This is a genomic window from Mesorhizobium sp. M0145 (assembly GCF_040322355.1).
Taxonomy (GTDB): Bacteria; Pseudomonadota; Alphaproteobacteria; order Rhizobiales; family Rhizobiaceae; genus Mesorhizobium.
The window spans coordinates 1-56281 of record NZ_JAMYTK010000012.1; the positions used below are offsets into that span (position 1 = coordinate 1).

51 protein-coding genes, 1 other RNA gene and 1 pseudogene (1 of these 53 cut by a window edge) are annotated in these 56281 nt (G+C 63.4%); 44 read left to right on the plus strand and 9 right to left on the minus strand.

The window, feature by feature from the left end; all coding sequences use genetic code 11:
* Window positions 1-2686: hydantoinase/oxoprolinase family protein (locus tag NKJ28_RS18060; protein ID WP_352636617.1), on the minus strand; the 2686-nt coding region annotated here is incomplete at its 3' end.
* Window positions 2687-2867: 181 nt separating this feature from the next.
* Between NKJ28_RS18060 and NKJ28_RS18065 the strand changes: the two genes are divergently transcribed.
* The 7 genes from NKJ28_RS18065 to NKJ28_RS18095 all read left to right on the plus strand — a co-directional run bounded on the left by NKJ28_RS18065 (window position 2868) and on the right by NKJ28_RS18095 (window position 6850).
* Window positions 2868-3074: a hypothetical protein gene (locus NKJ28_RS18065; protein WP_023676780.1), complete on the plus strand. Its 207-nt coding sequence runs from the start codon at window positions 2868-2870 to the stop codon at window positions 3072-3074.
* 197 nt (window positions 3075-3271) lie between these two features.
* Window positions 3272-3991: a J domain-containing protein gene (locus tag NKJ28_RS18070; RefSeq protein WP_023676779.1), complete on the plus strand. Its 720-nt coding sequence runs from the start codon at window positions 3272-3274 to the stop codon at window positions 3989-3991.
* Window positions 3988-4755: an N-acetylmuramoyl-L-alanine amidase gene (locus tag NKJ28_RS18075; protein WP_352636618.1), complete on the plus strand. Its 768-nt coding sequence runs from the start codon at window positions 3988-3990 to the stop codon at window positions 4753-4755. Before NKJ28_RS18070 ends, NKJ28_RS18075 begins: the two co-directional genes overlap by 4 nt.
* Before the next feature lie 185 nt (window positions 4756-4940).
* A complete protein-coding gene (locus NKJ28_RS18080) occupies window positions 4941-5684 on the plus strand; it encodes a lytic transglycosylase domain-containing protein (protein WP_352575073.1) in 744 nt (247 codons plus the stop codon).
* A 59-nt stretch (window positions 5685-5743) separates the two neighbouring features.
* Window positions 5744-6142, plus strand: an RNA gene (gene rnpB / locus NKJ28_RS18085) — RNase P RNA component class A.
* Window positions 6143-6293: 151 nt separating this feature from the next.
* A complete protein-coding gene (locus tag NKJ28_RS18090) occupies window positions 6294-6569 on the plus strand; it encodes a type II toxin-antitoxin system ParD family antitoxin (protein ID WP_023676776.1) in 276 nt (91 codons plus the stop codon).
* Window positions 6566-6850: a type II toxin-antitoxin system RelE/ParE family toxin gene (locus NKJ28_RS18095; protein WP_352636619.1), complete on the plus strand. Its 285-nt coding sequence runs from the start codon at window positions 6566-6568 to the stop codon at window positions 6848-6850. Before NKJ28_RS18090 ends, NKJ28_RS18095 begins: the two co-directional genes overlap by 4 nt.
* Here the strand turns inward: NKJ28_RS18095 and NKJ28_RS18100 are convergent.
* Window positions 6830-7945 carry a cystathionine gamma-lyase gene (locus NKJ28_RS18100; RefSeq protein WP_352636620.1) on the minus strand — a complete coding sequence of 372 codons (1116 nt, stop codon included), beginning with the start codon at window positions 7943-7945 and terminating at the stop codon, window positions 6830-6832. The two genes, NKJ28_RS18095 and NKJ28_RS18100, sit on opposite strands and share 21 nt — an antisense overlap.
* Before the next feature lie 405 nt (window positions 7946-8350).
* On the opposite strand from NKJ28_RS18100, the gene mraZ reads away from it, so the two are divergent.
* The 24 genes from mraZ (at window position 8351) to NKJ28_RS18220 (ending at window position 36750) form a co-directional block, all read left to right on the plus strand.
* Entirely contained in the window at window positions 8351-8809 is a 459-nt protein-coding gene (gene mraZ, locus NKJ28_RS18105; RefSeq protein WP_352456172.1) for a division/cell wall cluster transcriptional repressor MraZ, read from the plus strand.
* Window positions 8806-9837, plus strand: a complete 1032-nt coding sequence (rsmH, locus tag NKJ28_RS18110) for a 16S rRNA (cytosine(1402)-N(4))-methyltransferase RsmH (RefSeq protein ID WP_352636621.1) — start codon at window positions 8806-8808, stop codon at window positions 9835-9837. Before mraZ ends, rsmH begins: the two co-directional genes overlap by 4 nt.
* Before the next feature lie 4 nt (window positions 9838-9841).
* On the plus strand, window positions 9842-10219 hold the full coding sequence (ftsL, locus tag NKJ28_RS18115; RefSeq protein WP_023676771.1) for a cell division protein FtsL: 378 nt from the start codon (window positions 9842-9844) through the stop codon (window positions 10217-10219).
* A gap of 14 nt (window positions 10220-10233) precedes the next feature.
* On the plus strand, window positions 10234-11961 hold the full coding sequence (locus tag NKJ28_RS18120; RefSeq protein WP_352636622.1) for a peptidoglycan D,D-transpeptidase FtsI family protein: 1728 nt from the start codon (window positions 10234-10236) through the stop codon (window positions 11959-11961).
* A 54-nt stretch (window positions 11962-12015) separates the two neighbouring features.
* Complete coding sequence (locus NKJ28_RS18125; RefSeq protein WP_352636623.1) at window positions 12016-13470, plus strand: UDP-N-acetylmuramoyl-L-alanyl-D-glutamate--2,6-diaminopimelate ligase; 1455 nt, start codon at window positions 12016-12018, stop codon at window positions 13468-13470.
* Window positions 13467-14900 (plus strand): UDP-N-acetylmuramoylalanyl-D-glutamyl-2,6-diaminopimelate--D-alanyl-D-alanine ligase, encoded by a 1434-nt coding sequence (locus tag NKJ28_RS18130; RefSeq protein ID WP_023676768.1) that lies wholly within the window; start codon window positions 13467-13469, stop codon window positions 14898-14900. The genes NKJ28_RS18125 and NKJ28_RS18130 overlap by 4 nt, the downstream gene beginning before the upstream one ends.
* A gap of 24 nt (window positions 14901-14924) precedes the next feature.
* Entirely contained in the window at window positions 14925-16007 is a 1083-nt protein-coding gene (mraY, locus tag NKJ28_RS18135; RefSeq protein WP_023676767.1) for a phospho-N-acetylmuramoyl-pentapeptide-transferase, read from the plus strand.
* Between the two features lie 8 nt (window positions 16008-16015).
* Window positions 16016-17416, plus strand: coding sequence for a UDP-N-acetylmuramoyl-L-alanine--D-glutamate ligase (gene murD, locus NKJ28_RS18140; RefSeq protein ID WP_352570481.1), 1401 nt, complete (start codon window positions 16016-16018; stop codon window positions 17414-17416).
* Window positions 17416-18567, plus strand: a complete 1152-nt coding sequence (gene ftsW / locus NKJ28_RS18145) for a putative lipid II flippase FtsW (protein ID WP_352456168.1) — start codon at window positions 17416-17418, stop codon at window positions 18565-18567. Before murD ends, ftsW begins: the two co-directional genes overlap by 1 nt.
* A gap of 1 nt (window position 18568) precedes the next feature.
* The gene (gene murG / locus NKJ28_RS18150; RefSeq protein WP_352456167.1) at window positions 18569-19693 is read left to right on the plus strand and encodes an undecaprenyldiphospho-muramoylpentapeptide beta-N-acetylglucosaminyltransferase; all 1125 of its coding nucleotides are present in this window, start codon (window positions 18569-18571) and stop codon (window positions 19691-19693) included.
* Window positions 19690-21096: a UDP-N-acetylmuramate--L-alanine ligase gene (gene murC / locus NKJ28_RS18155; RefSeq protein WP_352456166.1), complete on the plus strand. Its 1407-nt coding sequence runs from the start codon at window positions 19690-19692 to the stop codon at window positions 21094-21096. The genes murG and murC overlap by 4 nt, the downstream gene beginning before the upstream one ends.
* On the plus strand, window positions 21093-22058 hold the full coding sequence (gene murB / locus NKJ28_RS18160) for a UDP-N-acetylmuramate dehydrogenase (protein WP_031211769.1): 966 nt from the start codon (window positions 21093-21095) through the stop codon (window positions 22056-22058). The genes murC and murB overlap by 4 nt, the downstream gene beginning before the upstream one ends.
* Before the next feature lie 315 nt (window positions 22059-22373).
* On the plus strand, window positions 22374-23300 hold the full coding sequence (locus NKJ28_RS18165; protein ID WP_023676761.1) for a D-alanine--D-alanine ligase: 927 nt from the start codon (window positions 22374-22376) through the stop codon (window positions 23298-23300).
* Window positions 23288-24229 carry a cell division protein FtsQ/DivIB gene (locus tag NKJ28_RS18170; RefSeq protein ID WP_352636624.1) on the plus strand — a complete coding sequence of 314 codons (942 nt, stop codon included), beginning with the start codon at window positions 23288-23290 and terminating at the stop codon, window positions 24227-24229. Before NKJ28_RS18165 ends, NKJ28_RS18170 begins: the two co-directional genes overlap by 13 nt.
* A complete protein-coding gene (gene ftsA, locus NKJ28_RS18175; protein ID WP_023676759.1) occupies window positions 24226-25533 on the plus strand; it encodes a cell division protein FtsA in 1308 nt (435 codons plus the stop codon). Before NKJ28_RS18170 ends, ftsA begins: the two co-directional genes overlap by 4 nt.
* 67 nt (window positions 25534-25600) lie before the next feature.
* Window positions 25601-27271 carry a cell division protein FtsZ gene (gene ftsZ, locus NKJ28_RS18180; protein ID WP_352636625.1) on the plus strand — a complete coding sequence of 557 codons (1671 nt, stop codon included), beginning with the start codon at window positions 25601-25603 and terminating at the stop codon, window positions 27269-27271.
* A gap of 279 nt (window positions 27272-27550) precedes the next feature.
* Entirely contained in the window at window positions 27551-28498 is a 948-nt protein-coding gene (lpxC, locus tag NKJ28_RS18185) for a UDP-3-O-acyl-N-acetylglucosamine deacetylase (RefSeq protein ID WP_023676757.1), read from the plus strand.
* A gap of 204 nt (window positions 28499-28702) precedes the next feature.
* Window positions 28703-29572 (plus strand): outer membrane protein assembly factor BamD, encoded by an 870-nt coding sequence (locus NKJ28_RS18190; protein WP_023676756.1) that lies wholly within the window; start codon window positions 28703-28705, stop codon window positions 29570-29572.
* Window positions 29573-29585: 13 nt separating this feature from the next.
* Window positions 29586-31259, plus strand: a complete 1674-nt coding sequence (gene recN / locus NKJ28_RS18195) for a DNA repair protein RecN (RefSeq protein WP_023676755.1) — start codon at window positions 29586-29588, stop codon at window positions 31257-31259.
* Window positions 31260-31499: 240 nt separating this feature from the next.
* Window positions 31500-33707, plus strand: a complete 2208-nt coding sequence (gene ligA / locus NKJ28_RS18200) for an NAD-dependent DNA ligase LigA (protein WP_352589467.1) — start codon at window positions 31500-31502, stop codon at window positions 33705-33707.
* Window positions 33707-34399: a DUF2461 domain-containing protein gene (locus tag NKJ28_RS18205; RefSeq protein ID WP_352589470.1), complete on the plus strand. Its 693-nt coding sequence runs from the start codon at window positions 33707-33709 to the stop codon at window positions 34397-34399. Before ligA ends, NKJ28_RS18205 begins: the two co-directional genes overlap by 1 nt.
* A 122-nt stretch (window positions 34400-34521) precedes the next feature.
* Complete coding sequence (locus NKJ28_RS18210) at window positions 34522-35250, plus strand: AzlC family ABC transporter permease (RefSeq protein ID WP_352589473.1); 729 nt, start codon at window positions 34522-34524, stop codon at window positions 35248-35250.
* Window positions 35247-35543 carry an AzlD family protein gene (locus tag NKJ28_RS18215; RefSeq protein WP_352589476.1) on the plus strand — a complete coding sequence of 99 codons (297 nt, stop codon included), beginning with the start codon at window positions 35247-35249 and terminating at the stop codon, window positions 35541-35543. The genes NKJ28_RS18210 and NKJ28_RS18215 overlap by 4 nt, the downstream gene beginning before the upstream one ends.
* A 316-nt stretch (window positions 35544-35859) precedes the next feature.
* Window positions 35860-36750, plus strand: a complete 891-nt coding sequence (locus tag NKJ28_RS18220; RefSeq protein ID WP_352589479.1) for a LysR family transcriptional regulator — start codon at window positions 35860-35862, stop codon at window positions 36748-36750.
* On the opposite strand, the gene NKJ28_RS18225 is transcribed toward NKJ28_RS18220, so the two are convergent.
* On the minus strand, window positions 36740-38584 hold the full coding sequence (locus NKJ28_RS18225; RefSeq protein ID WP_352636626.1) for an aminopeptidase P family protein: 1845 nt from the start codon (window positions 38582-38584) through the stop codon (window positions 36740-36742). The genes NKJ28_RS18220 and NKJ28_RS18225 overlap by 11 nt on opposite strands.
* Before the next feature lie 36 nt (window positions 38585-38620).
* Between NKJ28_RS18225 and NKJ28_RS18230 the strand changes: the two genes are divergently transcribed.
* Entirely contained in the window at window positions 38621-38965 is a 345-nt protein-coding gene (locus NKJ28_RS18230) for a hypothetical protein (RefSeq protein WP_352636627.1), read from the plus strand.
* Window positions 38966-39004: 39 nt separating this feature from the next.
* On the opposite strand, the gene NKJ28_RS18235 is transcribed toward NKJ28_RS18230, so the two are convergent.
* Window positions 39005-39877, minus strand: coding sequence for a 50S ribosomal protein L11 methyltransferase (locus NKJ28_RS18235; protein WP_352636628.1), 873 nt, complete (start codon window positions 39875-39877; stop codon window positions 39005-39007).
* Between the two features lie 11 nt (window positions 39878-39888).
* Window positions 39889-40467, minus strand: a complete 579-nt coding sequence (locus NKJ28_RS18240) for an SCO family protein (protein ID WP_352450110.1) — start codon at window positions 40465-40467, stop codon at window positions 39889-39891.
* Between the two features lie 206 nt (window positions 40468-40673).
* Between NKJ28_RS18240 and NKJ28_RS18245 the strand changes: the two genes are divergently transcribed.
* The 3 genes from NKJ28_RS18245 (at window position 40674) to NKJ28_RS18255 (ending at window position 42500) form a co-directional block, all read left to right on the plus strand.
* The gene (locus NKJ28_RS18245) at window positions 40674-41162 is read left to right on the plus strand and encodes a CreA family protein (RefSeq protein ID WP_352636629.1); all 489 of its coding nucleotides are present in this window, start codon (window positions 40674-40676) and stop codon (window positions 41160-41162) included.
* Window positions 41163-41258: 96 nt separating this feature from the next.
* Complete coding sequence (locus NKJ28_RS18250; protein ID WP_352589494.1) at window positions 41259-41900, plus strand: DapH/DapD/GlmU-related protein; 642 nt, start codon at window positions 41259-41261, stop codon at window positions 41898-41900.
* 168 nt (window positions 41901-42068) lie between these two features.
* Window positions 42069-42500 (plus strand): low affinity iron permease family protein, encoded by a 432-nt coding sequence (locus tag NKJ28_RS18255; RefSeq protein ID WP_031211766.1) that lies wholly within the window; start codon window positions 42069-42071, stop codon window positions 42498-42500.
* Between the two features lie 69 nt (window positions 42501-42569).
* Here NKJ28_RS18255 and NKJ28_RS18260 read toward each other — a convergent pair whose 3' ends face one another.
* Window positions 42570-43442, minus strand: a complete 873-nt coding sequence (locus NKJ28_RS18260; RefSeq protein ID WP_352636630.1) for an SDR family NAD(P)-dependent oxidoreductase — start codon at window positions 43440-43442, stop codon at window positions 42570-42572.
* Between the two features lie 129 nt (window positions 43443-43571).
* On the opposite strand from NKJ28_RS18260, the gene NKJ28_RS18265 reads away from it, so the two are divergent.
* Entirely contained in the window at window positions 43572-43853 is a 282-nt protein-coding gene (locus tag NKJ28_RS18265; RefSeq protein ID WP_023676741.1) for a hypothetical protein, read from the plus strand.
* Between the two features lie 7 nt (window positions 43854-43860).
* On the opposite strand, the gene NKJ28_RS18270 is transcribed toward NKJ28_RS18265, so the two are convergent.
* Window positions 43861-44436, minus strand: a complete 576-nt coding sequence (locus NKJ28_RS18270) for a TMEM175 family protein (RefSeq protein WP_023676740.1) — start codon at window positions 44434-44436, stop codon at window positions 43861-43863.
* Between the two features lie 231 nt (window positions 44437-44667).
* Here NKJ28_RS18270 and NKJ28_RS18275 point away from each other — a divergent pair.
* A pseudogene (locus NKJ28_RS18275) lies at window positions 44668-45609 on the plus strand (MFS transporter); the annotation flags it as partial.
* A 196-nt stretch (window positions 45610-45805) separates the two neighbouring features.
* Here NKJ28_RS18275 and NKJ28_RS18280 read toward each other — a convergent pair.
* A complete protein-coding gene (locus NKJ28_RS18280; RefSeq protein WP_352636631.1) occupies window positions 45806-47278 on the minus strand; it encodes an MATE family efflux transporter in 1473 nt (490 codons plus the stop codon).
* A gap of 191 nt (window positions 47279-47469) precedes the next feature.
* Here NKJ28_RS18280 and NKJ28_RS18285 point away from each other — a divergent pair, with 191 nt between their 5' ends.
* Window positions 47470-48258, plus strand: a complete 789-nt coding sequence (locus NKJ28_RS18285) for a L,D-transpeptidase (protein ID WP_023676737.1) — start codon at window positions 47470-47472, stop codon at window positions 48256-48258.
* A gap of 146 nt (window positions 48259-48404) precedes the next feature.
* On the opposite strand, the gene NKJ28_RS18290 is transcribed toward NKJ28_RS18285, so the two are convergent.
* Complete coding sequence (locus tag NKJ28_RS18290) at window positions 48405-49883, minus strand: esterase-like activity of phytase family protein (RefSeq protein ID WP_352636632.1); 1479 nt, start codon at window positions 49881-49883, stop codon at window positions 48405-48407.
* Window positions 49884-50130: 247 nt separating this feature from the next.
* Here NKJ28_RS18290 and NKJ28_RS18295 point away from each other — a divergent pair, with 247 nt between their 5' ends.
* The 6 genes in view from NKJ28_RS18295 to NKJ28_RS18320 are tightly spaced (at most 56 nt apart) and all read left to right on the plus strand, a layout consistent with a single transcriptional unit that may run on beyond the window.
* Entirely contained in the window at window positions 50131-51120 is a 990-nt protein-coding gene (locus NKJ28_RS18295; protein WP_352636633.1) for a TIM barrel protein, read from the plus strand.
* A 42-nt stretch (window positions 51121-51162) separates the two neighbouring features.
* A complete protein-coding gene (locus NKJ28_RS18300) occupies window positions 51163-52221 on the plus strand; it encodes a sugar ABC transporter substrate-binding protein (RefSeq protein ID WP_352636634.1) in 1059 nt (352 codons plus the stop codon).
* 56 nt (window positions 52222-52277) lie between these two features.
* Window positions 52278-53810, plus strand: coding sequence for a sugar ABC transporter ATP-binding protein (locus NKJ28_RS18305; RefSeq protein WP_352636635.1), 1533 nt, complete (start codon window positions 52278-52280; stop codon window positions 53808-53810).
* A gap of 16 nt (window positions 53811-53826) precedes the next feature.
* Entirely contained in the window at window positions 53827-54804 is a 978-nt protein-coding gene (locus tag NKJ28_RS18310) for an ABC transporter permease (RefSeq protein ID WP_352456543.1), read from the plus strand.
* On the plus strand, window positions 54801-55676 hold the full coding sequence (locus tag NKJ28_RS18315; RefSeq protein ID WP_023676730.1) for a MurR/RpiR family transcriptional regulator: 876 nt from the start codon (window positions 54801-54803) through the stop codon (window positions 55674-55676). The genes NKJ28_RS18310 and NKJ28_RS18315 overlap by 4 nt, the downstream gene beginning before the upstream one ends.
* Window positions 55673-56281, plus strand: partial view of a ribokinase gene (locus NKJ28_RS18320; RefSeq protein WP_352570463.1) — the 5' portion only. Its footprint extends 309 nt past the window's final position; only the first 609 of its 918 coding nucleotides appear in the window; its start codon is at window positions 55673-55675; its stop codon lies off the right edge, out of view. Before NKJ28_RS18315 ends, NKJ28_RS18320 begins: the two co-directional genes overlap by 4 nt.

Genomic DNA, 56281 nt, shown 5'->3' on the forward strand with positions numbered 1-56281 from the left:
GGCTGGGGGGTGCTCTCTCTCTATCCCCGCGCCGGCGGCGGGCCCCCCCCCCCCCCCCGGAGGGGGTCGTTGCGGCAGTGCTCGACGCATTTGCGGTGCCTTCTGCGAGGACCCCACCCGGCCGCTTCGCGGCCACCCTCCCCTCAAGGGGGAGGGAAAACACCGGCGTCACCACTGTGATATCAGGCAGATGGGTGCCGCCATTGTAAGGTGCGTTCAGCGCAAAGACGTCGCCGGGGCGAATGTCGCCGGAATTGAGCCGGATGATGGTCTCCACCGAGCGGTCCATCGAGCCGAGATGCACCGGCATATGCGGTGCGTTGGCGACCAGCGCGCCATTCCGGTCGAAGACGGCGCAGGAGAAATCGAGCCGCTCCTTGATGTTGACGGAATAGGCAGTGTTTTGCAGCGTTACGCCCATCTGTTCGGCGATCGACATGAACAGGTTGTTGAAGACCTCCAGCATCACCGGATCGGCTTCGGTGCCGAGTGCGGCCTGTCGGCGCTTCTTCTCGACGCGCCGCATCAATACGTGGTCCTTGGCGGTGATCTCGGCCTGCCAGCCCGGCTCGACGACAATGGTCTGGTTCGGCTCGATGATCAAAGCAGGGCCGGCGATCTTGTTACCAGGCTTCAGCGTTTCGCGAGGGAAGATGCCGGCGTCGCGCCAGACGCCGTCGACAAAGATTTTCCGGTTCCCGGAAGGACTTGCGGCCATGTCTTCAACAACTGAATCGCTTTCGTCGCGGCCGGTGCCGCCGGTATCGGTACCCTCGACGCCGACCGATTCGACGATCATCGGCTTGTCGTCGTAGACGAAACCGAACTGCGCCTTGTGCGCCAGTTCGAAGTCCGCCTTGGCCTGCGCAATCGAGCCGTGCCCGAAGTTCAGAGGCAGCGCGGTATCGGTGCCGTCGTAGCGGATCTGCAGCACCGGTCTCGAGGCGACCGCGTCTTCGCTGATGCCTTGCGCGGCGAGTTCGTCGATGACGGCTTTGCGCAGCGTTGCGATGAGTTCATCGATCGCTGGCCCGGAATTGTCCGCCAGCGGCTTCAGCAGCGCCTGCTGGCGTGACGCAAATACAGAGGATAGGCCGATGCCGTATGCCGAGAGCAGGCCTGAGAAGGGATGGATCAGCACCGCCTCCATGCCGAGCGCATCGGCGACCAGGCAAGCGTGCTGGCCGCCGGCGCCGCCGAAGCAGTTCAGGAGGTATTCGGTGACATCGTAGCCGCGCTGCACCGAAATCTTCTTGATGGCGTTGGCCATGTTTTCGACGGCGATGGTGATGAACCCTTCGGCGACGGTTTCCGGCGAGCGGCCGTCGCCGATCTCGGCGGCAAGTGCGGTGAATTTTTCGCGAACCGTCTGGACGTCGAGCGGTTCGTCCTGGCCCGGTCCAAAAATAGCCGGGAAGAACTCGGGCTGCAGCTTGCCCAGCATGACATTGGCGTCAGTGACGGCCAACGGGCCGCCGCGCCTATAGGCGGCCGGGCCGGGATTGGCGCCGGCCGAATCCGGCCCGGCGCGAAAGCGGCCGGCCTCGTAATGGAGGATCGAGCCGCCGCCTGCAGCAACGGTGTGGATGCGCATCATCGGCGCGCGGATGCGCACGCCGGCGACCTCGGTGTCGAAGGCGCGCTCGTAGTCACCATCGTAATGGGCGACATCGGTGGAGGTGCCGCCCATGTCGAAGCCTATGACTTTGCCGAAACCGGCGAGTTTTGCCGTCTCGACCATGCCGACGACACCGCCGGCCGGGCCGGACAACAGCGCATCCTTGCCCTGGAACATGTCGGCGGCGGTGAGGCCGCCCGACGACATCATGAACATGAGGCGAGGGCTTTCCCTCCCACTTGAGGGGAGGGTGGCGGCGAAGCCGCCGGGTGGGGTCGGCTCGACTGGGTTCGACACTCTGGCGGTGCCTTCTGAGATGACCCCCTCTGGCTGCTGCGCAGCCATCTCCCCCACAAGGGGGGAGATTGGCGCGGCACCCAGTTCCGCCGCAACCCTTTGCACATACCTTGCCAGGATCGGCGACAGATAGGCGTCGACCACCGTGGTGTCGCCACGGCCGACCAGCTTGATCAGCGGCGAGACCTCGTGACTGACCGAGACCTGCGAGAATCCGAGCTTTCGACAGACTTTGGCGACCGCCTTTTCGTGCTCGGGATGTTTCCAGGCATGCATGAAGACGATCGCGACCGCATCGATGCCATCCGCCTTGGCTTGCTCAATAGCCGGGCGTACCGAAGCAATGTCGAGCAGGCGCTCGACACTGCCGTCGGCGCGAACCCTTTCGTCGATCTCGACGACACGCTCATAGAGCTGTTCGGGAAGGATGATCTGCTTGGCAAAGATATCGGGCCTGGCCTGATAGGCAATCCTCAGCGCATCGCGGAAGCCTTTGGTGATGAGCAGCAGCACACGGTCGCCCTTGCGCTCGAGAAGGGCATTGGTGGCAACCGTGGTGCCCATCTTGACATCGCCGATCAGAGCGGAGGGGATTGGAGCGCCGGGTTGGACGCCGAGCAGCTCGCGAATGCCCTGGATGGCAGCGTCGGCATAGGCTTCGGGATTCTCGGACAGCAGCTTGCGCGGGTTGAGCGCGCCTTCCGGGTCCCGACCGATGACGTCGGTGAAGGTGCCGCCACGGTCGATCCAGAAATCCCATTTTGCGGTCATGGCAGTGGCTCCCGGGATTTTCCCTGTTCGATCTGTTAGCTCGCGAGGCCCTGACCGGCAATCGTCAAGTGATTGGAATATGTTACAGGCAGAAATGCAACGTTACGAAACTCATGCGCAGCTTACGCATTGTGTCCTCGACCGCCGCCGGTAACGGAGGCGTGATTAGAGGAGAGATATCATGAAGAAACTCATTCTTGCGTCGGTGTCGGCGCTTGCGTTGCTTGGCCTTGCCGCCTGCAGCAACAGCGGCACCGACAACACCACGACGCAGAGCACCAACCCGCCGGCATCCGACCAGACGATGAAGCCGGCTGCTCCTGACGCCAACAAGCCTGCCGAGCCGGCTCCGGCTCCGGCGCCTGCGCCGGCTGCTCCGGCTCAGTAGTCAATGTGACAACCAAGGAAAGGCTGGCCTCATAGGCCGGCCTTTCTGCTGCTTACGATGCCAGCGCCTGGCGGCCGAGTGCGACGACGTGAGCGCTGGCGCCAGCCGCCTCAGGCATTGCGCCAAATCGATTGGGCCAGCCCCTGCGTCACTGTCTTGGCTTGATAGCGATGGGTGGTTAGCCCTATGAAGCCCCCATGTCGATTTGGGACCGCCTTGGTGACTTCGTCACACGCGTTTCATCTTCAGCGTCGTCAGGCGTCGCCGAAGTGGTCGAGGCCGTGCGCACGGTTTTCTCCGGCGATGCCGATCTGCGCCGGCGCGTCGCCTTCTCGGTGGCGATGATCGCCCTGTCGGCCAAGATGGCCAAGGCAGACGGCATCGTCACGCAAGACGAGGTGCGCGCCTTCCAGGAAATATTCGAGGTGCCGAAGGAACAGAGGCGCAATGTGGCGCGGCTCTACGATTTGGCCAAACGCGACATTGCCGGTTTCGAGACCTATGCCGAGCGGATGGCGCAGCTTTGCGGTTCGGGCCATTCGAACTGCCTGATGCTCGAGGACATACTCGACGGGCTGTTCCACATCGCCAAGGCCGACGGGCTGGTGCATGAGCGCGAGGGCCAATTCCTGCATCGCATCGCCGAGATATTCCGCATCGATGAGGCGCATTACCAGAGCATCCTGGCCCGGCATGTCGATCTGGGTGCGGCCGATCCTTATATTGTGCTCGGCATCGAGCGTGGGAAGCCGTTCGAGGAGGTCCGCAGGCGCTACCGCAAGCTGGTCTCCGACAATCATCCGGACCGGCTGATCGCACGCGGCCTGCCGCAGGAATTCATCAAGATCGCGACGACCAGGCTGGCGGCGATCAACGCGGCCTATGAAATGATCGAGCGGGGCCTGCGGCACGCATGAGCGGCTTTCCGCCCGATGAGCCGAGCGCCGAGGTCAGGGTATCGCCGAATTTCGGACCACGGCGCGGGACGCTCGGACCCGATATGATCGTGCTGCACTACACCGGCATGGCTACCGGCGCCGGTGCCGAGGCATGGCTTTGCGATCCGGCAAGCGAGGTCTCGTCGCACTACCTGGTCCATGAGGGCGGCCGCATTGTTCAGATGGTAAGGGAAAGCGACCGCGCCTGGCATGCCGGCAGGAGTTCGTGGTTCGGGCTGAACGACGTCAACTCCTGTTCGATCGGCATCGAGATCGTCAATCCGGGGCATACGCTCGGCTATCGCAACTTTCCAAAACCGCAGATCGACGCGGTGATCGGCCTGTGCGCCGGCATCGTCGAGCGCCATTCCATTCCGGCGCAGCGGGTGCTTGCCCATTCCGACGTGGCACCGGGGCGAAAGGTCGATCCAGGCGAGAAATTTCCATGGAAGGCCTTGTTTGCTGCCGGTATCGGCCATGTTGTGCCGGCAGCACCGATCCGGCGCGGCGCCGTGCTGAAGCCAGGCGATACCGGCGCCGAGGTAGAGGCGCTGCAGTCGATGCTGGCGCTCTATGGTTATGGCGTCGAGATCACCGGCACTTTCGACCGGCAGACCGAAATCGTGGTCGAGGCATTTCAGCGGCATTTCCGGCAGCGCCTGGTCGATGGCATGGCTGACGGATCGACGATCCGCACGCTGGAAAGGCTGCTCGCTTCCGTAAGGATAGCCTCTCTCAAATAATCTTTTGCCAGCTTAAAAATTACAATCTGTTACTCAAAGTGACTTGCGTCGCCTTCTTTGGCGCCAATTCCGTCGTCAAAGGCGATCCGTACAGATTGTCGGACGTCTATCCCCCCAAATGTTCCGATGTTGATTGAGGGTATCTGCGCGAAGTTCTTTGTGCAGATCAAACAGAACAGGATCACATGCAGAAATTGACCGTTTTAACGGCAGCCATTGCTGCCGGCGTAATGACTTTTGCCTTCAGTGCGGCGAACAGCGCACCGCTGAGCCAGCGGGCCGATCAGGGCTTCAGTGCCGCAGCCGGCAAAACCGCCATGCCGAAGGGTGGTGCAAAAGTAGAGAAGACCGCCACCGCAAAAGTGGAAAAAGCGGCCGCGGTAAGGACGAAAAAGCCAGTCTCCGCGAAAAGGCCAACCGCTGCGAGAAAGACAATCGCCAAACAGCATGTGAAGCGTAGCCGCAAACGCATCGACCGCATGGCAACGGCGTCAGTCGCTCCGAAGAGCAGGCCAGCGCCTCAGGCGGCGGTAGTCGGCGGCAGCGGACAGTATTCGGCGATCATTGCGCGTTATGCCGCCAGCTATGGCGTCCCGGTGTCGCTCGCCAACGCCGTCATCAAGATCGAAAGCAACTACCAACCGAACCAGGTCGGCAGCGCCGGCGAGATCGGCCTGATGCAGATCAAGCCGGCGACGGCAAGGATGATGGGCTATAGCGGTTCGGTTCAGGGTCTCTACGATCCCGATACCAACATCAAATACGGCATGAAGTACCTTGCCATGGCGCGGGATCTCGGCGGCGGCACGACCTGCGGCACGATCCTGAAATACAATGCCGGCCACGCCGCCACACGGATGAACCCGGTGTCCGCAGCCTATTGCGGCAAGGTCAAGGTGCAGCTGGCAGCACTTGGAGCGCCCGCCTGACAAGCGACAACTTGCTTTTTCGTTTGCGTTTTCGGGCCTGAACCCCTTTATACGCCTTGCCAGCTGGCCGGGCGGCCGCACCCGCGAAGCCGAAAGGCTGCGGGTGAGGAAAGTCCGGGCTCCATGGAGACACGGTGCCGGTTAATGACCGGCGGGGGCGACCCCAGGGAAAGTGCCACAGAAAGCAAACCGCCACGATCCAATCGTGGCAAGGGTGAAAGGGTGGGGTAAGAGCCCACCGCGCGACTGGCAACAGGAGCGGCACGGTAAACCCCACCGGGAGCAAGACCGAATAGGGGCGGTGCGAGGGGAAACCCTCGAGGGCTGTTTCCGGCTCACCGTCCGGGTAGGTTGCGTGAGGCGCATGGCAACATGCGCCCAAGATGAATGGCCGCCACGTTCTCGCCCCGTAAGGGGCGAGGGCCATACAGAACCCGGCTTACAGGCCAGCTGGCAGTTTTCCCCGATAAAAGGAAATCTCCTGATATCAGCAGGTTGCGTCTTCGGGCGCAGCCGTTGATTCACTTTCGACCCCTGCAGCCGAGCGCGACAATCCTTGAAATTGGTACGATTTAATCGTACCATTGAGAGATTGATCAGGAGTGCGCCATGGGCCACGTTGACAAACGCAGCATCACGCTATCGCCGGAACTGGCGGCGGCGGTCGACGACGTGGTCGCCGCCGGCGAATATGCCTCGGCGAGCGAGGTGATCCGCGACGCGCTGCGGCAATGGAAGGACCGGCGCGACCTGCTCGGCTACACGGTCGAGGAATTGCGCAAGCTGGTGCAGGAGGGGATCGACAGCGGACCGGGACGGTTTGCGTCGATCGACGAAATAAAGGCCGAAGCGCGGAGACGATTGAAACCCGACAGCGCGGCATGAATTTGCTGCCCATCATCCGAACCGCAAATGCGGAAGAGGATTTGATCGCGATCTGGCTTCATGTTGCGCAAGACAGCGAGGCTGCGGCCGATCGATTGCTCGATCGGATCGAAGCCCGCTGGCAGCAAGTGGCCACTTATCCCTTCTCAGGTGCCCCGCGCGAAGACATCGCGCCCGGCATCCGTCACCTGATCGTCGGCGTCGAAGAGGCGATCGAAATCGTTCGCGTCCTCCACGGCCGGCGCAAGATCGACGCCGATTCAGCCACCGATTGCGTCTAGCGACGCCTCGATCGCCTGCCAAAGCTCTTCCACCGGCTCGCAGCCGATCGACAGGCGAACGAAGCCGGGCGGAACGGCATCTCCCCTTTTTGATCGCCGTTCGGCCGAAGTGTGCACGCCGCCGAACGACGTCGCTGCCTGCATCAAGGCGCAATTGTTGATGAAATCCTCGGCCCTGTCCTCCGAGGCGAGCACGAACGAGATGAGAAAGCCGAAGCGCTCCATCTGGGCGCGGGCAAGATTGTGCGATGGATCGCTCTCCAGTCCCGGAAAGCGCAAGCCGCTGATCGCGCGATGGTTTTTCAGCCGTCGCGCTATCATTTCGGCGGAAGCGCACATGCGGTCGAAGCGCACGTCCAGCGTTTCGAGGCCGCGATGCACCAGCCATGCCTCGAACGGCCCGGGGATAGCGCCCGACGCCTCGCGCCAGTCGGTCACCCTCGAGATAATGTCCGCGTCGCGGCTGGCGACATGGCCGAACAGCACATCGGAATGGCCGTTTGGTGCCTTGGTGTCGGCGGCAATGACGATATCTGCACCGAGATCGAGCGGGCGCTGGCCGAAAGGCGTCATCGTCGTGTTGTCGACCACAAGCACCGCACCCGCTCTATGCACGGCCTCGGCGACGGCTGCGATGTCGCATATGTCCAGTCCTGGGTTGGCGGGCGTTTCGACGAAGGCAAGCCGATACCTATCGAAGCCGCCGTCGAGGAAGCTCGATGTTGGCCGGACATCATAAGCGACGCCGAAGGACTTCAGGAAGCGCTCTGCCAGCGCCCTCGTCGTGTGATAGCCGTCGGACGGCAGCAGGATACGGTCGCCGGCTTTGAGCAGGCCGAAAAATACCGCCGAGATGGCAGCCATCCCCGAGGGGAAGGCGACGCATGGGGCGTCTTCCAGATGCGCCAGCATGTGCTCGACCGCATCCCAGGTCGGATTGCTGAAGCGGCCATATTGATCGTAGCCGGTGGCGTCGCCGGGCGCATGAAAGATGGCGGCCATGGTCAGGGGCAAGGGGATCGGGTCGCCCTTGGCAAGCCTGCCGCGATACAGATGGGGAAGTGCCGCGGCGCGCGACTTGGCTGTTTCGGACATGGTTTCAACCTCGTTACTGACCGGAAAAGGAGATGCCGAGGCTATGCGCGGCAGCGATCCGCAGCAAGCCGGCTCCGGTTGGGCCACACGGCTCTAAACGCTTCGTTAGGCTTAATAGACGATAAAGACGGGAGTGCCGTCAAAGCTGCTCTCCCCAGTCGTGGCAGGCGCGTTTTGAAGACTGTTCCCGTTGACGCCCATAACACCCCATGATATCCCATTCCGATACTCAAGCCTTCGTTCCGTGTCAGGGTGAAGCGTACGCCAATCGGGCAGCCGCGGCGGCAGCGCGTTTGCCTGCGTTCGCCCGTCACAACGAAGCGGGTTTTGGACGTCGACCGGGCCGGGGCGGCGCGGACAGGAAGATGCAGAGGGGTGCGGCGGCGCAAGCGGCCGTAACGCGTAATGGACCGGTTTCTGTCGAACGCGGTGAACAGGATCGATGCGAAGGGACGGGTGTCCGTGCCGGCGCATTTCCGTGCCGTTGTGCAGAAACGCGGCTATTCGGAACTTTATGCGCTACGCTGCCTGGATCGCCCGGCGATGGATGTCGGTGGGCTCGACCTGCTCGATCGCTACGAGCAGCGTATCGCCCAGGAAGACCCGTTCCTGCAGACGGCGGACGATATGTCGTTCTTCTGCCATGGCGATGGAACGTTTCTGAAGCTCGACCAGGACGGCCGTATCACGATGAGCGATTTCATTCGCGAGCATACCGGCATTTCAGCGGAAGTGGCCTTCGTTGGCCGCGGCAATTTCTTTCAGATCTGGGAGCCGGGACGGCTCAGCGCCTATGGGACGGAAGCACGCGCCCGGCTTTTGCAGCTTCGGCAGGGGACGAAGCCCGAGGAGCGGCCGGAATGATGGCGGGCGACGGCGATGAAGTTCATGCCGTTGGCGGACCAGCCCGTCACATTCCGGTCCTCCTTGCCGAAGTTCTGGGGGCGCTGGCGCCGACAAAAGGCGAGGTGATCGTCGACGGCACGTTCGGTGCCGGCGGCTACACCAAGGCCATTCTGGCAAGCGGAGCCTCGGTCGTCGCCATCGACCGCGATCCGGATGCGATCGCGGCGGGGCGGGCCCTTGAACAGCAGTCCGGCGGCAAGCTCAGGCTTGTCCAGGCACCGTTCTCGACGCTCGACGAGCAGGTTGAAAGTGCCGATGGCGTCGTGCTCGACATCGGCATCTCCTCCATGCAGATCGACCAGCCGGAGCGCGGCTTTTCATTCCGGGCCGATGGACCGCTCGACATGCGCATGGCGCAGGCGGGCCTGAGCGCCGCCGACGTCGTCAACACCTTCAAGGTGGGCGATCTTGCCCGCATCTTCGGTTTTCTCGGCGAGGAACGCCATGCCGGGCGCATCGCCCGCATGATCGAGAGCCGTCGCGAAAAACGCCCCTTCGAGCGCACGCTCGACCTTGCCGATGCCATCGAGACGCATATCGGTCGCGCGCCGAAAGACAAGATCCATCCGGCCACCCGCGTTTTCCAGGCGCTGCGCATCTTCGTCAATGACGAACTCGGCGAACTGGCCAAGGCACTGTTTGCCGCCGAGCGCGTGCTGAAACCGGGCGGGCGGCTTGTCGTGGTGACCTTCCATTCCCTCGAGGACCGCATCGTCAAGCGCTTCATCGCCGACAGAGCCGATTCAGCGACCGGATCGCGGCACCTGCCCGAGGCGCAGGCGCGCACCGCCACCTTCACCAAGAAGGGCGGCGGCGTGACGCCTGGCGATGCCGAGATATCGGCAAATCCGCGGGCGCGCTCGGCAAGGCTGCGCACTGCAATCCGTACAGAGGCGCCGGCGCGTGCCGGCGATTTTTCGATCTTCGGCCTGCCAAAACTGCCTGGCCCAAAGCTTCCCGGCGCCGATCGACCGGGAGAGAGGTGAGCACGTGTTTCGTACCAGCGACATAGTCCTGATCGCCGTCATGGTTTCGGCGGCTGCCCTGACCTACAAGACCAAGCGCGAGGCCGAGGAGCAACTGGCGGCAGTGCACAAGATCCAGGCGCAGATCCGTTATGAGGAGGACACGATCGACCTGCTCAAGGCGGACTGGAGCCTGCTTACCCAGCCGTCGCGCCTGCAGAAGCTCACCGAAATCTACAAATCGCAACTCGGACTCGAGCCGGTCAATGCGCGCCAGATCGTCGGGCTGGACGATCTGCCGGCGAAACCCGTCAACATCGAGGACCTTTCATCGCAGCGGCTGGGCGGCATGGCCGATATCGGCGGCAAGGATCCCGTGGTGACCGGAGGCATCGTCCAATGATCACCGGATTTCCAATGGCTGCCAGATTTCCAAAGATTGGCAGGCTGCTGAAGCGCGGTTCGAAGCCCGGCGCGGGCGGATCGATCGTGGTCGAAGGTGCCCGCAAGGCGACCGGTGGCAAGGGCAGGACCCGCATCGTCATGACGATGGCGGTGTTCTTCGGCATCTATTCGACCATTGCCGGGCGGCTGGTCTATCTGGGTTTCCAGAATCCCGACCTGTCGGGCGGGCCGCAGAGCCGGGTGACGGCATCGCGACCCGACATCGTCGACCGTAACGGCGAAGTGCTGGCGACCGACATCAAGACCGCGTCGCTGTTTGCCGAACCGCGCCGCATCGTCGATGCCGACGAGGCGATCGAAAAGCTGTCGACGGTGCTTCCCGAGATCGACTACGAGCAGACATATAACAAGCTGAAGAGCGGCGCCGGGTTCGTCTGGCTGCAGCGGCAACTGACGCCGAAGCAGCAGGCCGACATCATGCAACTCGGCATCCCCGGATTCGGCTTTCGCACCGAAAAGCGCCGGTTCTATCCGGCCGGCGAAACCTCGTCCTACATTGTCGGCCTCACCAACATCGACAATCAGGGCATCTCCGGCATGGAGAAATACATCGACGAACAAGGCTTGAGCGACCTTCAGGCGTCGGGCCTGGCGGTGGCCAGGGATTTGAAGCCGGTGCAGCTCTCGATCGACCTGCGCGTCCAGCATATCGTGCGCGACGAGGTCGCCACCGGCATGGAAAAGTACCACGCCATCGCGGCGGGCGCCGTCGTGCTCAACGTCAAGACCGGCGAGGTGCTGGCGATGGCGTCGGTTCCGGATTTCGATCCGAACAACCCCTATAACGCGCAGGACAAGGACAGGCTCAACCGTATGTCGGCCGGCCTCTATGAAATGGGGTCGACCTTCAAGAGCTTCACCACCGCTATGGCGCTCGATTCCGGCAAGATAACGCTGCAAAGCCGTTTCGACGCGTCGCGCCCGATCAGGATCGGCCATCAAACCATCCATGATTTCCATGGCAAGGGCCGGATATTGTCGGTGCCGGAAGTGTTCATCTACTCCTCCAATATCGGCTCTGCCAAGGAAGCCGAAGCGGTTGGCATCGACGGACACCGCGAATTCCTGCATCGCCTGGGAATCCTCGAGAAGATGCAGACCGAACTGCCGGAAGTCGCTCGGCCGACCGAGCCCAAGGTCTGGAAGCAGGTCAATTCGATCACCATCGCCTTCGGCCACGGTGTGTCGACGACGCCGCTGCAGACAGCGGTCGGCTGCGCCGCGCTGATGAATGGCGGCTATCTGATGGACCCGACCTTCCTGCCGCGCACGCAGGAGCAGGCGATGGCGGTGGCCAAGAAAGTGGTCAGCGACAAGACGGTCGAGGGCATGCGCTATCTCTATGCACTCAATGCTGAAAAGGGATCCGGCCGCAATGCACGGGTGCCAGGATACCGGGTGGGCGGCAAGACGGGAACGGCGGAGAAGGTCGTCAACGGCCGTTACTCGAAGGAAAAGAATTTCAACGCCTTCGTTGCGGCTTTCCCGATGGACGATCCGCAATACATAGTGCTTACGATCGCCGACGAACCGAAGCCGGAAAAGCCCGGCATGGGTGCTACGGCCGCCTCGAACGCGGGCATCATGGCTGCAAACATCATCCGACGTGCGGCTTCCATGCTTGGCGTGAAGCCAGATTTCAGCCATGAAAATGGTGCAACGCTGGTTTCCTATCAGTGATTCTTGGGGCGCGCCGGCAACTGCGCGCTATTTTGTTGCGATGAACGGGGTTCGATGAAGCTGAAAAATCTAGCCGGTATCCTGCCTGTCGAGGGGACAGCTTCCTTCGACATGGAGGCTACAGGGATTTCGTCGGATTCCCGCCAGGTAACACGGGGCGTCGTCTTTTTCGCGCTCACCGGCTCCAAGGCGGATGGCGCAGCCTACGCAGCCGATGCCGCGAGCCGAGGCGCTGCAGCGATCGTGGTCGGCAAGGGCAGTGCCGTCGCCGGGCTGCCAGTCCCGGTTCTTGTCGTAGACGATCCGCGCCTTGCACTGGCCCTGAGTGCTGCACGTTTTTTCGGTATGCAACCGCAAACCATGGTCGCGGTGACCGGAACCAGCGGCAAGACCTCGGTCGCCGCATTCACCCGGCAGATATGGGAGCAGGCGGGTTTCGCCGCCGCCTCGATCGGCACGACCGGCGTGGTGGCGCCGGGCCGCAACGAATATGGCTCGCTGACCACGCCGGATCCGGTGGCACTGCACAGGCTGCTCAAGGAGCTGGCGGAGGCCGGCGTCACCCACGCCTCGATGGAAGCGTCCAGCCATGGCCTCGACCAGCGCCGGCTCGACGGCGTCAAGCTTGCGGCCGGCGGCTTCACCAATCTCGGCCGCGACCATATGGACTATCATCCGACGGTCGAGGACTATCATCGCGCCAAATTGCGTCTGTTCGACGCGCTGCTGCCGAAGGGCGCGCCGGCGGTCATCTTTGCCGACGACCCGTGGTCGGAGCCGACGATCAAGGCGGCGCGGGCAGGGGGACTGAATGTGCTGACGGTCGGCCGCCACGGCGATTTCCTGCGGCTGAAGCGGGTCGAGCACGAGCGCCACCGCCAGCGCGCCGAGGTCGAAGCGGACGGCGTTCTCCATGAAGTCGACTTGCCGCTGGCCGGCGACTTCCAGATTGCAAATGCGCTGGTGTCGGCCGGCCTCGCCATTTCGACTGGAACATCTGTTGCCAAGGCGTTAATGGCGCTGGAGAAATTGAAGGGCGCGCCGGGACGGCTCGACCTTGTCGGGACAGCCGCCAACGGCGCGCCCGTCTATGTCGACTACGCTCATAAGCCGGATGCGCTGGAAAACGTGCTGGCTTCGGTGCGCCCCTTTACCACCGGCCGCGTCATCGTCGTATTCGGTTGCGGCGGCGACCGCGATCGGGGCAAGCGGCCGATCATGGGCGAGATCGCCACAAGGCTGGCCGACGTCGTCATCGTCACCGACGACAATCCCCGCTCGGAAGTACCCGAGACGATCCGCGCCGCGATCCTGGAGGCCGCACCTGGCGCCATCGAGATCGGCGACCGGCGCAAGGCCATCCACGAGGCGGTCGGGATGCTTCACGCTGGCGACACGCTGATCGTGGCCGGCAAGGGCCATGAGGAAGGCCAGACCATCGGCACCGAGACGCTGCATTTTTCCGATCATGAAGAAGTTCGCTCGGCGCTGCGGGAGCAAGCAGCGTGAGTTATCTGTGGACCTCCGAGGCGCTGGTTGCCGCCATGGATGGCCGGCCGCTCGGTCCGATGCCTGAAGGCATCGCCGGCATTTCCATCGACAGCCGCAGCCTGCAGCCGGGAGACGCTTTCTTCGCCATCAAGGGCGAGGCTATGGACGGCCATGATTTCGTCACCGCCGCCATCAAGGCGGGTGCCGGCGTGCTGATCGTCGCCGAGGGCAAGCTGCCGTCGCTGGGGCGGCTGACGGCACCGATGATCGTCGTGGAGGACGTGCTTGTCGCTCTGGAAAAGCTCGGCGTTGCCGCGCGCGCACGCTCAAAGGCCAGGGTGATTGCCGTGACCGGGTCGGCGGGCAAGACCACCACCAAGGAAGCACTGCGCCACGCTCTCTCCGCGGTCGGTACGGTGCATGCATCGGCCCAGTCGTTCAACAATCACTGGGGGGTGCCGCTGACGCTGGCGCGCATGCCGCAGGGTTTCGACTATGCCGTCTTCGAGATCGGCATGAACCATCCGGACGAGATCCGGCCGCTGGTCAAGATGGTCCGGCCGCATGTCGCCATCGTAACGTTGATCGCGGCGGCTCACCTCGGCTTCTTCCGCAACCTGGACGAGATCGCCAAGGCCAAGGCAGAGGTTTTCGAGGGACTGGAGCCCGGTGGCGCCGCCCTTCTCAACCGCGACGATGCGCGCTGGAAGCTGCTGGAGAAGATGGCCAAAGAGGCCGGCGTCGAGCATGTCTACGGGTTCGGCGAGAATGCCCGGGCGACCTTCAAACTGATCAAATGCGAGCTCAATGCCGATCACTCGGTCATCACCGCCAAGATTGGCGGGCACGAGATTGTCGCCAGGATCGGCGCGCCGGGCCGCCATATGGTGCAGAACGTGCTCGCGGTGCTTGGTGCCGCGCATCTGGTCGGCGCCGACGTCACCAGAGTTGCGCAGGCGCTGGCCGATCTTTCGCCCGAACGCGGACGCGGCAAGCGCTATGTGTTGCGTCACCCCAACGGGCCGATCACGCTGATCGACGAGAGCTACAACGCCAATCCGGCGTCGATGAGCGCTGCAATGGCACTGCTCAACACGACGCCGGTGTCGGGCGAAGGCAGGCGCATTGCCGTGCTCGGCGATATGCTCGAGCTCGGCAGCCATTCGGCGAAATTGCATGCCGCGCTTGCCGGTCTGATCGTCGGCACCGACACGCGCACGGTCTTTCTCGGCGGCCCGGAGATGCGGGCGCTGGCCGACGTTTTGCCCGGCGAGATCAGGACGGAGTACCGCGCCGGTGCGGAAGATCTGAAACCGGTTCTTCTATCGGAATTGAAGCCCGGCGACGTGGTTATGATCAAATCGTCGAAGGGCATAGGCTTTTCAAAGCTGGTCGAGGCGTTGCTCGGCAAGTTTCCGGCGGAAGCCACAACCAGCAGACAGACCTAGGATCGGTCCGGGGGACGCAAGCGCATGCTAACACTGCTCGTCGAATTTGCGGACAAGATCTCGGTCTTCAACGTCTTCCGCTACATAACCTTCCGCACCGGCGGAGCGCTGATCACAGCGGCGCTGATCGTGTTCATCTTCGGACCGACCATCATCAATTCGCTGCGGCTGCGGCAAGGCAAGGGCCAGCCGATCCGTGCCGACGGGCCGCAGACGCATTTCAAGAAGGCGGGAACGCCGACAATGGGCGGACTGATGATCCTGTCCGGCATCGTCGGTTCGTCCCTGCTGTGGGCGAACCTGTCGAGCATCTACGTCTGGGTGGTCCTGCTGGTGACGCTGGGATTCGGCTCGATCGGCTTTTACGACGATTATCTCAAAGTAACCAAGCAATCGCATCTCGGCTTTTCCGGCAAGGCGCGGCTGGGGCTCGAATTCGTCATCGCCGGCATCGCCGCCTGGGTGATCATGCATAACGGCCAGGCGCCGTTCTCGTCATCGTTGACATTCCCTTTCGCCAAGGAGTTTCTCGTCAATCTCGGCTGGTTCTTCATCCCGTTCTCGTGCTTCGTCATCGTCGGCGCCGGCAATGCGGTGAACCTGACCGACGGTCTCGACGGGCTGGCGATCGTGCCGATCATGATCGCCGCCGCATCCTTCGGCGTCATCGCCTATCTCTCCGGCAACGCGGTGTTCGCCGAATATCTGCAGATCCATTTCGTGCCCGGCACCGGTGAACTTGCGGTGGTCCTTGGAGCGGTGATCGGCGCCGGGCTTGGCTTCCTCTGGTTCAATGCGCCGCCGGCGGCGATCTTCATGGGCGACACCGGCTCGCTGGCGCTGGGTGGGCTGATCGGCACGGTCGCGGTGGCGACCAAGCACGAGATCGTGCTGGTCATCGTCGGCGGCCTGTTCGTCGTCGAGATATTCTCGGTCATCATCCAGGTCGGCTACTTCAAGATGACCGGCAAGCGCGTCTTCCTGATGGCGCCGATCCACCATCATTTCGAAAAGCTCGGCTGGACCGAAAGCCAGGTGGTGATCCGCTTCTGGATCATCGCCGTCATCCTGGCGCTGGTCGGCCTGTCGACCCTGAAGCTCAGATAGGAGGCCGCTTGATCCCCGCCGCATCCTTTTCAGGCAAGCGCGTTTCGCTCTTCGGGCTCGGTGGCTCGGGGATTGCCACGGCGCGCGCGCTGATCGAGGGCGGCGCGGATGTGCTGGCGTGGGACGACAATCCCGACAGCGTCGCCAAGGCCGGCGCGGTCGGCATCACGACAGCGGACCTGCGTGGTGCGGACTGGGCGAGGTTTTCCGCCTTCGTGCTGTCGCCCGGCGTGCCGCTGACGCATCCCAAGCCGCACTGGACCGTCGAGTTGGCGCGGGGCTCAGGCGTGGAGATCATCGGCGACATCGAGCTTTTCTGCCGCGAGCGGATGCTGCTGGCACCGGCAGCACCTTTCATTGCCATTACCGGCACCAACGGCAAGTCGACGACCACGGCACTGACGGCGCACATCCTAAAATCGGCTGGGCGCGACACGCAGATGGGCGGCAATATCGGCCGCGCGGTGATGACGCTCGATCCGCCGCAGCCTGAACGGCACTATGTGGTTGAGTGCTCTTCCTACCAGATCGATCTTGCCCCTTCGATCAATCCGACGGCCGGTGTGCTGCTCAACCTGACGCCGGACCATCTCGACCGCCATGGCACGATGCAACACTACGCCTCGATCAAGGAGCGGCTGGTGGCCGGCAGCGAGACGGCAATCATCGGTGTCGACGATTCCTGGTGCGCCCAGATCGCCGATCGGCTGGAGCGGGCCGGCCGGCAGGTCATCCGCATCTCCAAGCGCCTGCCGCTGACCGACGGTTATTTCGCTGACGGCACCAACTTAATGGAAGCCGTGCACGGCCGCTACAGCCGTGTCGCCTTCCTCGAAGGCATCGGCTCGTTGCGCGGCCAGCACAATGCGCAGAACGCGCTGGCCGCCGCCGCCGCCTGCCTCAAGGTCGGGCTCGAGCTCGGCGAGATCCAATCCGGACTTGAGAGTTTCCCTGGGCTGGCGCACCGCATGGAGCAGGTCGGCCGCAAAGGGCATGTGCTGTTCGTCAACGATTCCAAGGCGACCAATGCCGATGCCGCTGCACCGGCGCTGTCGAGCTTTGCGCGTATCTACTGGATTGCCGGCGGCCTGCCGAAAGAGGGCGGCATCGAGCCGTTACGCGGCTTCTTCCCGCGCATCGCCAAGGCCTATCTGATCGGCGAAGCCGCACCGGCCTTTTCGGCGACGCTGGGCGAAGCGGTGCCCTACGAGATATCAGGCACGTTGGCGGCGGCAGTCGAACACGCCGCCCGCGATGCGGCCAGGGATAGTAGCGGCGAGGCAGTGGTGCTGCTGTCGCCGGCCTGCGCCAGTTTCGACCAGTTCAAGAATTTCGAAGTGCGCGGTGAGGCGTTCAGGCAAGCCGCAACCGCCATTGATGGCGTGAAGCCCATCGGAGGGACACGATAATGCAAAGCCGTCTCGACAAAAGCCCTGTGGCGACCTGGTGGTGGACGATCGATCGCTGGTTCCTGGCGGCGTTCCTGTCGCTGATGGGGCTCGGCATCGTTTTGTCCTTCGCCGCAAGCCCGGCGGTGGCCGAGCGCATCGGGCTAGACAGTTTCCACTTCGCGACACGCCAGATTATCTTCACCATTCCGGCGCTTGGGGTAATGCTGGCCGTCTCGTTCCTTGAATCCAGGCAGATCCGGCGCATGGCGCTGGTCATGTTGTGCATCATGCTGTTTCTGATGGTGGCGGTGCTCTATATCGGCGTCGAGGTGAAGGGCGCGCGGCGCTGGGTGTCGCTAGCCGGCCTGTCGATCCAGCCGTCCGAGTTCCTGAAACCGGCCTTCGTCATCATCTGCGCCTGGTTGTTCGCCGAGCACAAGCGCCAGCCCGACATTCCGGGCAATTTGTTCGCCATGTTGCTGCTTGCACTGGTCATCTCGCTGCTGGTGGCGCAGCCTGACCTTGGGCAGACCATGCTGGTGCTCGGCACCTGGGGGGTGATGTTCTTCATGGCCGGATTGCCGTGGCTGTGGATCGTCGCGCTGGGTGCTGCAGGCGTCGGCGGCGTGTTCGCCGCCTATGCAGTGTTCCCGCACGTTGCCGGCCGTATCGACCGCTTCATGACCGGCGAGGGCGACACGTTCCAGGTCGACATGGGCCGCGAGGCGCTGATCAATGGCGGCTGGTTCGGCGTCGGGCCGGGCGAGGGTACCGTCAAGCGGGTCATCCCCGACAGCCACGCCGACTTCGTCTTCTCTGTCGCCGGCGAGGAATTCGGGCTGATCATGTGTTTCTTCATCATGTCCATCTTCGGCTTCATCGTGCTGCGCGGTCTCAACACGGCGCTCAGGGAGCAGGACGATTTCACCCGCTACGCGGTTGGCGGCCTGGTCACGGTCTTCGGCCTGCAGTCGGTCATCAACATGGCCGTCAATCTGCAGCTGATGCCGGCCAAGGGAATGACGCTGCCGTTCATCTCCTACGGCGGCTCTTCGCAGATCGCGATCGCCATCTCGATGGGCATGGTGCTGGCGCTGACGCGCAAGCGCCCGGAAAAGCGCAAGCAGCTGGGCTTCATGCCGTCGCCGCGTGCGATGCCGGCGGAGTGAGATGGCGAAGGGGGTCATCCTTCTGGCGGCAGGCGGAACCGGCGGACATCTGTTCCCGGCCGAGGCGCTGGCACATGAGCTCAAGACGCGCGGCTGGGCGGTACATCTGGCCACCGACGACCGCGCCGAGCGCTATGCCGGCAGGTTCCCCGGCGACGGCGTCCACGCTATCGCCTCCGCTACCTTCGGGTCGAGAAATCCGCTGACTGTCGCGCGGACCTTCTGGACCCTGTGGCGTGGATTCCGCCAGTCGTCCGCCCTGATCGCCCGGCTGAGGCCGAATGCGGTGGTGGGCTTCGGCGGCTATCCGACGCTGCCGCCGCTGTTCGCGGCGACGCGACGCGGTGCGCCAACGCTGATCCATGAGCAGAACGCGGTAATGGGCCGCGCCAACAAGGCGCTCGCGCCGCGGGTGACGGCGATTGCGGGGGGCTTCCTCAAGGCCTCCGGTCCCTTCTCGGCCAAGATCGTGGAGACTGGCAATCCGGTCCGGCAGGCGGTGCTCGACGTGGCCGGCAGGCCCTATGCCGTGCCCGAGCCCGGCGGACCGCTGCGGCTGCTCGTCTTCGGCGGTAGCCAGGGCGCGCGCTATTTTTCCGACACTGTGCCTGAGGCGGTGGCGGCGATGCCCAGCGCAATGCGCTCGCGGCTGAGCATCGTGCAGCAGGCACGCGGCGAGGACGAGGCGCGGGTGAGAGAGCACTACCGCGCTCTCGGCATCGAGGCCGAGGTCGCGTCGTTCTTCTCCGATCTGCCGGCGCGCATGGCCGCCGCGCATCTCGTCGTCTCACGCTCGGGCGCGTCGACGGTGCTCGAGCTTTCGGTGATCGGCCGGCCGGCCATCCTCGTGCCTCTTCCGCATGCCCTCGACGACGATCAAGGCCACAATGCACAGATCCTCGTCAATGCGGGGGGCGCGGTGATGCGGCGCCAGCCCGGCCTCGACGCGGCGGCGCTCGCAGGCGAGATCGTGGAGTTGCTGGGCGACGGCGACAGGCTCGCCGCCATGGCCTCGGCGGCCCGCTCGGTGCGAAGACCCGACGCGGCGCGGTTGCTCGCCGATCTGACAGAGGCTATTGCGTCCAGGAAATCCGTTTCGGAATTCAGGAAGGAGACGCACGCATGAAGATGCCACAGACGATCGGCCTCGTGCATTTCATCGGCATTGGCGGCATCGGCATGAGCGGCATCGCCGAGGTGCTGCACAATCTCGGCTACAAGGTGCAGGGATCCGATCAGGCTGACAGCGCCAATGTGCAGCGGCTGCGCGACAAGGGCATCGAATGCTTCGTCGGCCATCAGGCCGAAAACCTCGGCGAGGCCGAAGTGGTCGTCGTCTCCACCGCAATCAAGAAATCCAACCCGGAGCTGAAGGCGGCGAGAGAGAAGTTGCTGCCGATCGTGCGGCGCGCCGAAATGCTGGCCGAGCTGATGCGCTTCCGGCAGGCGGTCGCGATCGGCGGCACGCATGGCAAGACGACGACGACTTCGATGGTGGCGACGCTACTCGAAGCCGGCGGGCTCGACCCGACGGTAATCAATGGCGGCATCATCAATGCCTATGGCACCAATGCCCGCATGGGAGACGGCGAATGGATGGTGGTCGAGGCCGACGAGAGCGACGGCACCTTCCTCAAGCTGCCGGCCGAGATTGCCGTCGTCACCAATATCGACCCCGAGCACCTCGACCATTACGGCTCCTTCGACAAAGTGCGCGAAGCGTTTCGTCAGTTCGTCGAGAATGTGCCGTTCTACGGCTTTGGTGTGATGTGCACCGACCATCCCGAGGTGCAGGCGCTGGTCGCCCGCATCGAGGACCGGCGCGTCATCACCTATGGCGAAAATGCGCAGGCCGACGTGCGCTTCACCAATCACCGCATGGACGGCCCGACCTCGGAATTCGACGTGGTGATCCGCGACCGCAAGACGCACGGCCAGATAACGATATCAGGCCTGCGGCTGCCCATGCCCGGGCGCCACAATGTCTCCAACGCGACGGCGGCGATTGCCGTCGCGCATGAGCTCGGCCTTTCGGCTGAGGCAATCAAGAAGGGCCTGTCGTCTTTCGCGGGCGTCAAGCGGCGCTTCACCCATACCGGTTCGTGGAACGGTGTCGATGTGTTCGACGATTACGGTCATCATCCGGTCGAGATCACGGCGGTACTGAAAGCTGCGCGCAGCGCTACCAAGGGTCGCATCATCGCCGTTACACAACCGCATCGCTTCACCCGGCTGCGCGATCTGTTCGACGAGTTTTCCGTCTGCTTCAACGACGCCGATACGGTAATGGTGGCGCCCGTCTATGCGGCCGGCGAGGAACCGATCGACGGCGTCACGTCCGACGCACTGGTGTCGCGCATCCGCTCCGGCGGCCATCGCGACGCACGCTACATCGAAGGTCCGGCGGCGATTGCGCCGATCGTGCGCGAGGTGGCGAAGCCGGGCGATTTCGTCGTCTTCCTCGGCGCCGGCAACATCACCCAATGGGCCTATGCGCTGCCCAAGGAACTCGGCGGGACCATCTCATGATGCGCGGCCAGGCGTTGATCGAGAAGCTTGGCGACCGGCTTGCCGGACTGCGCGGCCGCATCACGCCCAATGCCGAGATGGACAAGATCACCTGGTTTCGAGCCGGCGGGCTCGCGGACGCATTGTTCCAGCCGGCCGACGAGGACGATCTTGCCACGTTCCTGAAGGCGGTGCCGGAGGAAATTCCGCTGACCATCGTCGGCGTCGGCTCGAACCTGCTTGTCCGTGACGGCGGCATTGCGGGCTTTGTCATCCGGCTTTCGGCCAAAGGCTTTGGCGAGACCGAAGTAATTGCGCCGACCACGATCAAGGCGGGCGCCGCGACACCCGACAAGCGCCTTGCGGCCGTTGCCTACGAGGCAGGCATCGGTGGCTTTCATTTCTACCACGGCATTCCCGGCGCCATTGGCGGAGCGCTGAGGATGAACGCCGGCGCCAATGGCGTCGAGACGCGCGAGCGCGTGGTCGAGGTGCGGGCACTCGACCGCAAGGGCAATGTTCATACGCTGAGCAATGCCGATATGGGCTATGCCTATCGCCATTCAGCGGCGCCGTCCGGGCTGATCTTCACGTCGGCGCTGCTCGAAGGCATTCCTGAGGACAAGGCGGCGATCAAGGCCGCGATGGATGCTGTCCAGAACCATCGCGAGACCGTGCAGCCGATCCGCGAAAAGACCGGTGGCTCTACCTTCAAGAATCCTGAGGGCACCTCGGCCTGGAAGGAGATCGACAAGGCCGGCTGCCGCGGCCTGATGGTTGGTGGGGCGCAGATGTCGCCGATGCATTGCAACTTCATGATCAACACCGGAACCGCCACGGGCTACGAACTTGAATATCTCGGTGAGACGGTGCGTGCGCGCGTGCTCGAAAGATCAGGTATCCGGCTGCAGTGGGAGATCAAGCGCATCGGTAATTTTCGGCCGGGCCATGCCGTCCAGGAATTTCTCGGGCAGTTGCTTTAGGCAAGCTGACCGCCGTTGCCTTTCGGAGTCATGAATTCACATTTTGCTGCCGTTTTTGCGGAAAGTGAATCCATCGGAATCGTAAGCACTTGCCAGCGAATCAACTCTCTGATTCTCTGCCCTGAAGCGTTTCCTGATTTGAGTCGTTTCGACGCGTTACTCGCGTTTCCGTCTGGGGGGGCAACCTGCCGGGAGACTCGGACTCAATGTTGCGGAAACACGGGAGCGAAGTTGCTCGGGCGCATTTGAGTGCGCGCGATGCTTTTCGGGCCATGCATGATGGTGCAGGCCTGCTGTGAGAGGAAATGACGGGGAATGACAAGCAAGCACGTGGCCGTCCTTCTGGGGGGATTCTCGTCCGAGCGGCCCGTATCCCTGTCGTCGGGCAAAGCCTGCGCCGATACGCTGGAGGGGGAGGGCTACCAGGTCACCCGCGTCGACGTCTCGCGTGACATCGGCTCGGTGCTCGCCGAGCTCAAGCCTGACGTCGTCTTCAATGCGCTGCACGGCCCCTTCGGCGAGGACGGCACCATCCAGGGCATCCTCGAGTACCTCGCCATTCCGTACACCCATTCCGGCGTGCTTGCCTCGGCGCTTGCGATGAACAAGGAACAGGCCAAGAAGGTCGCCAAGGCGGCCGGCGTTCCGGTGGCGGAATCGAAGGTGGCCAATCGCTTCGCCATCCAGAACAAGCACCCGATGAAGCCGCCCTATGTAGTCAAGCCGGTCAACGAAGGATCGAGCTTCGGCGTCGTCATCGTGCATGAAGGCCAGTCGCATCCGCCGCAGATCATCGGCTCGTCCGAGTGGAGATATGGCGACGCGGTGATGGTCGAGCGTTATGTGCACGGGCGGGAATTGACGTGCGCGGTGATGGGCGATGTGGCGCTCGGTGTCTGCGAGATCATCCCGACCGGCCATTCCTTTTACGACTATGATTCAAAATACGTCGCGGGAGGATCAAAACACGAATGCCCGGCAAAACTTTCACCGAATATTTACCAAAAAATACAGACACTGGCACTCAAGGCTCATCAAGCTATCGGCTGTCGGGGCGTTTCCCGGTCGGACTTCCGTTATGACGATCGTCACTCCGAAAACGGCGAAATTGTCTGGCTCGAGGTCAACACCCAGCCGGGCATGACGCCGACGTCTTTGGTGCCGGAAATCGCCGCGCAAGCGGGACACTCGTTCGGCGATTTGTTGAGTTGGATGGTGGAGGACGCTTCGTGTCTGCGTTGAAGTGGGGACAGGGCAACGGGAAGGGCGCGGCCGGGCCGGCGCTGTTCGGCATGCCGTTGTCGTTCGACCATTTCGTGCTGCCGCGCCTGCTCCGCCGGCCGGTGCGCGTGCTGGCGCGCCTCGGCGAAGGCGACTTCGAAGCGCCGCCCTATTGCGCTGCCATGCTGTCGGCGGCACTGCTTGTTTCGAGCAGTGCCTATGGCGCCTATCTCGGCGGATATTCCGACGCCATCGTCCAGAGTGTCACCGCCCGCACCGGCTTTGCCGTCGACCAGGTCAAGGTCGTCGGCAACCGCGAAACGTCCGAGATCGATATTCTCGACAGGCTGGAACTCGACGGCTGGACCTCGCTGATCGGCTTCGATGCCGAAGCCGCGCGCGAACGCATCACCACGCTACCCTGGGTCGAAGCCGCGGCAGTGCGCAAGGTCTACCCGCATACGCTGGAAGTGCGCGTCGAGGAGCGCGAGCCGTTCGCGCTGTGGCAGCAAGGCAGCGCGCTTTCGGTCATCGAGAAATCCGGCACCGTCATTGCGCCATTCTCCGGCGGCAAACAGATATTGCTGCCGCTGATCATCGGCACCGGCGCACCGGCCAAAGCGCCGGATTTCCTAGCCAAGATCAAGAATTATCCGGAGCTCGCCGCGCGGATCAAGGGCTATATCCGCATCGGCGAACGGCGCTGGGACCTCAAGCTTGAAAACGGCATCACGATCAAGCTTCCCGAAGACGGTGAGGATCAGGCGATTGCCGACCTGGTCAGGATGGATCACGAGAACGGGCTTTTGACGCGCGACATCGCCGCCGTCGACATGCGCCTTTCCGATCGTCTGGTCGTCCAGTTGACGCCGGAAGCGGCGACACAGCGCCAAGCCGCGCTCGACGAAAAGCCCAAGATGCTGAAGCGCACGCCGGAGACGAAGATATGAGCTGGCTTGGCGGCAATAGCGATGCCTCGTCGCGCCGGTCCGGCATCCTGACGGTGCTGGATGTCGGCTCCAGCAAGGTCTGCTGCGTGGTGGCCAAACTCAAGCCGCGCGACGATGGCAAGCTGCTGCGCGGACGCTCGCATCGCGTCCAGGTGATCGGCATCGGCCACCAGAAATCGCAAGGCGTGAAATCGGGCGTCGTCATCGATCTCGACCGTGCCGAGCACGCCATCCGTCTTGCCGTCGACGCCGCCGAACGCATGGCGGGACTGACGGTCGATTCGCTGATCGTCAACATGACTGCCGGCCGGCTGAAGAGCGAGGCTTTTTCGGCCACCATCAATCTCGGCGGCCATGAAGCCGACGAGGCCGACATCAAGCGCGTGCTTGCCGCCGGCGCCAAGCAGGCGTTGCGGGCCGAGCGCGAGGTGATCCATTCGCTTCCCGTAGCCTTTTCGCTGGATGCCGAGCGCGGTGTGCGCGATCCGCGCGGCATGGTTGGCGACCAGCTTGGCGTCGACATGCACGTGCTGACAGGCGACGCAGCGCCCTTGCGCAATCTGGAGCTCTGCATCAACCGCTCGCATCTGTCGGTCGAACGCATGGTGGCGACGCCCTATGCCAGTGGGCTTGCTGCGCTGGTCGACGACGAGCTCGAAATGGGCGCGGCCTGCATCGACATGGGCGGCGGCACGACGACGATCTCGGTGTTTTCGGAAGGCAAGTTCGTCCATGGCGATGCCATCGCGATCGGCGGCAACCACGTCACGCTGGATATGGCCAAGGGCCTGTCGACCTCGCTCGATGCCGCCGAAAGGCTGAAAGTGATGCATGGCTCGGCGCTGCCTGGCAGTGCCGACGACCGCGACCTGGTTTCCATCCATCCGATCGGCGAGGACGGCGAGGTGCCGTTGCAGATCCCGCGCTCGGTGATGACGCGCATCATCCGCGCCCGCATCGACGAGACGCTGGAATTGCTGCGCGACCGGCTGAACAAATCCGGCTACGGCAACGCCGTCGGCAAGCGTGTGGTGCTGACCGGCGGTGCCAGCCAGCTTGCCGGCCTGCCAGAAGCAGCACGCCGCATTCTCGGCCGCAATGTGCGCATCGGACGCCCGCTTGGCGTGGCAGGCTTGCCCGAGGCGGCCAAGGGGCCGGCTTTCTCGACCCCGGTCGGACTTCTGATCTATCCACAGATGGCGAGCTTCGAGAGCCGCCCGGCGAAGGGAATTTCCGGTCTTCGGATGACCGGAACAGGCGGAAAACTGCATCGAATGAGTCAGTGGTTGAGAGACAGTTTTTAATTTGACGGGGACAGCCCCATAGGCGGCCGCGGCGGCGAAGCGGCGGGAAAGGCAAAGGACGAAGACAATGACCATCAATCTGCAGAAGCCGGACATCACCGAGCTCAAGCCGCGCATCACCGTGTTCGGTGTCGGCGGCGGCGGCGGCAATGCCGTCAACAACATGATCACCGCCGGCTTGCGCGGCGTCGAGTTCGTGGTGGCCAACACCGACGCGCAGGCACTGACGATGTCGAAGGCCGAGCGGCTGATCCAGCTCGGCGCGCATGTCACCGAGGGTCTCGGCGCCGGATCGCAGCCTGAAGTCGGGCGCGCGGCGGCGGAGGAATGCATCGATGAGATCATCGATCATCTCTCCAACACGCATATGTGCTTCGTCACTGCCGGCATGGGCGGCGGCACCGGCACCGGGGCGGCTCCCGTCGTTGCCCGCGCTGCCCGCGAAAAGGGTATCCTTACCGTCGGCGTCGTCACCAAGCCGTTCCACTTCGAAGGCCAGCGCCGCATGAAGACGGCCGACATGGGTATCGAGGAACTGCAGAAATGCGTCGATACCCTGATCGTCATTCCCAACCAGAACCTGTTCCGGCTGGCCAATGACAAGACCACCTTCGCCGATGCCTTCGCCATGGCCGACCAGGTGCTCTATTCGGGCGTTGCCTGCATCACCGACCTGATGGTCAAGGAAGGCCTGATCAATCTCGACTTCGCCGACGTCCGCTCGGTCATGCGCGAAATGGGCAAGGCGATGATGGGGACTGGCGAGGCTTCGGGCGAGGGCCGTGCAATGGCCGCGGCGGAAGCCGCCATCGCCAACCCGCTGCTCGACGAGACCTCGATGAAGGGCGCCAAGGGCCTGCTGATCTCGATCACCGGCGGCCGCGACCTGACCCTGTTCGAAGTCGATGAGGCGGCAACCCGCATTCGCGAAGAGGTCGACCAGGATGCCAACATCATTCTGGGCGCCACTTTCGACGAGGAACTCGAAGGCGTTATCCGCGTGTCGGTGGTCGCCACCGGCATCGACAAATCGGCAGCCGAAATCGCTGCCGCGCCGATCGCCATCCGCGCGGCTCCGCCGAAGGCGGTCAGCCGCCCGGCGGCCCAGGTCACGGAAATGCGCCCGGCGCCTATCCAGCAACCGATCTATGAACCACGTGCTGCCGACCCGGTCGCCGAGGCCATTCAGCTCGCCGAAGCGAATGCGGCAGCGATGGCGCAGGCCCGCCCGGCACCGGTCGCCCATGCGGAAGACTTCCGTCCGCAGAGCAAGATTTTCCAGGCGCCTCCCGCTCAGCCGCAGCCAATGATGCAGCCAGCGGTTCAGCAAGCGATGCAGCCCGCTCCGCATCGTGAAATGCCGCAGCCGGTTGCCGCGGTACCCCAGCGCATGCCGCGGGTCGAGGATTTCCCGCCGCAGGTGAAGGCCGAAGTGGAAGCCAAGGCCCGCCCCGCCGACCACGAGAACAGCGGCCCGATGGGCTTGCTCAAGCGCCTGACCAACGGCTTGACCCGCCGCGAAGAGGAGCCTGCAAGACTGCAGCCGGCGCAGCCTCGCGAACCGAAACTGCGCCAGGCGCCGGCGGAAGTGCGCCGCCTAGCCAGCCAGGATCCGCAGCTTTACGCGCCGCGCCGCGGCCAGCTGGACGAGCAGGGCCGACTGACGCCGCAGAGCCGGGCTGTCCAGGAAGACGATCAGTTGGAGATTCCCGCCTTCCTGCGCCGACAGGCCAATTGATCTGTTAACGGTTCGTAACAGTTATTAACAGGCGAGCAGGAAACTGTTCGCCTGTTAACTTTAAAAGTGATTGTAAAACAAGGACTTATGGGGCAATCCCGCGCTGGACCGCAGTTACAAAGAGTAAGAAACCGTGATTTGGAGACTCCCCGCGGGACCATTATCTTCGCCACCGACCAAAGTCGGTTTGCTGGGAGTCTCGGGGAAGTGGCCCTGCCTGCCGATCAATCAAGAGCCGCGCCCTCAGGGCAGATGAAGCGGACCTAGGCAGCGTGGGCTATGGGGATTGTTTTGCACGACTATCAGACGACACTTAAATCGCGCGCGACGCTGACTGGCATCGGCGTTCACAGTGGCAATCCGGTCACCGTCCATTTCCTGCCGGCGGATGCCGATACGGGTGTCGTCTTCCAGCTCTCGAATGCAAGCGGAAGCCACGAATTTCGCGCGCTCGTCTCCGAGGTCGGCGCCACCGATCTCTGCACCATGCTTGGCGATCCGCATGGCGAGCACATTGCCACGGTCGAGCATCTGATGGCGACGCTTTTCGGGCTTGGAATCGACAATCTCGTCATCGAAATCGACGGCCATGAGGTGCCTATCCTCGACGGCAGCGCAGTGATGTTCGTCGAGGCCATTGACCAGGCAGGCATCGAAACGCTGCCGGTCAAGCGTCGCTACATCAGGGTGGTCAAGCCGGTTCGCATCGAGAACGGCGCCTGCTGGGCGGAGTTCAGGCCCTATGACGGCACGCGCTTCGAGATCGAGATCGATTTCGAAAGCCCGGCGATCGGGCGCCAGCTTTTTGCATCCGACATGAACGCTGACATTTTCCGCCGCGACGTCGCGCGGGCCCGCACTTTCGGTTTCATGAAGGACGTCGAGCGGCTGTGGGCGGCAGGCTATGCGCTCGGCTCGTCTTTGGAAAACTCCCTGGTGATCGGCGACGACAACCGCGTGATCAACATGGGAGGCCTGCGCTATCCCAACGAGTTCGCGCGCCACAAGACGATGGATGCGATGGGCGACCTGGCGCTCGCCGGTGCCCGGTTCATCGGCTGCTTCCGCTCCTATCGTGGCGGCCACAGGCTGAACGCAGCAGCGCTGCGCCGTCTCTTGTCCGACCGTTCGGCTTTCGAGATCGTTGAGACGACGCGCCGCGAGCGCGGGCGTACCGCCGAGATGAGCGCCGTCAACGCACCCCTCTATGCGCCCTGGATGATCTGATTCTTAACGTTTTTGCGGCTCTTATCGCGATCAGCTGTGTTGCATGGATGCATCACCGGCCGGCCAAATTACACAGCTTTCCAGGTGGCGCCAAACCGCCACAAAAATGTGCGATTGGCCGGGGATAGCGTTGCCGGGCAAGGCAATTATGGTTTATGGCTGCTGCCGTCGACTGAAATGACGCCGAAAGGGCGGAATCCAAACATGTTTTTCAAGCGAGTTGGTCAATCGAAGGCGCTGCGGCGGGCTGTTTTCCTGGCGCTTTCGGTGGTCGTTCCATCGCTGTTTCTGTCGGCCTGCATGTCGTCCGAGAAGGACGTCGATCTGTCGACCTATGTCGATCAGACCGAGCCGGCCGACGTGCTCTACAATCAGGGTCTCGCCAATCTGAATGCCGGGCGACTGCAGGAGGCAAGCCGCAAATTCGATGCTGTCGACCGCCAGCATCCCTATTCCGAATTCGCCCGCAAATCGATGGTGATGGGTGCCTTTGCCGACTACCGTCAGGGCAATTACGACGAGGCGATCGGTTCGGCCAAGCGCTACCTGACCCTGTACCCGTCGACCGACGATGCGGCCTATGCCCAGTATATTATCGGGCTGAGCTACTACCGCCAGATCAAGGACGTCACCCAGGACCAGAAGGAAGCGCGTCTTACCGTGCAGACGATGCAGGACCTCGTGACGCGCTGGCCCACGTCCGAATATGCCGACGACGCCAAGGAGAAGATCCGCTTCGCCAACGATCAGCTCGCCGGCAAAGAGATGCAGATCGGCCGCTATTATCTCGAGCGCCGCGAATACATCGCGGCCGTCAAACGGTTCCGCAACGTGGTGGAGAACTATTCGAACACACGTCATGTCGAGGAGGCGCTGGCGCGTCTGACCGAGAGCTACTATGCGATGGGGCTGACGTCGGAAGCGCAGACCGCTGCGGCCGTGCTCGGCACCAACTATCCCGACAGCCAGTGGTACAAGGACTCCTACAAGCTCCTGCAGAGTGGTGGGCTCGAGCCGCGCGAGAATGCCGGATCGTGGATCTCCAAGGCCGGGAAGCTGATCACCGGCGCCTGAGCGGCGCGTTACCATGCTCTCCAGGCTGTCGATCCGCGATATCGTTCTGATCGAGAAGCTGGACATCGACTTCTCGTCCGGCCTTTCGGTGCTGACCGGCGAAACCGGCGCCGGAAAGTCCATCCTGCTCGACGCCTTGTCGCTGGCGCTTGGCGCCCGCGGCGACGCCTCGTTGGTGCGGCATGGCGCGGCACAAGGCCAGATCATCGCCGTGTTCGACGTGCCGCGCAACCACGCGGCTCGCATGCTGCTTGCCGAGAATGCCATCGAGGACAACGGCGACATCATCCTGCGCCGCGTCCAGACGGCTGACGGCCGCACGCGCGTTTTCGTCAACGACCAGCCGTCCAGCGTGACGCTGATGCGCGACATCGGCCGTGCGCTGGTCGAGATCCACGGCCAGCATGACGAGCGCGCTTTGGTCGATCCCGGCGCCCATCGCGAGTTGCTCGACAGTTTCGGTGGCCATCTCGGCGCTGCTCGGGCAACCGGCGAGGCGTGGCGGCATTGGCGTACCTGCGAGCAGGAATTTTCACGGCACCGGGCCAAAGTCGAGGCAGCTGCCCGCGAGGCCGATTATCTGCGTGCAGCGGTCGCCGAATTGACCAGGCTCGATCCGCAGCCGGGCGAAGAGACGGAGCTGGCCGAACTGCGCGCCGCGATGATGCGAGCGGAAAAGATCGCCTCGGAAATCCACGACGCCCAGGATGTGCTCTCGGGGCCGTCCTCGCCCTTGCCGCAACTGGCCAGCCTGCTCAGGCGGCTGCAGCGCAAGGTGACCGAAGCGCCCGGGCTGCTCGAGGATGTCGTCAAATCGCTCGACGAGGCGATGCTTTCGCTCGACGCGGCGCAGTCGGGCGTGGAAGCAGCACTTCGCGCCACCGAATATGATCCGCAGCGGCTGGAGAAGGCTGAGGAGCGGCTGTTTTCGCTGCGTGCCGCCTCGCGCAAGCACAGCGTCGCCGTCGACGACCTGGCACAATTGCGTGACACCATGGCTGCCGACCTTGCCGATCTCGACGCCGGCGAAGAGCGCTTGCATGCGCTGGAGAAACAGGCTGCGGCGGCGCGCCAGGCCTATGACATTACGGCGGCCCAGCTGTCGTCGCTTCGCCATGCGGCGGCCGTCGGGCTGACCAAGGCGGTGATGACCGAACTGCCGGCGCTGAAGCTCGAACGGGCCGAGTTCATCGTCGAGATCGCAAGCGATGCCGAGAGCCGCATGGAAGAAGGCATCGATCAGGTCGAGTTCTGGGTGCGCACCAATCCCGGCACCAGGCCCGGCCCGATGATGAAGGTCGCTTCCGGCGGCGAGCTTTCGCGCTTCCTGCTGGCGTTGAAGGTAGCACTCGCTGACCGGGGCTCGGCGCCGACCTTGGTCTTTGATGAGATTGACACCGGCGTCGGCGGTGCGGTTGCCGACGCCATCGGCCAGCGGCTGGCGCGGCTGGCAAACCGCGTGCAGGTGCTTTCGGTCACGCATGCACCGCAAGTGGCGGCGCGCGCGGCGACTCATTTCCTGATCTCCAAATCAGGCGGGGCCGACCGGGTCTCGACCGGCATCGCCGAGATGGACCGGGCGGCGCGGCAGGAAGAGATCGCACGCATGCTCGCCGGCGCCACCATCACCGACGAGGCGCGCGCGGCGGCCGAGCGGCTGCTGCGGGAGAACACCGCTGCAGCCTAGAGCGGTTTATCGTTTCACGGAAACGCCGAACCGCTCTACCTCTTTGTTTGCGCAATTCCGGACGGAAAACCGTTTCACACTTTTCCTGGAATTGCTCCAGGCGAGTTCGTTTTCGGCGCTCGCGACCTGAGTCAGGGTATGGCTCCATCCTGCTGTTCAGGAATGATTTTCCGTGTCTGGTCTCTCCCTCATGAGAGAATCCTGTTCTATTGTGTCGCGCCACCGTGGAGGGAGCAGTGCATGGACGAAAAACCAGTCGATTCGCTCAGCGAAAGCGAGGCGGCAAGCGAGTTGAAGCGGTTGGCGCAGGAGATCGCCGAGCACGACCGGCGCTACCATGGCGAGGACGCGCCGATAATCACGGATGCGGAATATGACGCGCTGACGCGGCGCAACCTCGCCATCGAGCAGCGGTTCCCGCATCTTGTGCGCGAGGATTCGCCCTCACGCAGGGTCGGCGCGCCGCCGGCGGAAGGTTTTGCCAAGGTGCGCCACGCGGTGCCGATGCTCAGCCTTGCCAAGGCCTATACCGACCAGGACGTCGCGGACTTCATAGAACGGGGCCGGCGATTCTTTGACCGCGACAAGGATCTGAACATCGCCTTCACGGCGGAGCCGAAGATCGACGGGCTATCGGCTTCCCTGCGATATGAAGGCGGTGTGTTCGTGCAGGGAGCAACGCGCGGCGACGGCGTCGTCGGCGAGGATATCACCGCCAATCTCAAGACCATCGCCGATATTCCCAAGACCTTGAAGGGATCGGACTGGCCCGAGGTCATCGAAATACGCGGCGAGGTCTATATGACCTACGCGGAATTCGAGGCGCTGAAGCAGCGTTCGGCGGCGATAGGTGGCCAGGATTACGTCAATCCGCGTAACACGGCGGCTGGATCGCTGCGCCAGAAGGACCCGTCCGTTACCGCCAGCCGCAACCTCAAATTCTTTGCCTACGCCTGGGGCTATACTTCAAAGGATCCAGCTCCGACCCAATACGATTCCGTGCAAAAATTCGCGGAGTGGGGATTCAAGGTCAGCCCGCTGATGGTCCGGGCAAGATCGGTCGAGGAACTGGTCGCGCACTATCACCTAATCGAGGCCCAGCGCTCATCGCTGGGCTACGACATCGACGGCGTCGTCTACAAGGTCGACCAGCTGGAATTGCAGCGCAGATGGGGTTTCGTCACTGGCGAACCACGCTGGGCCGTCGCCCACAAATTTCCGGCCGAACAGGCGATGACAACCGTGCTCAGGATCGACATTCAGGTGGGCCGTACCGGTACGCTGGCGCCCGTTGCCCGGCTTGCGCCCGTCACGGTCGGCGGCGTCGTGGTCGAAAATGTCACGCTTCACAACGAAGACTACATCAAGGGTCTTGACAGCAACGGCCAGCCGATCCGCGACGGCTATGATGTGCGTATCGGCGACACGGTGGTCATCCAGCGGGCAGGGGACGTCATTCCGCAGATCGTCAGCGTCGTAGCCGACAAGCGTCCGCCAGATGCCGTGCCCTACGAATTCCCGCACAACTGTCCGATCTGCGGCTCGCCGGCAACGCGCGAGATCAACGAGAAGACCGGCAAGGAAGATTCCCGGCGACGTTGCACCGGCGAACTGATCTGTCCTGCGCAGGCCGTCGAAGGATTGCGCCACTTTGTGTCGCGCGGCGCCATGGATATCGAAGGCCTGGGCGCCGAAAACATAGATCTGTTCTTCAATGCCGGGTTGGTCAAGACAGCCGCCGATATCTTCACTCTCCGGGACCGCCGTCCCGCCGTCACCAAGGCGCTGGCGGAGCGACGGGAGGAGCAGGCCAGGCAGCGCGAGGCCGCATCGGGCAAAACGCGCAAGAATGTACGCAGCGTCGAGGAACGCAACTATGACGGCCTCGACAAGCTCTTCGCTGCCATCGACGCCCGCCGCGAACCCGAACTCGATCGCTTCATCTTCGCGCTGGGCATCCGCCATATCGGCGAAACGACGGCCGCTGTGCTTGCCCGAACCTTCTCGACGATCGAGGAGTTGATCCGCATTGGCAAGGAGACGGCAGCGGCAGCCGATCCACACACCGTTTTTCCTTCGATCAACGGCATCGGCGATACGGTGATAGGCGCCCTTCGCGATTTCTTCGGCAATGAACGCAACGACGCCGTGCTTGAAGCGCTGCTCACACAGATCCACCCGAAGCCGTACATTGTGAACGTCTCAGCCAATAGTGCGGTCGCCGGCAAGACAATCGTGTTTACAGGCACGCTGGAAAAGATGACGCGCCCGGAGGCCAAGGCGATGGCTGAACGTCTCGGCGCGAAGGTCGCCGGCTCGGTTTCCGCGAAGACCGATCTCCTGGTGGCAGGGCCAGGCGCCGGTTCCAAGCTGAAGGAGGCGACCAAATTCGGCATCGAGGTGATCGACGAAGACACCTGGCTGCAGCGGATTGGCAAGGGCGGGTGATGGCGGCTGCGTTCAACGGTTTTGGGCAAAAGGCCATTCCCTTCCTCAAGGCGCTGGATTTTCATCAGAGCCGGGAGTGGTTTTTGGAAAACCGCGACCTTTTCGAGCGCGACCTGCGCGATCCCTTCGGCGATCTGGTCGAGACGCTCTCCGAGCGCTTCACGGCCGCGGGGCTCGGCCTGCGCGGCGACCGCAAGAAGTCGCTGTTCCGGATTAACCGCGACGTGCGTTTCGCCAAGGACAAACGGCCTTATAACCGGCATTTGTCGGCGATCCTTTCGCCCGACGGCACCAAGATGGAACAGGGCGTGTTTTACGTCCATATCGGGCTGGAGCGCTGCTTTGCCGCCGTTGCCTGGTGGCAGCCCGGACCGGAGCTATTGCTGGCGCTGCGCAACGCGATCGCGAAGCGGTCCGCTGAATTCCGCAGCCTCGTTGCGGCGCTGAAGAAGAACGGCCTCGAGTTCGACCCGGACGGCTGCATGAAGCGCACGCCGCGCGGCTTCGAGCATATCGCCGAGCCCGATCTCGCTGCCGCGATCCGCAACCGGCATTTTGCCGTCCGGCACGCAATCGAGCCGGCGGATATCTACGGAGCTGGATTGGTCGACGAGCTTGTCGACTTCGCCATGCGGGCAAAACCGCTGCTCGACTGGGGCAGGGCGATCGAAGGCAAGGCTTCGCCGCGCTAGGCTCGGAAGGGAGCTTGCCGCGACGCTTCAGCCATCATTTCCGCTGATCGTTTGCCTCAAGCAAATTGGTGTGACAAGCCGGGCCGCTCTCTCTACATACGGCCGTTCCCAAGGAGCGATCGATGTCGGCGGAAGCAATCTCCGAAAACGGAGCGAAAAGCGATTTCTGGGACGGCGTGCGGCTCAGCATGCCCGTCGTGGTGGCGTCGGCGCCGTTTGCATTACTATTCGGGGCGCTCGCCGTCGACAACGGGTTTTCCGTGCTCGAAGCGTTCCTGATGAGCGCAACGGTGTTCGGCGGCGCCAGCCAGATGGTGGGCATCGAGCTGTTCGGCCAGCATGTCGCGCCGTGGCTGATCGTGCTGTCGATCTTCGCGGTGAATTTTCGCCATGTCCTCTATTCGGCTGGCATCGGCCGGCGCATTGCGCATTGGCCGCTGGTGCAGCAGGCGATAGGCTATTTTGTGCTGACCGATCCGCAGTTCGCGGTGGCCGAGCGCAAGGCGGAGGCCGGCGAGACCGTCGGGTTTACCTGGTATATGGGGCTTGGGCTGCCGGTCTATGTGTTCTGGGTGATTGAAAGCGCGCTCGGCGCGATGTTCGGCAAGCTTATTCCCGACACCCACGCGCTGGGCATCGACTTCCTGCTGCCGATCTATTTTCTCGGCCTGGTCATGAGCTTCCGTAAGCGGCCGCTGTGGCTGCCGGTGGTCGTCGCCAGCGCTGCCGCCTCCATCATTGCATACAAAACGGTCGGCTCGCCCTGGCATGTCTCCATCGGCGCGCTGGCCGGCGTGCTGCTCGCCGTCATCCTGCCGCCCCGCCACAGCGGCGTGGAGGCACGGCCATGAGCACGACCTTGTGGATCATCATCGCCGCTTCGATCGCAACCTATCTGACCCGCATCGGCGGTCATCTGGTGATCTCACGCTTCGACCATATCCATCCGCGCGTCGAAGCCGGGCTGAACGCCGTGCCGGCGGCGGTGCTGACCACGCTGGTGGCGCCGGCGGCGCTCAGCGCCGGGTCGGCGGAATGGGCAGCCTTGATCGTCGCCGGCCTTGTCTCACTGCGCGGCGGCCTGATGGCGATGTTCCTGGCGGGTGCTGCCGTGCTGATCCTCGCGCGGCAGCTCGTCGGCTGATCGACTTTTGCCTTGGCGGCGAGAGCACACATGCGCTTTACCGCAGCGACTATTGCCGCGCCGACCCGCGACAGGCTCAGCCGGATCGCCTCCGCTCTCTCCTGGTGGGCGCAACGCACGGCGTCGCTATAGAGTGCTTCGCGCTGCTTCGGCGTCAATGCGCTTAGATCGATCGGCTGGATGCCGAAGGGCTCACGCGACATTTCCATCTCCCCTGGTTTGCCGTGTTGATCGGCAGCTACACCGGCGATTTACGGGAAAGGCATAATCAGTTAAAATGAATAATTAAGATCGTTATGTTCTCCAGGAGAGATGTATGGATTTGACCGATCTGCGCATCTTCCGCACGGTGGTGCGTGAGGGCGGAATCACCAGGGCGGCGGAAAAACTGTTTCGCGTGCAGTCGAACGTGACCACACGCATCCGGCAGCTCGAGGAGGATCTCGGCGTGCAGCTGTTTATCCGGGAGGGCAAGCGCCTGCACGTATCGCCGGCCGGTCACAAATTGGTCGGCTATGCGGATCGGCTGCTGGCGCTTGCGGAGGAGGCGCGAACGGCGATGCTCGATCCACGCCCGCGCGGCACGCTTCGCCTAGGTGCTATGGAGAGCACCGCCGCGGCACGGCTTCCAAGTCTGCTCGCCGATTATCACGCACGTTATCCCGAAGTGGAAATCCAGTTGCGCACCGGCAATCCGCAGGTTCTCGCGACCGCCATGCTTGCCGGCGAACTCGATGCAGCGTTCGCAGCCGAGCCGATCGCTGACGTTCCGTTCGAAAAGCTGCCCGCATTCCACGAGCAGCTGGTCATTGTCTCGGCGGCATCGCGCGTTTCGGTCGAAGACCACCTGGACATGCCCAAAACCATGATAGCCTTCGAGCACGGCTGTCCGCACCGCAAGCGGCTGGAACAATGGTATGCGCGCAGAGGGTTCATGGCCGAGAAAACCATCGAGCTTGGTTCATACCATGCCATCCTTGGTTGCGTGGTGGCTGGCATGGGCATAGCGCTGATGCCGAAAAGCGTGCTTTCGGGTTTCCCGGAAAGCCGCTGGCTAAAGCTGCACGAACTGCCCTCTGACGAAGACAACGCCGTCACGGTGTTGTTCTGGCGCAAGGGAGCCGGTTCTCCCAACGTCACCGCTTTGCAGGGACTGCTTGCGGAGCAAAGCCTGCCAACCGGCGTTGCCGCCGGCGCTATTGCTTGAGGTCGTGCGGCAGCGGGGCGGTTGCTTTTTCCAGCCAGGCCAGCGTCTCGCCGTCGAGCATCGGTCCGATCTCGGCCAGTACGCGGGCATGGTATTCGTCAAGCCAATGCAACTCGTCGCGGGTTAAAAGGTCCGACCGGATCAGCCGCTTGTCGATCGGAGCCAGCGTCAGCGTCTCGAAGCCGTGCATGGCGATGTCGCCGCCCTCGATTGCCTCGGCCGGTGTCACCAGAATCAAGTTCTCGATGCGGATGCCGTAGGAACCTTCCTTGTAATAGCCGGGCTCGTTGGAGAGGATCATGCCGGCCAGCAGCTTTTCGGTACCGGTCTTGGCGATACGCTGCGGGCCCTCATGCACGGCAAGATAGGAGCCGACACCGTGCCCAGTGCCATGGGCGAAATCGCAGCCGTGTCTCCATAGCGCCAGGCGCGCCACTGCATCGATTTCGGAGCCGCGCGTGCCCTGGGGGAAGCGCAGCATGGAGATGCCGATCATGCCTTTCAGCACCAGCGTGAAGCGCTCGCGCATCTCCTCGGTTGGCGCGCCAATCGGAACCGTGCGGGTAATGTCGGTGGTGCCGTCCTGGTACTGCCCGCCGGAATCGAGCAGGAACAGTTCGCCATCCCCCACCTTGCGATTGGTGGCGCGGGAGACGCGGTAGTGCATGATGGCGCCGTTAGGACCAGCGCCGGAGATGGTATCGAACGATACGTCGCGCAGCGGCATCTGCGTTTCTTCGCCGGTCTGACGGCGCGTCTCCTCAAGCCTGGTCACAACGGCGATTTCGTCGAGCGTGCCGGGCTTCTGGCGGTCGAGCCAGCACAGCAGCTTGGCGACCGCGGCGCCGTCGCGGCGATGTGCGGCGCGTGCGCCGGCGATCTCAGCTTTGTTCTTTGTTGCGCGTGGAATGCGGGCCGGATCGGCCGTGGCAATGACGGTGCCGCCATTATCCTCGACCAGCATTCTGAGCTTGTCCGCCGCGAGAACCGGGTCCAGCGCGATCTTTGCGCCGCCCTTGGCCCGGGTGACGATTGCCGATTCGAATTCACCTGGTTCGTGCAATTCGGCGAGCTGCGTCAGGTAGGCCGCGACGGTGCGCGAAAACTTGCGCTGGTCCATGAAAAGCAGATGCGAGCCGTCGGCGGCGAGCACGGCAAAGCCGAGCGCCAGCGGTGTGTGCGGTACGTCGCCGCCGCGGATGTCGAAGGCCCAGGCAATGGAGGAGGGGTCGGTCAGCACGGCATGGGTGGCGCCGTCCTTCTCGGTGGCCGCCGCCAGCCGCACCAGCTTGTCCTTGGCCAGTTCGCCGGCAAAGCCGATCGGGTGGATCTCGACCGGCGCCAGTGGCGGCCCGGGCTGGTCCTGCCAAATGGCGTCGATTGGATTCTCTTCGAGCGGCACCAGTATCGCGCCTGATTTCTCGGCCGAGGCCTTCAGCGCCTTGACGTCACTGATCGTATGGAGCCACGGATCGAAGCCCAACCGCACGCCCTTGCCGAGATTGTCGTTGATCCAGTTGGCCGGCGGGTTGTCGACAAGGCTCTCGATCGAAAAGATGTCGAGATCGACCTCCTGGCGCACCTGCAGCGTGTAGCGCCCGTCGACAAACATGACGGCGCGCTCGCCAAGCACAATGGCGACGCCGGCCGAGCCGCTGAAGCCGGTCAGCCATTTCAGCCGTGCCGAGCGGTCGGCGACATATTCGCCCTGGTGCTCGTCGGCACGGGGCACGATGAAGCCATCCAGCCCGTTCGCCGCCAACCATCGGCGCAGCATTGCCACGCGCGGCTTGCCAACGGCCGGATCGCCGGCGGAATCGAAGGTCTGGAACATGTAGGCTCTCCTCGAATGCTGGCGCGACCGTAGCGCATGACCTCGAAAATCGGAATCGATTTTCGGACCGATCATTCCCGGTTGCTGCGTGTCTCTTTGCGCATGGACGCCATGCAGAATCGGCGATTTCAAAAAGCGTCAGCAGAGCTTACCCTCTTCACGTGGAGGAAAGAGTCCTATTGCCCTGCAAAGGAGACCGTCATGTCCACGATTTCACCTAGACGCGGATTTTTCAGAAACGCTGTGAAAGCGCTGATCGAAGCTCGCCAGCGCGAAGCGAGCCGGTATGTGAGCGGCGTTCTGCTTGGCTTTGACGACGAAACGCTGAAAGCTCACGGCTACGATCGCGAACAGCTGAAGAAAGCGGCGAACTCGCGCTAGGTCCGAGCTGATTCCGGCTTGCGTTGAAGGCGCTGCGCCTCAGCGCTTGAGGTGAATCGTCACCCAGCCCTCGCGGTGCAAGGTGCGGACGTGCCGGAATTTCTGGCCGACATAGGCCGCGATTACCGCATCGCGCTGGCGCTCGAGGATGCCCGACAAAACGATCGAGCCACCGAGCGCCATATGTCCGGCCATTTGCGGCGCCAGACGCATCAGCGGCCGCGCCAATATGTTGGCGACGATCAGGTCGAAGGGCGCACGCGCGGCAAAGATCGGATGATGAAAACCGGGCGCCGCCACCGTTTCAATGAGCCCCTTGACCTGGTTCAGTCGCGCATTGGCGGCGGCCACCTTGACGGCGACCGGGTCGATGTCGGTCGCCAGCACCGGTATATGCGCGAGCTTGGCCACCGCGATGGCGAGCACCGCGCTGCCGGTGCCAAGGTCGAGCGCGTTGCGCGGATGCTCGCGCTGTATGACCTGCTCCAGCATTTCGAGGCAGCCGGCGGTGGTGCCGTGATGGCCGGTACCGAAGGCAAGGCCGGCCTCGATCTCGATGGCGAGTTCGCCGCTGTGGCGCTTCCTGCGGTCATGCGCGCCATGGACGAAGAAGCGCCCGGCCCGAACCGGTTTCAATCCCTCCAGCGAGCGCGCCACCCAGTCGATGTCGGGCAGCGCTTCGCGCGCTATCGGTTTCGACAGCGACAGTCCGGCAAGGATGTCCCTAAGCCGCGCCTCGACCGCATCGACGTCGTCGTCGGCATAGAGCGATACTTCGTGGATGTCGCGGTCCTCGTCGACCTCGAGCACCGCAATCGGCAGGCCCTCATCGTCGAATGCCGCACCGAGCGCCGCAAAGATGCGGTCAGCCTCGATCTTGCCCGCGGTGAAATACAAACGCGTCTGCGTCATTACCGGATGTGTCAACCTTCCGCCGCCAGCCGTTTGAGCTTGGCGATGGCGGCATCCGGGCTTTCGCCATAGGCAATGGTGCCGGCGAAATCGCCCTTGGCGTTGAGCAGCAGCACCGAAGCAGTGTGGTCCATCGTGTAGTCGCCGTCGTTCGTGTCGACTTTCTTCCAGTAGATGCCGAAGGACTTGGCCATGGCGTGGACCTTGTCGGGATCGCCTGATATGCCGAGGATGCGATCGGAGAAATTGCTGACATAGGTGTTCATGATTTCGGGCGTATCGCGCTCCGGGTCGACCGTAACGAAATAGGCACGCAGGTTCTTGCCGTCGTCGCCCATCGTCTTCAGCCAGCCGGCCAACTCGAAAAGCGTGGTCGGGCAGACTTCCGGACAGTGCGTGAAGCCGAAGAAGACGACGCTGGGGTGGCCGCGAAAGGCGGCTTCGGTGACCGGCGCGCCCTTCTGGTCGACCAGCGTGAACGGTGCTCCGAACGGCTCGCCGCCATAATGTCCGCGGTACCAGTCGAAGGTGAGCCAGCCGATTCCGGCGGCCATCAGGACGAGAATACCGACCAGAATTGAACGCATCATCAGTGAAAGTCCGTCGTTATTCCATCGGGCGCCGGGTTGGCGCCGTGAAGACCCTGGCTTTGGCGAACACTCTTAGCGGTTCGGTCGCGCCGACGCAAAGATGTCGCGTTGCCGCAACCGGCAATCCTGTGGGAGGCGATCTGCTTGCAAAGCGCTGCCGTTCGTCCCACCTGAGGTCGGCAAAATTCGAACCGCAGGAGGCCTCTTTGCGAAAACTGATTGGCGGCGCGTTAGCCGCATGCCTTGTCATTGGCGCCGGCGCGGCCGCCGCCGAGGAAATCGGCAAGGTCGGCGTCGATTGGCTCGGCAACGATATCATCGTCGAGGCGATCAAGGATCCGAAGGTCGAGGGCGTGACCTGCCACGTCTCCTATTTCGACCGTGGCGTGATCGACCGCCTGCAGAAAGGCAACTGGTTCGAGGACCCGTCCGATTCTTCGATCTCCTGCCGCCAGACCGGGCCGATCACCATTGGCGACATCGACATGAGCGAGGCCGGCGAGGAGGTGTTCAAGCAAGGCATCAGCCTGATCTGGAAGAAGCAGGTGGTGAACCGCATCTACGACAAGGCCAACGAGACCCTGATCTACCTGTCGCATTCACGCCAGGTGCAGGACGGCTCGGCAAAAATGTCGGTCACGACCGTGCCGCTCTACGGCCAGAACGTGGTGTGGACCAGCGGCAAGCCGAAATAGAGACTTAAGGTGCTACAGGGTCCTCGGCGCGTCCAAACGGATGCGCGGCGCTGCACTCGGCTTGCGAGACTATCCGCGCGGGCGTAAAGCGCGCGCATGGACCGTCCCGAACACCTTGTCCTGAAAGATCCCGAGCCGCGCATCCATCCGACGGCGGAGCTGAAGGCGTGCAAGCTTGGACGCCACGCGTCGATCGGCGAGCGGGTCATCCTGCGCGAGGTGACGGTCGGCGACTTCTCCTACTTCGAGCGCCACGCCGAGGCGATCTATACGACGATCGGCAAATTCTGCTCGATCGCCGCCAACAGCCGCATCAATGCGCTGGAGCATCCGGTCGAGCGGCTGACGCAGCACAAAATCAGCTATCGGCCCAACGAGTACTTCCGCTGGCTGGGTGTCGATCAGGCATTCCGCGACCGGCGGCGGGCGAGAGCCGTCAGCATCGGCCATGATGTCTGGATCGGCCATGGCGCCGTGATCATGCCTGGCATAGTGATCGGCAACGGCGCGATCGTCGGTGCCAATGCGGTGGTGACGCGAGACCTGCCGGCCTATGCAATCGTCGCCGGCGTTCCGGCCAGGCCATTGCGGCAGCGCTTCAGCGCGGGAACTGCGGCCCGGATCGAACGTCTTGCCTGGTGGGACTGGCCGCTCGAGAAACTGGCCAGGGCAGTCCCCGACATGCAGGCCTTGCCCATCGAGGCTTTCCTCGACCGCTGGGAAAACGGCGCCGCCTGACTCGGGCGTATCTGCAAGCGGTCCGACGGCCTGCGCGATCTGCTCCTCCAACAATGTACCCGCGACCTTCCGCCACGAGGGAACCAGGAGCGGCTGCCAACTGTTTCTGCAGACACAATGAACTCGGCTTCCGTCCGGGTTCGTCGCCCGGCTGTTGAGGGAGTTTGAATGATTGAGAAGCTTTTCACCAGGATCGCCAACAACGTCGCCCATTTTGCCGGCCTGCCGCCGACGTTTGCCGTCTGTTTCCTGATCATCGTCGTCTGGGCGGCAAGCGGGCCGATGTTCGGCTTTTCGGACACCTGGCAGCTCGTCATCAACACCGGCACGACGGTCGTCACCTTCCTGATGGTGTTTCTCATCCAGAACACCCAGAACCGCGATGGCGCTGCGATCCAGGCGAAGCTCGACGAATTGATCCGGGTCAGCACAGCCCAGAACACCTTCATCGGTATCGAACACCTGACTGAGACCGAGGTCGAAGAGATCCGCAAGAAATGCGAACAGGCAGCGAAGCGGCATGATCAGAAGCTTGCCGAGTTGGCAGCCGAGAAAGCCATGGCGAAGAAGCGGAACACGAAGAAGCACGCGGCGGCGTGATATAAAGGTCCGGCGCATACCTGCGAAGATCGGATCCGATTCTTTGCTACGGTGATCTTCGGTTCGGGATCATGCGGTGCGTGTCATGAATGCCGCGAAAGCATCTTTGTAGTCCGGGTGCCAGCGCGACAGGGCAGGGCGGTTCTCGATGAGGTCGCCAATCGCCCAGGCCATGCGCTTTTCGTCCATGGACCGGGTCGCCTCGTTGTCGGGGCACAGGATGTAGAAATCGCCACGTAGTAGCGAGGCCAGCATGAAGTCGATGACCTGCTCGCCGGTCCAGGCGCCGGCCGGCTTTTCGGTCGCACCTTCGGTCAGGCCGGTAAAAGTGAACCCGGGGATAAGCAGATGCGCCGCGACACTGGCGCCCGGCTCGTTGCGCAGCGCGTGTGCAAGGCCCTCGGTATAGGTCTTCACGCCAGCCTTGGAGACGTTGTAGGCGAGGTTGCCGGGCGGCGTGGTAATGCCTTGCTTGGAGCCGGTGTTGACGATCAGGCCGGGCTTTCCCGCCGCCAGCATGCGTGGCGCGAACGCCTCTACGCCATGCACGACACCCCAGAAATTGATGTCCAGCAGTCGCTTCCAGGCGTCATGGTTCTCCCAGGGCTTGCCGGGGTTGTTGCCGACGCCGGCATTGTTCATCAGCAGCGACACGTCGCCGAAAGTGCCGGATGTCCTTTCGGCGAGGCGGTCGAGTTCGTCGGCTTTCGAAACGTCGGTGGCAATGGCAATCACGGCGCTGTCGCCGGCGATGGCGGCGACGGCGCGCCGGGCCTCATCGAGGCGTGCGCCGCCAATATCGACCAACACGATGTTCATGCCCATCGCCGCCAGCCGTTTGGCCGCGGCAAGGCCGATGCCGCTGGCCGCGCCGGTGATGACGGCGACATTGCCGGAGGCAAGTGCGGGCAGGGCGGTCTGGATCTCGGCGTCGGTGGTCATGATTTTCTCCTGTTCTGGCCGCGGCGAACTTAGCGCGGAAAGAGGCTCGCGCAAGCCGGTGCCGGCATCTTCGGGTTGACCGCATCGGCGGGCGCTGCGCATGCTGATATCGAAAAGGAGACCTGACGATTGACCGACTGGATCGAGATCCTGAAAGAACAGACCGCCACCGGCGACCAGATGAGCCGCGAGGTGCCACAAATGCTCGCCAATCCCGACATCAGCGAAGCGCAAGTTATGACGCTGTTTTCGGCGCTCGAAAAACAGGCCGAATTCGTCGAAAAGCTGCGCATGGCGCTGGAAAAATTCGGCCATGATTTTTCAGTGATCAAGGCGGCCGAGCGGCTGGAGGAGCGCTACGCCGACCTTGCCGCTTCGGTAGCGGAAAAGCTGAAAGCAATGCGAGGCTAGAGGGGGCCTATTTCTCGATCAGCCGCTCGAAGCGCCTGTCCGGCACGAACCAGATCATCGCCACCAGGACATAGATCGAGACACCGATCCAGTGATTGACGAAGGTCAGCGCGATGGCGGAAAGATAGAGGACCAGCGAGATCTTTCCCTTGAGGTCATTGCCCAACGCCCTGGCGAAGAGAGTCTCATTGCCGTGCAGTCGATGCAGGGCCATGGTGAGGATGTTAAAGCCGATGGCGCAGAGCGCCAGGTCGACGCCATAGACGGCAACCGGCACCGGCGCGAAATGGTTCTCACCCATGAAGGCTGTCGTCGCCGGCATCAGCGATAGCCAGAACAGCAGGTTGAGGTTCGCCCACAGCACGCGGCCGTCGACCCGCTGCACGGTATGGAACATGTTGTGCAAATTGTTCCAGTAGATGCCGACATTGATGAAGGACAGCACATAGCTGAGGAAGATCGGCCAGAGTGGTGCCAGCGCGGAAAAATCCTCGCCATGCGGCACCTTCAATTCCAGCACCATGATGGTGATGATGATGGCGACCACGCCATCGGTGAATGCCTCGACTCGTCCCTTGCCCATGAATCTCCCCTGACAATCCGCTGAAGTTAAAAGAGGATCTCGCTCAGCGCCATCGGCAAAGCTGCCAAACTTGTCAGGAGCAAGCCGGGGAGGGGGAACGGCTGACGCGAAAAAGGCGTTAGGATGTCAGATCCCGAACAGCAAAAGGTCGAAAAAATGACAGCTCACGCTCAAGTCATGACGCGCGATCACGAACTCGGCGGCCGCGCTGCAGCGGCCGCCGTGGCCGCCATGATTGCGGCTCTTTTCGCCGGCAGCACGGCGCTGACGCCGCTTTACATCATCTACAAGCAGCTCTTCGGCTTCTCGCAGATCACTTTGACGCTGGTCTACGCCGTCTATGTCATCGGCAATCTGGCAGCGCTTCTGATGTTAGGGCGTGTGTCCGATGTCATCGGGCGCCGTCCAATGGCATTGGCCGGGATGGCGGTGGCCGTCGTCAGCGCGGTGGTTTTCCTCTTCGCCGAAAATGTCGCCTGGCTCGATATCGCCCGAATTCTGAGCGGACTGGGAATCGGCGTTGGCGCGGGCACCGGCACCGCCTGGCTCGCCGAATTGCTCCCGACCGACGACAAGTCACAGGCGGCGACGATTGCCACCAGCACCAATTTTCTCGGCCTCGGCCTCGGTGCGCTGGGGGCCGGGTTGCTCGCCGAATACGCGCCCTGGCCGCTCAGGCTGACATTCGTCGTCTACCTGGCGATGCTCGCGACTGTAACCCTGCTGGTCTGGCGCACGCGGGAAACCGTTTCGCGGCCGGGGAAACTGGCTGACGTTTCGATGCGACCGCGGCTTTCCGTGCCCGATGACATCCGCGCAAGTTTCGTTGCGCCGGCGGTGACCGGCTTTGGCGCAATGGCGCTGGTCGGCTTTTATGCAGCACTCGCACCGAGCATTTTGGCGCAGCAACTGCAGGTAACCAACCATGCCGAAGCCGGCGCTCTGTTCTTTGAATTGGCAATCGTGACGGCCGCCACCATTGTAGCGACGGCACGTCTTTCGAGCCGAGCCGCGATGTTCGCGGCACTTGCGCTGATGATCCCAACCGTCGCACTGGTCGTTGCGGCGCAGGTCTTCGCCTCGATGGCCATAATGATTGCCGGGACCGCCTTGTGCGGCGGGGCGGCAGCGCTCGGCTATCGCGGCGGCTTGCAAGTGGTGAACGAGATCGCGCCGGCGGACCGGCGCGCCGAAGTCGTCTCGGCCTTCTTCATCTGCTGTTTTTGCGGCGCTGCCGGTCATCGGCATCGGCGTTCTGTCGACGGTGGCAGGTGCGACCGTGGCAAGCCTGGCCTTTGCCGGCATGATTGTCGTCTTTTCCCTGGTCGCTCTCGGGTTTGGCGCGAAATACGCGCGCTGAGCCGACCTTTCAGCCGTTCGGTGTCTCGGGCGAAAGATGCGCGCGCTGGCGCGGTACGCCGAGGCCGGTATCCGGCGGTTCGCCGGCAGCCGGCCGGCTCTCGATCATGTGCAGGCTGCGCCAGCGGCCGAAGCGGTAATAGGTCGCGGCCAGCACGAGCGAGGTTATAGAGCCAGCCGGAAAGCTCCACCACAGAGCTTCCTCGCCGATCACGCTTCGGAAGAAATAGGCGAAGCTGGTGCGCACCAGCAGCACCGAGATCACCAGGATGATCAGCGGCGGCATCACCGCGCCGGTGGCACGCACGGTGGCGAAGAGCACGATGGTGATGCCGAACAGGATGAAGGACCACGACGCGATCTTGTTGATGTGAGTGGCGATCTCGATTGCTGCACTGTCGCTGCCAAGGAAGAGGCTGAGCACCGCGCGATCGAATACGAACAGCAGCGCGACGAGCATGCCGGTGAGCACAAGGTTGAAGCCGACGCCGGAGGCGGCGATGCGTCCAATCCGGTCCCAGCGCCTGGCGCCGACATTTTGCGCCGCCATGGACGACACCGCGGCGCCGATGGCGAGCGCCGGCATCTGGATATAGGTCCAGAGCTGTGCGGCTATGCCGTAGGCAGCCGCGACCTGCGAGCCGTACGAGTTGACCATGCCCATCACCGTCAGCGCCGCGGCCGAAACGACGATCATCTGCAGGCCCATCGGCACGCCCTTGAAGACGACAATGCGCAGCAGCGCCGGGTCCGGCCGCAGCAGAACGAGATTGGCGCCGGCCAGCCGCAGCGGGTGCTTGCGCGCATAAAGCACGATCAGGATGGCAACCACGCTTACCGTCTGGCCGATCAGCGTCGACGCGGCCGAGCCGGCGATGCCGAGTTCGGGGAACGGGCCGATGCCGAGGATGAGCAACGGGTTCAAAACGACGTCGAGCACGACGGCCAGCGCCATGAACAGGAAAGGCGTGCGCGAATCGCCGGCGCCGCGCAGCACCGTCATGACGAAGGACAGCAGGTTCATCATCGGCACGGCGAGGAAGATGATGCGCAGATAGGAGCGCGCCAGCGGCAACGCATCGGCCGGCGTGCCGAGCGCATCGAGGATCGCATCGACCCAGATCCAGCCGCAGACCGCGAACACCACCGAGACGAGGAAGAAGAAGGTGGCGCTGGTGCCGACGATGCGCCGGGCTTCGGGCAGGTCACGAGCGCCGACGGATTGTGCGACCAGGATGGTCGCCGCCATGCCGATGCCGAAGACGGTGCCGAGGATGAGAAACAGCACGAGGTTGGCATTGGACGTGGCGGTCAGCGCCGCTTCACCGAGGAAACGGCCGACCCACACGGCATTTATCGAGCCGTTGAGCGACTGCAGCACATTGGAGCCGAGCACCGGCAGGGCAAACAGCAAAAGGGTGCGCGGGATAGGCCCACTGGTGAGGTCGCCGGTCTGCCGGCGCGGGGGCATGTTGTCGTCCATGGCAGGCAACTCGGCGAAGGCTTGTCTGAGTCCGCAATGATTGCCGATTTAGCGAGAGAGGTCGATGCGGCGCTGTAAATTCCGCCTGGCGTGCCTTGATCTAAGCATTTCTCAAACCTTTCGGAATCGTATATTGATCCCGCACGCGTGGGGCCGCATTTTCCTGGATCTCAGGGCAAGCCGGGGGGCTCATGTCCGATATTCCGTTGTTTTTTGAGCGCCTGAACCGGCGCGCCTTTCTTGGTGCATCCGCTCTGGGCGCGGCCTCCGTGGCTCTTTCGTCGTGCACCACGACGGACGTGGCGGCGCCGCCGGTGCCCGCGGCACCAAGCGATCCGGCCCTCGGCGATGCCGCAAGCATGTATGCCGCGCGCATCGACGAGGGCTATCAACTGCCGGCAATCCCGGTAGCCAAGGTCGATCCGAAATTCGTGCGTCAAATCGTGGCCGACCCGACTGGAGAAAAACCCGGCACGATCGTCGTCGATACTTCCGAGCACTTCCTCTATCTGGTGCGCGACGGCGGCAAGGCAATTCGCTATGGCGTCAGCCTCGGCAAGGCCGGTTTCGGATGGACCGGCAGCGCCGTGGTTCAGGCGAGGAAGAAGTGGCCGGTCTGGACGCCGCCGCCGGAAATGATCCAACGCCGGCCGGAACTGGCGAAATACAAGGACGGCATGCCGCCCGGCCCGCAGAGCCCGCTTGGTGCCCGCGCGCTGTATCTCTTCCGTGACGGCAAGGACACGATGTATAGGCTGCACGGCACGCCGGAGTGGGACTCCATTGGGAAGAACGCTTCCTCCGGCTGTGTGCGCTTCATGAATCAGGACATTATCGACCTCTACAGCCGCGTCGATGGCGTCGTGCCGGTCTTCGTGCGCCCGAACCTGTCGGCCGCCGGGAAGATCGCCGCCGTGTCAAACAGGACGGCCGAGCCGATCGATGCAGGCGTGCCAAGGGACGCGGAGATGTTGAGGTAAGTGCCTTCGACTGGATCGTCAGTCGCAGGTTTTGCGATGCTTAGGACACCGTCCTTGCGCGGGCGAGCCGCAACTGAAGGGGCACGACCGCTCAATCGCGCCAGCTCAGGCGGACGCGCTCGGCGCCTCCGCCTGTATGGGTGCCGCTACTTCTTGGCGAGGCCTGGGAGCGTGACCTGATAGACCAGGAACATGGTGTCGACATCGGCGCCATCCTCGGCCTTGTAGGCCGCGCCGACCTGGAAGCCGTCCTGCGTGAGGAAGTCATTGTCATTGGCGACGAACAGGAAATAGTCGTCGGGCAGCTTCGGATCGAGGACGCTCACCACCGACATCGCCTCCCATTTCTCCGAAAGGTTGTTGCGGTCGTTGGGCGCGCCATTGTGCAACCCGAAGCGGCCGAGCTCGCTCTTGTCGTTGATGTCGATGAACGGCGTCAGCTTGGCCGGCGTCACCGATGGATCGAGCTCACCCTTGGGCGCCAGCGGCTTGTCCTTGTCGAACTCTGTGCCGGCGATATCGGTTGCCGCCGACACATCGACGACGCTGATCTCGCGATGGAGCGAGGTGTCGCCCTTCAGCCCCTGGCCGTTGCCGCTGTCGCGCGCCAGCATCAGGAAGGTCTTGTCCGACAGCGCCACGATTTCACTCTGCGCGGCGATCTTGGTTTTGCCCTTGGCATCGGTGAACACCGGCAGCGGCACGACATATTCATGCGCGAGCTTGAGCTGGCCGGGATCCGAGGCATCGTAGACCAGCGCGCGCGTGTTCTGGCGCGTCGAGGCGGAATCGCCGCCATCTTGTCTGGGTGCCGACTGCAGCACGGCAATCAGGAACTTGCCGTCCGGCGTCAGCGCCATGCCTTCGAGGCCCTGGTTGTTCTGACGGCCGGTTTCGGGATCCTTCGGATCGGGGTCTGCCGCGCCAGGTCCCGGATTGTTGGAAGCAAAGTTTGGCGTCCCGTGACGCATCGGGACAAGCGCCGCCGGCGGCTGCGTTGCCGACATCAGACGCCCATCGGCGGAGAAGCGGTAGATGTTCGGACCGTATTCGTCCGAGATGAACATCGTGCCGTCGGGCAGCCGTGCGATCGCTTCGTTATCGAGCGCGAGCTTGCCGTTGGCTTCGGGCAGGATCGGCATGTCGTCGGTCGCGGCACGCACGCCGTTGAGCGGATCGAGCCCGGTTGCGTCGGCGCCCTTGTCGTCGGTCAAAAGCATGGTGTCGGCAAGCGTCGCCCTGAGGCCCGACTGTTCCTGGCCGGCGGCTGGCACTGCACCCGGCGCGATCGGGGCGAACTCGATGGCAATCGTGTTGAGGCGCGGCCGGTAGTCGGTAGTACCGACGACATTGTAGCCGCGATCCGGCAACAGCCACAACGAGCCCTTGTAGCCGTCGGCGCCATGCGTCCAGCCGGCAGCATCGATCGACATCCCTGAGCCGGAGCCAAACGTCTCGCCGAACTTGTCCTTCTGGCTGGCCGGGATGCGGCCGACACCGACCAAGCCTTTGTTGACGAAGCTGACGCCGCCGACGGTCGCGGCATTTTCTGCCAAGGCCGGAGTCAAGGCGGTGAACATCGCCAGCGCGACGGCGAGGGACGCGGTTCGGTGCAGGTTTTTCATGGAAATCCTCTTTGTGACAAAGCTGCCGGGGCCCGAAAAAGCGCCGCGTCGCATCGAGGATGCCGCGAAAGCCTTCGGAGAAGCGATCTAGGACGCGAACATGATACTTGCGTGACAGTGCCGGGCTTGCTTGTCCCTCGTGGTCGCAACTGGCCTGGGTATGGCGAATTCGTCGTCGCCGAGCGAGCAATTAACAACTTTACAAATAATAGTTCTAATGTAAAGTTATGACAATGAAAGGTCCCCGATGACAGCCTATCGTTTCGCCACCCGCCTCAATTCCTTTGCCTCGCGGCCACAGGCCGAGTGGCCCGATCTTGTCGGCAAACCGTCCATGCTGCAAATGGCGGCACGTGCGGCGAAGGTTGCGGAGTTGACCGATCTCGACCTCAACTTCCCCGACCATGTCGATGAAAAGCCTGCGGAAATAGCGCGCAAACTCGGCGATATCGGGCTTTCCATCAATGGTTTCGCCATGCGCTACTACTCCAACCCGGCCTTCAAGCTCGGCGCCTTCACCAACCCGGATCCTTCCGTTCGCCGCGAGGCCATCGACCTGACCAAGGCCGGGATCGACGCCGCGCGCGAGGCCGGCGCCAGCCTGATGACCTTGTGGCTCGGGCAGGATGGCTTCGACTATGCCTTCCAGGCGGACTACGCAGCGCTCTGGCAACACGAAATCGATGGCATTCGTGAAGTTGCGGCGCATGATCCGGGCTGCCAAATCAGCCTTGAATACAAACCCAACGAGCCGCGCTCCTACAGCCTGATGCCGGATGCGGCGACGACATTGCTGGCGATCCGCGAGATCGGCCTGCCCAATCTCGGCGTGACGCTCGATTTCGCCCATGTGCTCTATGCCGACGAGCAGCCGGCTTTCGCCGCCGCCCTCGTGGCACGCCACAGCAAGCTGCTCGGCGTGCACCTCAACGATGGCTACGCCAAGCGCGACGACGGCTTGATGGTCGGTGCCGTGCATACGCTGCAGACGATCGAGCTGCTCAGGCAGATCGGCCGCGACGGCTACGCCGGCGCCATCTACTTCGACACGTTTCCCGATATGACCGGGCTCGACCCGATCCACGAATGCGAAGTCAACATCGCGACTGTCAAGCGCATGCTGCGCGTCGTCGATCGGCTGGACGGGGACAACCGCATGTTAGCCGCCGTCGACCGTCAGGACGCGATCGCGTCGCAAGCCATTATCCAGGAAGCCATGCTCGGCCCGGACAGCTGAAGCTCCGGCGCCATCACCGTTTTCAACCAGGGAGGAAAGACCATGAAATTTCTGCTTGCCACCGCCACCGCTGCCCTGATGGCGCTGTCTATAGGCTCGTCGTTTTCCGCGGACCTCGCGCCGCTCAATTCCGACACCGAGAAGGATCGCATCGACTGGTCGCAGCTCGAGGCCAAGTTCGGGGCCTTCCCCAAGCTGCCCGAGGGCACCAAGGCGGGTGCGGTCTCCAAGACGCTGACCAACGAATACTGGCGCTCGCTGGGAGAGGGCTACAAGTCGTTCGGCGACCGCACCGGCGTGCCCGTGGTCTACCAGGCGGCGCAGAGCGAGGGCGACCAGCTCGGCCAGCTCACCATCGCCGAAGGCCTGGTCACGCAAGGCTACAACGTGCTGCTCGTTTCGCCGCAGACCGACTCCAACCTGCAGCCGATCATGGAACAGGCCAAGGCAGCCAATGTGCCGGTGGTCAACGTCAACGACGCGGTCATCCCGCAGGCTGAGCACTATGTCGGCAATGTCCAGCGCGACAACGGCGTGCGCGTCGCCAAATGGTTCATCAAGAACCGGCCGGATGGCGGCAAGGTCGCCATCGTCGAAGGCCAGGCCGGCGTCTACGCCGCCGTCCAGCGCACCGACGGCTTCAAGACCACCATCACCGAAGCCGGCAAGTTCGAGGTCGTGGCCAGCGTCCCCGGCAACTGGGATCGTCAGACCTCCTACGACGCGGCCACCAACATCCTGCAGCAGCACCCCGATCTGATCGGCTTCTATGCCAACAATGACGGCATGGCGCTGGGCATCGTCGAGGCGGTCAAGGCTGCCGGGCTGCAGGACAAGGTTGCGGTCTTCGGCACCGACGGCATCTCCGACGCCTATGCCTCGATCCGCGCCGGCGAGCTGACCGGCACCGTCGATTCGTTCCCGGTGCTGACCGGCGAGGTGGCGCTGGAATCGGCGCTGCGACTGGTGGCCGGGCAGAAGCTGCCGCGCGTCGTCGCCACGCCGCAGGCGCTGATCACCAAGGACAATGCCGACCGCTACTCTGGCGCCGGCGACGCCGTGCGCAAGGCGCTGCTCGAGGACGCGGCAGCGGGCCAGTAGAGCAGGGCCGGCAGGTGCCGGCCTTGGGTCGGCACCTTGCCTGGAGAACCGAAGCAATGTCAGTCATCTCCCGGCTGCAATTCGAGGGCATTTCCAAGGTGTTTCCGGCCGTGCGGGCGCTGAGCGATGTGTCCTTTTCGGTCGGCGCCGGCGAAATCCATGGGCTGCTCGGTGAAAACGGCGCCGGCAAATCGACGCTGCTGCGCATACTGTCAGGCGTCTACCGACCGACGGCGGGAAGCGTGCTGATCGATGGCAAGCCGGTGACGCTGAACAATCCGGTCGCCGCACGCGCCGCGGGCGTGGCGATGATCCATCAGGAATTACAGCAGGTGCCACGCCTCAGCGTCGCCCAGAACATGTTTCTCGGCCATCCGTTGACGCGCGGCGGCGTCTTCGTCGCACGGCGCGAGCAGGAAAGCCGCGCTGCGGAAGCCCTGGCCGCCATCGACCCGACCATCGATCCGGCAGCCCCGCTTGGCAGCCTGAAGGTGGCGCAGCGGCAGATCGTCGAGATCGCCCGGGCGCTGCTCGACCGCGCCAGGATCGTGGCGATGGACGAGCCGACGTCGAGCCTCACGCCGAGCGAGTTCGAACGGCTGGCGGAAGTCATTGCCGGTCTGGCACGCGACGGTGTCGCCGTCGTTTATGTCTCGCACAAGCTGGACGAGGTGTTCGGCATCTGCGAGCGCGCCACTGTTATGCGCGACGGCGTTGTGGTCGAAACCGTCGATCTCGCGCAGGTGTCGGAAAAGGCCGTCGTTTCGATGATGGTCGGCCGCGAGCTTGCCCAGGAACAACACCGCTCGCATGCTTCCCCCGAGATCAGGCTGAGCGTGCGTGGCCTCGCCTCGGCAACCAAGGTCCGTGACGTTTCGTTCGACCTGCATCGCGGCGAGGTGTTGGGCATTGCCGGCCTGGTCGGGTCCGGCCGCACCGAGCTGCTGCGGCTGCTGGCCGGCGCCGACCGGGCCTCATCAGGCACAATGGAGATCGACGGCAAGGCGATAAAACTTTCCAGTCCGCGCGACGCGATCGCGGCCGGCATCGGCCTGGTGCCCGAGGAGCGCAAGCGCGAAGGCATCGTGCCGTTGCGGTCGATCTCCAGCAACATGGCGCTGGCGTCGATGGGCGTGTTCGCGCCGCGCGGCCTCATCGACCATCGCCGGCTGAAGCGCGTGGCAGCCGAGAAGATGAAGCGAGTCAATCTCAGGCCGTTCCTGCTCGATCGGCCGATCCGCCTGTTCAGCGGCGGCAACCAGCAGAAAGCGATCATCGGCCGCTGGCTGGCGGCGGGAACGCGGATCCTTCTGTTCGACGAGCCGACGCGCGGCATCGATGTCGGCGCCAAGGCGGAGATCTACCACCTGATCGAGGAGCTCGCCGCCGAAGGCCATTCGGTTATCGTCGTTTCGTCCGAGTTGCCTGAGGTGATCCGGCTCGCCGACCGCGTGCTCGTCATGCGCGACGGCATGGTCGCCGCCGAACTGGGCCGCGCAAGTCTCAGCGAACACGCGATCGCCGCGCACGCCATACCCCAAACGGAGATTGAGGCCGGCAAGGCGCAAGGCCATCGGGCCGGTGCATAACGGACAGGACCAGCGGATGACCGATATAACCCAACACACAGCAGCGCGCCCAAGGGCAGATTTCCTGCACCGGTTTTCCGTGCGCGACGCCGGCACGCTGATCGGCCTGGTGGTGATCCTTGCCGTCTTCGGGGCGCTGGTCCCCGGCTTTTTTGCCGAGCGTAACCTGATCAACATCCTGCAGCAATCGAGCATCAATGCCTGCCTGGCGTTGGGCATGACGCTGGTCATCATCTCGGGCGGCATCGACCTGTCCGTCGGGCCGACGGCAGCCCTTTCGGCGGTCATCTCGGCCTCGATGCTGGTTGCCGGTGTGCCGTTTCCGCTGGCCATCGCCGCTGGCTTCGCCATCGGCCTTGCCTGCGGACTGCTCAACGGCGTGCTGGTCGCCTATGTCGGGCTGCAGCCCTTCATCGTCACGCTGGGAACGCTCAGCACCTACCGGGCGCTGGCGCTGATCTATACCGGCGGCAATCCGGTGCTCGGCCTGCCTGCCGGCTTCCGTGCCATCTTCAACGGCTCGCTGTTCGGATTGCCGTTGGCGGTCATCATCGTGGCGGTGGTCGCGCTGATTGCCTGGATCATCCTCAAGAAGACGCCGTTCGGCGAATATCTGCTCGCCGTCGGCGGCAATGAGGAGGCGGCCTACATAGCCGGCGTGCCGATCGCCCGCACCAAGATCGCCGCCTATATGATCTCGGGCCTGCTGGCAGCGCTTGCAGCGCAGATCCTGATCGGCCGGCTGGGTGCGGCCGAACCCATTCTGGGCAATCTCTGGGAGCTCGACGCCATAGCAGCGGCGGCGATCGGCGGCGCCTCGCTGATGGGCGGCAAGGGCAGCGTCGTCGGCACCATCCTGGGTGCCGTCATTCTTGGCAGCATGCGCAACGGCCTGACGCTGATGAACGTGCAGTCCTTCTATCAGCTCCTGGCAACTGGCCTTATAATCCTCGCCGCGATGCTTATCGATCGCGTGACGAGGGGACGTGGATGACCTTGACCGGGCTGGACCTGAAAGCAGTAGGACCGCGCATTCGCATGATGATGCCGCATCTGACGCCGCTCGAGGCGAAGGTGGTTGAAACGGTCTTCGGACGGCGCGGCTTCGACGAGACCATACCGCTCAAGCAGATCGCCGAGGAGGCCGGTGTCTCGGAGGCGATGGTGGTCAAGATCGCCAAGAAGCTGGGTTTTTCCGGCTATCGCGACTTTCGCACGGCGGTCTATGAATACAGCCGCCTGCCGACCGCCGAGATGCATCAGGAGCTGTCGGTGGACGACAGTTCGGCCGAGATCGTGCAGAAGGTGTTCCGCACCTCCATCCAGGCGCTGGAGGAGACGCTGGCCATCCTCGACATGGACGATTTCGACCGTGCCGCCGATCTGCTTTACCGCGCCAGGAATCGCGATTTCTACGGCGTCGGCGGCTCGGCGCAGATCGCACGCGACGTTTCGCACAAATTCCTGCGCATCGGCATCCGCACCTCTGTCTACGACGATTCGCACATGATGCTAATGTCCGCCTCGCTGCTCGGCGCCGACGACATCGCCGTCGGCTTTTCGCATTCCGGCAATACCAGCGCCGTCATCGACGCCATCCAGCTTGCGCGCAAAAGCGGCGCGCGCACGCTGGCCATCACCAACTATGACAACTCGCCATTGGCAGCCGTCGCCGACATCGTGCTCTGCTCGACCGCGCAAGGCTCGCCGTTGATGGGTGAGAACGCAGCGGCGCGCATTGCCCAGCTCAACATCCTCGACGCGCTGTTCGTGGCGGTCGCGCAACGCGACTACCAGGCGGCGGAGCGCAATCTCGGCCGCACCATGTCTGCGGTGACGTCGAAACGGAAAGATAAGGGCACATGACGGCTTCCCCGCCGCTGGTGACCGTATTCGGCAGTCTGCATTACGATATCATGGTCGAAGCCCCCGATCGCCCACGCAAGGGCGAAACGGTCACCGGCCATGCCTGGCATCCAAAATGCGGCGGCAAGGGCGGCAACCAGGCGGTGTCGGCAGCGCGGGCCGGCGTGCGTGCGGCAATGATCGGCGCTGTCGGCGACGATGATTTCGGCCGCGCGCTTCTCGACAATCTCGATCGCAACGGCGTCGACCAGCGCTTCGTGGGAGTGGCTGCGGGCGCCGGCTCGGGCATGAGCGTAGCGATCTTCGACGACAGCGGCGACTATGGCGCGGTAATCGTCTCGGGCAGCAATCTCACTCTCGGCGAAAAGGACATTACTGAGGCGGCCGAGCTGATCGCGCAAACGGCGGTTCTGCTGCTGCAAAACGAGGTACCGGAAGGCGCCAACATTGCCGCGGCGCGGGCGGTGAAGGCGCATTGCGGCTGCGTCGTCCTCAACGCGGCACCCGCGCGAAAGCTGTCAGCCGAACTGGTCGCACTCACCGATATCGTCATCGTCAATGCCATCGAGGCGGAATTCCTGGCCGGCGTTGCGGTCGTCGACACG

What these genes read in the sequence shown, in the direction of transcription:
- NKJ28_RS18065 (WP_023676780.1), top strand. Translation starts at nt 2,868, where the DNA reads ATGAAGAAACTCATTCTTGCGTCGGTGTCGGCGCTTGCGTTGCTTGGC.
- NKJ28_RS18070 (WP_023676779.1), top strand. Translation starts at nt 3,272, where the DNA reads ATGTCGATTTGGGACCGCCTTGGTGACTTCGTCACACGCGTTTCATCT.
- NKJ28_RS18075 (WP_352636618.1), top strand. Translation starts at nt 3,988, where the DNA reads ATGAGCGGCTTTCCGCCCGATGAGCCGAGCGCCGAGGTCAGGGTATCG.
- NKJ28_RS18080 (WP_352575073.1), top strand. Translation starts at nt 4,941, where the DNA reads ATGCAGAAATTGACCGTTTTAACGGCAGCCATTGCTGCCGGCGTAATG.
- NKJ28_RS18090 (WP_023676776.1), top strand. Translation starts at nt 6,294, where the DNA reads ATGGGCCACGTTGACAAACGCAGCATCACGCTATCGCCGGAACTGGCG.
- NKJ28_RS18095 (WP_352636619.1), top strand. Translation starts at nt 6,566, where the DNA reads ATGAATTTGCTGCCCATCATCCGAACCGCAAATGCGGAAGAGGATTTG.
- NKJ28_RS18100 (WP_352636620.1), bottom strand. Translation starts at nt 7,945, where the DNA reads ATGTCCGAAACAGCCAAGTCGCGCGCCGCGGCACTTCCCCATCTGTAT.
- mraZ (WP_352456172.1), top strand. Translation starts at nt 8,351, where the DNA reads ATGGACCGGTTTCTGTCGAACGCGGTGAACAGGATCGATGCGAAGGGA.
- rsmH (WP_352636621.1), top strand. Translation starts at nt 8,806, where the DNA reads ATGATGGCGGGCGACGGCGATGAAGTTCATGCCGTTGGCGGACCAGCC.
- NKJ28_RS18120 (WP_352636622.1), top strand. Translation starts at nt 10,234, where the DNA reads ATGGCTGCCAGATTTCCAAAGATTGGCAGGCTGCTGAAGCGCGGTTCG.
- NKJ28_RS18125 (WP_352636623.1), top strand. Translation starts at nt 12,016, where the DNA reads ATGAAGCTGAAAAATCTAGCCGGTATCCTGCCTGTCGAGGGGACAGCT.
- mraY (WP_023676767.1), top strand. Translation starts at nt 14,925, where the DNA reads ATGCTAACACTGCTCGTCGAATTTGCGGACAAGATCTCGGTCTTCAAC.
- ftsW (WP_352456168.1), top strand. Translation starts at nt 17,416, where the DNA reads ATGCAAAGCCGTCTCGACAAAAGCCCTGTGGCGACCTGGTGGTGGACG.
- murG (WP_352456167.1), top strand. Translation starts at nt 18,569, where the DNA reads ATGGCGAAGGGGGTCATCCTTCTGGCGGCAGGCGGAACCGGCGGACAT.
- murC (WP_352456166.1), top strand. Translation starts at nt 19,690, where the DNA reads ATGAAGATGCCACAGACGATCGGCCTCGTGCATTTCATCGGCATTGGC.
- murB (WP_031211769.1), top strand. Translation starts at nt 21,093, where the DNA reads ATGATGCGCGGCCAGGCGTTGATCGAGAAGCTTGGCGACCGGCTTGCC.
- NKJ28_RS18165 (WP_023676761.1), top strand. Translation starts at nt 22,374, where the DNA reads ATGACAAGCAAGCACGTGGCCGTCCTTCTGGGGGGATTCTCGTCCGAG.
- ftsA (WP_023676759.1), top strand. Translation starts at nt 24,226, where the DNA reads ATGAGCTGGCTTGGCGGCAATAGCGATGCCTCGTCGCGCCGGTCCGGC.
- ftsZ (WP_352636625.1), top strand. Translation starts at nt 25,601, where the DNA reads ATGACCATCAATCTGCAGAAGCCGGACATCACCGAGCTCAAGCCGCGC.
- lpxC (WP_023676757.1), top strand. Translation starts at nt 27,551, where the DNA reads ATGGGGATTGTTTTGCACGACTATCAGACGACACTTAAATCGCGCGCG.
- NKJ28_RS18190 (WP_023676756.1), top strand. Translation starts at nt 28,703, where the DNA reads ATGTTTTTCAAGCGAGTTGGTCAATCGAAGGCGCTGCGGCGGGCTGTT.
- recN (WP_023676755.1), top strand. Translation starts at nt 29,586, where the DNA reads ATGCTCTCCAGGCTGTCGATCCGCGATATCGTTCTGATCGAGAAGCTG.
- ligA (WP_352589467.1), top strand. Translation starts at nt 31,500, where the DNA reads ATGGACGAAAAACCAGTCGATTCGCTCAGCGAAAGCGAGGCGGCAAGC.
- NKJ28_RS18205 (WP_352589470.1), top strand. Translation starts at nt 33,707, where the DNA reads ATGGCGGCTGCGTTCAACGGTTTTGGGCAAAAGGCCATTCCCTTCCTC.
- NKJ28_RS18210 (WP_352589473.1), top strand. Translation starts at nt 34,522, where the DNA reads ATGTCGGCGGAAGCAATCTCCGAAAACGGAGCGAAAAGCGATTTCTGG.
- NKJ28_RS18215 (WP_352589476.1), top strand. Translation starts at nt 35,247, where the DNA reads ATGAGCACGACCTTGTGGATCATCATCGCCGCTTCGATCGCAACCTAT.
- NKJ28_RS18220 (WP_352589479.1), top strand. Translation starts at nt 35,860, where the DNA reads ATGGATTTGACCGATCTGCGCATCTTCCGCACGGTGGTGCGTGAGGGC.
- NKJ28_RS18225 (WP_352636626.1), bottom strand. Translation starts at nt 38,584, where the DNA reads ATGTTCCAGACCTTCGATTCCGCCGGCGATCCGGCCGTTGGCAAGCCG.
- NKJ28_RS18230 (WP_352636627.1), top strand. Translation starts at nt 38,621, where the DNA reads ATGACCTCGAAAATCGGAATCGATTTTCGGACCGATCATTCCCGGTTG.
- NKJ28_RS18235 (WP_352636628.1), bottom strand. Translation starts at nt 39,877, where the DNA reads ATGACGCAGACGCGTTTGTATTTCACCGCGGGCAAGATCGAGGCTGAC.
- NKJ28_RS18240 (WP_352450110.1), bottom strand. Translation starts at nt 40,467, where the DNA reads ATGATGCGTTCAATTCTGGTCGGTATTCTCGTCCTGATGGCCGCCGGA.
- NKJ28_RS18250 (WP_352589494.1), top strand. Translation starts at nt 41,259, where the DNA reads ATGGACCGTCCCGAACACCTTGTCCTGAAAGATCCCGAGCCGCGCATC.
- NKJ28_RS18255 (WP_031211766.1), top strand. Translation starts at nt 42,069, where the DNA reads ATGATTGAGAAGCTTTTCACCAGGATCGCCAACAACGTCGCCCATTTT.
- NKJ28_RS18260 (WP_352636630.1), bottom strand. Translation starts at nt 43,442, where the DNA reads ATGACCACCGACGCCGAGATCCAGACCGCCCTGCCCGCACTTGCCTCC.
- NKJ28_RS18270 (WP_023676740.1), bottom strand. Translation starts at nt 44,436, where the DNA reads ATGGGCAAGGGACGAGTCGAGGCATTCACCGATGGCGTGGTCGCCATC.
- NKJ28_RS18280 (WP_352636631.1), bottom strand. Translation starts at nt 47,278, where the DNA reads ATGGACGACAACATGCCCCCGCGCCGGCAGACCGGCGACCTCACCAGT.
- NKJ28_RS18285 (WP_023676737.1), top strand. Translation starts at nt 47,470, where the DNA reads ATGTCCGATATTCCGTTGTTTTTTGAGCGCCTGAACCGGCGCGCCTTT.
- NKJ28_RS18290 (WP_352636632.1), bottom strand. Translation starts at nt 49,883, where the DNA reads ATGAAAAACCTGCACCGAACCGCGTCCCTCGCCGTCGCGCTGGCGATG.
- NKJ28_RS18295 (WP_352636633.1), top strand. Translation starts at nt 50,131, where the DNA reads ATGACAGCCTATCGTTTCGCCACCCGCCTCAATTCCTTTGCCTCGCGG.
- NKJ28_RS18300 (WP_352636634.1), top strand. Translation starts at nt 51,163, where the DNA reads ATGAAATTTCTGCTTGCCACCGCCACCGCTGCCCTGATGGCGCTGTCT.
- NKJ28_RS18305 (WP_352636635.1), top strand. Translation starts at nt 52,278, where the DNA reads ATGTCAGTCATCTCCCGGCTGCAATTCGAGGGCATTTCCAAGGTGTTT.
- NKJ28_RS18310 (WP_352456543.1), top strand. Translation starts at nt 53,827, where the DNA reads ATGACCGATATAACCCAACACACAGCAGCGCGCCCAAGGGCAGATTTC.
- NKJ28_RS18315 (WP_023676730.1), top strand. Translation starts at nt 54,801, where the DNA reads ATGACCTTGACCGGGCTGGACCTGAAAGCAGTAGGACCGCGCATTCGC.